General features: G+C 68.8%; 53 protein-coding genes, 1 tRNA gene and 1 pseudogene (1 of these 55 cut by a window edge). 29 read left to right on the top strand and 26 right to left on the bottom strand.

Annotated features, from left to right (window positions below; genetic code table 11):
• A protein-coding gene (locus ACESK8_RS07195; protein WP_372967953.1) for a phospho-sugar mutase crosses the window boundary here: on the top strand, window positions 1-1,537 show its 3' portion. It extends 134 nt beyond the left edge of the window; only the last 1,537 of its 1,671 coding nucleotides appear in the window; its start codon lies off the left edge, out of view; it ends in the stop codon at window positions 1,535-1,537.
• Between the two features lie 7 nt (window positions 1,538-1,544).
• Complete coding sequence (locus ACESK8_RS07190; protein WP_060927165.1) at window positions 1,545-1,808, top strand: HPr family phosphocarrier protein; 264 nt, start codon at window positions 1,545-1,547, stop codon at window positions 1,806-1,808.
• Window positions 1,809-1,838: 30 nt separating this feature from the next.
• Here the strand turns inward: ACESK8_RS07190 and ACESK8_RS07185 are convergent, their stop codons facing one another.
• The gene (locus ACESK8_RS07185; RefSeq protein WP_372967952.1) at window positions 1,839-3,761 is read right to left on the bottom strand and encodes a transcription antiterminator; all 1,923 of its coding nucleotides are present in this window, start codon (window positions 3,759-3,761) and stop codon (window positions 1,839-1,841) included.
• A gap of 167 nt (window positions 3,762-3,928) precedes the next feature.
• Between ACESK8_RS07185 and ACESK8_RS07180 the strand changes: the two genes are divergently transcribed.
• The 8 genes from ACESK8_RS07180 to ACESK8_RS07145 all read left to right on the top strand — a co-directional run bounded on the left by ACESK8_RS07180 (window position 3,929) and on the right by ACESK8_RS07145 (window position 11,671).
• Entirely contained in the window at window positions 3,929-4,246 is a 318-nt protein-coding gene (locus ACESK8_RS07180) for a PTS sugar transporter subunit IIB (RefSeq protein ID WP_372967951.1), read from the top strand.
• Window positions 4,243-4,518, top strand: coding sequence for an HPr family phosphocarrier protein (locus ACESK8_RS07175; RefSeq protein ID WP_372967950.1), 276 nt, complete (start codon window positions 4,243-4,245; stop codon window positions 4,516-4,518). The genes ACESK8_RS07180 and ACESK8_RS07175 overlap by 4 nt, the downstream gene beginning before the upstream one ends.
• A 2-nt stretch (window positions 4,519-4,520) precedes the next feature.
• A complete protein-coding gene (gene ptsP / locus ACESK8_RS07170; protein ID WP_372967949.1) occupies window positions 4,521-6,206 on the top strand; it encodes a phosphoenolpyruvate--protein phosphotransferase in 1,686 nt (561 codons plus the stop codon).
• Complete coding sequence (locus tag ACESK8_RS07165; protein WP_372967948.1) at window positions 6,203-7,816, top strand: PTS mannitol transporter subunit IICB; 1,614 nt, start codon at window positions 6,203-6,205, stop codon at window positions 7,814-7,816. The genes ptsP and ACESK8_RS07165 overlap by 4 nt, the downstream gene beginning before the upstream one ends.
• A 70-nt stretch (window positions 7,817-7,886) precedes the next feature.
• Complete coding sequence (locus tag ACESK8_RS07160) at window positions 7,887-8,318, top strand: PTS sugar transporter subunit IIA (RefSeq protein ID WP_372967947.1); 432 nt, start codon at window positions 7,887-7,889, stop codon at window positions 8,316-8,318.
• Window positions 8,318-9,475: a mannitol-1-phosphate 5-dehydrogenase gene (locus ACESK8_RS07155; protein WP_372967946.1), complete on the top strand. Its 1,158-nt coding sequence runs from the start codon at window positions 8,318-8,320 to the stop codon at window positions 9,473-9,475. Before ACESK8_RS07160 ends, ACESK8_RS07155 begins: the two co-directional genes overlap by 1 nt.
• Window positions 9,476-9,570: 95 nt before the next feature.
• On the top strand, window positions 9,571-10,863 hold the full coding sequence (locus ACESK8_RS07150) for a flavin-containing monooxygenase (protein ID WP_372967945.1): 1,293 nt from the start codon (window positions 9,571-9,573) through the stop codon (window positions 10,861-10,863).
• Window positions 10,864-10,921: 58 nt separating this feature from the next.
• A complete protein-coding gene (locus ACESK8_RS07145; RefSeq protein WP_372967944.1) occupies window positions 10,922-11,671 on the top strand; it encodes an alpha/beta hydrolase in 750 nt (249 codons plus the stop codon).
• Between the two features lie 34 nt (window positions 11,672-11,705).
• Here ACESK8_RS07145 and ACESK8_RS07140 read toward each other — a convergent pair whose 3' ends face one another.
• The 9 genes from ACESK8_RS07140 to ACESK8_RS07100 all read right to left on the bottom strand — a co-directional run bounded on the left by ACESK8_RS07140 (window position 11,706) and on the right by ACESK8_RS07100 (window position 22,101).
• A complete protein-coding gene (locus tag ACESK8_RS07140; RefSeq protein ID WP_372967943.1) occupies window positions 11,706-12,563 on the bottom strand; it encodes a carbohydrate kinase family protein in 858 nt (285 codons plus the stop codon).
• Between the two features lie 25 nt (window positions 12,564-12,588).
• On the bottom strand, window positions 12,589-13,704 hold the full coding sequence (locus tag ACESK8_RS07135) for an adenosine deaminase (RefSeq protein ID WP_372967942.1): 1,116 nt from the start codon (window positions 13,702-13,704) through the stop codon (window positions 12,589-12,591).
• Between the two features lie 51 nt (window positions 13,705-13,755).
• Entirely contained in the window at window positions 13,756-15,048 is a 1,293-nt protein-coding gene (locus tag ACESK8_RS07130) for a thymidine phosphorylase (RefSeq protein WP_372967941.1), read from the bottom strand.
• Window positions 15,045-15,443: a cytidine deaminase gene (locus ACESK8_RS07125; protein ID WP_042536471.1), complete on the bottom strand. Its 399-nt coding sequence runs from the start codon at window positions 15,441-15,443 to the stop codon at window positions 15,045-15,047. Before ACESK8_RS07125 ends, ACESK8_RS07130 begins: the two co-directional genes overlap by 4 nt.
• Before the next feature lie 7 nt (window positions 15,444-15,450).
• Complete coding sequence (locus ACESK8_RS07120; protein WP_372967940.1) at window positions 15,451-16,737, bottom strand: ABC transporter permease; 1,287 nt, start codon at window positions 16,735-16,737, stop codon at window positions 15,451-15,453.
• A complete protein-coding gene (locus ACESK8_RS07115; protein ID WP_372967939.1) occupies window positions 16,734-18,053 on the bottom strand; it encodes an ABC transporter permease in 1,320 nt (439 codons plus the stop codon). The genes ACESK8_RS07120 and ACESK8_RS07115 overlap by 4 nt, the downstream gene beginning before the upstream one ends.
• On the bottom strand, window positions 18,050-19,564 hold the full coding sequence (locus ACESK8_RS07110) for an ABC transporter ATP-binding protein (protein ID WP_372967938.1): 1,515 nt from the start codon (window positions 19,562-19,564) through the stop codon (window positions 18,050-18,052). Before ACESK8_RS07110 ends, ACESK8_RS07115 begins: the two co-directional genes overlap by 4 nt.
• 161 nt (window positions 19,565-19,725) lie before the next feature.
• Window positions 19,726-20,838, bottom strand: a complete 1,113-nt coding sequence (locus ACESK8_RS07105) for a BMP family protein (RefSeq protein ID WP_372967937.1) — start codon at window positions 20,836-20,838, stop codon at window positions 19,726-19,728.
• A gap of 147 nt (window positions 20,839-20,985) precedes the next feature.
• Entirely contained in the window at window positions 20,986-22,101 is a 1,116-nt protein-coding gene (locus ACESK8_RS07100; RefSeq protein ID WP_372967936.1) for a mannose-1-phosphate guanylyltransferase, read from the bottom strand.
• A gap of 58 nt (window positions 22,102-22,159) precedes the next feature.
• Between ACESK8_RS07100 and ACESK8_RS07095 the strand changes: the two genes are divergently transcribed.
• From ACESK8_RS07095 to ACESK8_RS07065, 7 genes are all read left to right on the top strand, one after another.
• Window positions 22,160-23,419, top strand: a complete 1,260-nt coding sequence (locus tag ACESK8_RS07095) for an FG-GAP-like repeat-containing protein (protein WP_372967935.1) — start codon at window positions 22,160-22,162, stop codon at window positions 23,417-23,419.
• 171 nt (window positions 23,420-23,590) lie between these two features.
• Window positions 23,591-24,025 carry a succinate dehydrogenase, cytochrome b556 subunit gene (sdhC, locus tag ACESK8_RS07090; protein WP_074731658.1) on the top strand — a complete coding sequence of 145 codons (435 nt, stop codon included), beginning with the start codon at window positions 23,591-23,593 and terminating at the stop codon, window positions 24,023-24,025.
• The gene (locus ACESK8_RS07085) at window positions 24,025-24,468 is read left to right on the top strand and encodes a succinate dehydrogenase hydrophobic membrane anchor subunit (RefSeq protein ID WP_372967934.1); all 444 of its coding nucleotides are present in this window, start codon (window positions 24,025-24,027) and stop codon (window positions 24,466-24,468) included. The genes sdhC and ACESK8_RS07085 overlap by 1 nt, the downstream gene beginning before the upstream one ends.
• 19 nt (window positions 24,469-24,487) lie before the next feature.
• Window positions 24,488-26,314: a succinate dehydrogenase flavoprotein subunit gene (sdhA, locus tag ACESK8_RS07080; RefSeq protein WP_372967933.1), complete on the top strand. Its 1,827-nt coding sequence runs from the start codon at window positions 24,488-24,490 to the stop codon at window positions 26,312-26,314.
• Between the two features lie 2 nt (window positions 26,315-26,316).
• Window positions 26,317-27,084 carry a succinate dehydrogenase iron-sulfur subunit gene (locus tag ACESK8_RS07075; protein ID WP_372967932.1) on the top strand — a complete coding sequence of 256 codons (768 nt, stop codon included), beginning with the start codon at window positions 26,317-26,319 and terminating at the stop codon, window positions 27,082-27,084.
• A gap of 76 nt (window positions 27,085-27,160) precedes the next feature.
• Window positions 27,161-28,369, top strand: coding sequence for a YihY/virulence factor BrkB family protein (locus tag ACESK8_RS07070; RefSeq protein ID WP_372967931.1), 1,209 nt, complete (start codon window positions 27,161-27,163; stop codon window positions 28,367-28,369).
• 9 nt (window positions 28,370-28,378) lie between these two features.
• Window positions 28,379-29,221: an exodeoxyribonuclease III gene (locus tag ACESK8_RS07065; protein WP_372967930.1), complete on the top strand. Its 843-nt coding sequence runs from the start codon at window positions 28,379-28,381 to the stop codon at window positions 29,219-29,221.
• A 44-nt stretch (window positions 29,222-29,265) separates the two neighbouring features.
• On the opposite strand, the gene ACESK8_RS07060 is transcribed toward ACESK8_RS07065, so the two are convergent.
• Window positions 29,266-29,598 carry a hypothetical protein gene (locus tag ACESK8_RS07060; RefSeq protein ID WP_372967929.1) on the bottom strand — a complete coding sequence of 111 codons (333 nt, stop codon included), beginning with the start codon at window positions 29,596-29,598 and terminating at the stop codon, window positions 29,266-29,268.
• A gap of 57 nt (window positions 29,599-29,655) precedes the next feature.
• Between ACESK8_RS07060 and trpS the strand changes: the two genes are divergently transcribed.
• Both trpS and ACESK8_RS07050 read left to right on the top strand, forming a co-directional pair.
• Complete coding sequence (gene trpS, locus ACESK8_RS07055; protein ID WP_372967928.1) at window positions 29,656-30,660, top strand: tryptophan--tRNA ligase; 1,005 nt, start codon at window positions 29,656-29,658, stop codon at window positions 30,658-30,660.
• A gap of 20 nt (window positions 30,661-30,680) precedes the next feature.
• Entirely contained in the window at window positions 30,681-31,478 is a 798-nt protein-coding gene (locus ACESK8_RS07050) for a hypothetical protein (RefSeq protein ID WP_372967927.1), read from the top strand.
• Between the two features lie 30 nt (window positions 31,479-31,508).
• Here ACESK8_RS07050 and pth read toward each other — a convergent pair whose 3' ends face one another.
• Together pth and ACESK8_RS07040 are read right to left on the bottom strand one after the other, a co-directional pair.
• Window positions 31,509-32,090, bottom strand: coding sequence for an aminoacyl-tRNA hydrolase (gene pth / locus ACESK8_RS07045; protein WP_372967926.1), 582 nt, complete (start codon window positions 32,088-32,090; stop codon window positions 31,509-31,511).
• A gap of 119 nt (window positions 32,091-32,209) precedes the next feature.
• Complete coding sequence (locus tag ACESK8_RS07040) at window positions 32,210-32,818, bottom strand: 50S ribosomal protein L25/general stress protein Ctc (RefSeq protein WP_060927807.1); 609 nt, start codon at window positions 32,816-32,818, stop codon at window positions 32,210-32,212.
• Between the two features lie 223 nt (window positions 32,819-33,041).
• Between ACESK8_RS07040 and ACESK8_RS07035 the strand changes: the two genes are divergently transcribed.
• The 4 genes from ACESK8_RS07035 (at window position 33,042) to ACESK8_RS07020 (ending at window position 37,090) form a co-directional block, all read left to right on the top strand.
• Window positions 33,042-33,167, top strand: a complete 126-nt coding sequence (locus ACESK8_RS07035) for a hypothetical protein (RefSeq protein ID WP_276326184.1) — start codon at window positions 33,042-33,044, stop codon at window positions 33,165-33,167.
• A 120-nt stretch (window positions 33,168-33,287) separates the two neighbouring features.
• Window positions 33,288-34,736: an NADP-dependent phosphogluconate dehydrogenase gene (gene gndA / locus ACESK8_RS07030; protein WP_372967925.1), complete on the top strand. Its 1,449-nt coding sequence runs from the start codon at window positions 33,288-33,290 to the stop codon at window positions 34,734-34,736.
• A gap of 138 nt (window positions 34,737-34,874) precedes the next feature.
• The gene (locus ACESK8_RS07025) at window positions 34,875-35,603 is read left to right on the top strand and encodes a response regulator transcription factor (protein ID WP_372967924.1); all 729 of its coding nucleotides are present in this window, start codon (window positions 34,875-34,877) and stop codon (window positions 35,601-35,603) included.
• A 26-nt stretch (window positions 35,604-35,629) separates the two neighbouring features.
• On the top strand, window positions 35,630-37,090 hold the full coding sequence (locus tag ACESK8_RS07020) for a sensor histidine kinase (RefSeq protein ID WP_372967923.1): 1,461 nt from the start codon (window positions 35,630-35,632) through the stop codon (window positions 37,088-37,090).
• Window positions 37,091-37,645: 555 nt separating this feature from the next.
• Here ACESK8_RS07020 and ACESK8_RS07015 read toward each other — a convergent pair.
• From ACESK8_RS07015 to ACESK8_RS06990, 6 genes are all read right to left on the bottom strand, one after another.
• Window positions 37,646-39,220, bottom strand: a complete 1,575-nt coding sequence (locus tag ACESK8_RS07015) for an FAD-dependent oxidoreductase (protein WP_372967922.1) — start codon at window positions 39,218-39,220, stop codon at window positions 37,646-37,648.
• A gap of 27 nt (window positions 39,221-39,247) precedes the next feature.
• Window positions 39,248-40,105, bottom strand: a complete 858-nt coding sequence (locus ACESK8_RS07010; RefSeq protein WP_372967921.1) for an FAD:protein FMN transferase — start codon at window positions 40,103-40,105, stop codon at window positions 39,248-39,250.
• Window positions 40,106-40,121: 16 nt separating this feature from the next.
• Window positions 40,122-40,589, bottom strand: coding sequence for an FMN-binding protein (locus ACESK8_RS07005; protein WP_372967920.1), 468 nt, complete (start codon window positions 40,587-40,589; stop codon window positions 40,122-40,124).
• A gap of 117 nt (window positions 40,590-40,706) precedes the next feature.
• Window positions 40,707-41,741 carry a ribose-phosphate diphosphokinase gene (locus ACESK8_RS07000; protein WP_372967919.1) on the bottom strand — a complete coding sequence of 345 codons (1,035 nt, stop codon included), beginning with the start codon at window positions 41,739-41,741 and terminating at the stop codon, window positions 40,707-40,709.
• A gap of 7 nt (window positions 41,742-41,748) precedes the next feature.
• Window positions 41,749-43,179, bottom strand: a complete 1,431-nt coding sequence (glmU, locus tag ACESK8_RS06995) for a bifunctional UDP-N-acetylglucosamine diphosphorylase/glucosamine-1-phosphate N-acetyltransferase GlmU (RefSeq protein WP_372967918.1) — start codon at window positions 43,177-43,179, stop codon at window positions 41,749-41,751.
• Window position 43,180: 1 nt separating this feature from the next.
• Window positions 43,181-43,252 (bottom strand) — tRNA-Gln (locus ACESK8_RS06990).
• 72 nt (window positions 43,253-43,324) lie between these two features.
• On the opposite strand from ACESK8_RS06990, the gene ACESK8_RS06985 reads away from it, so the two are divergent.
• Window positions 43,325-43,819, top strand: a complete 495-nt coding sequence (locus ACESK8_RS06985; RefSeq protein WP_074731654.1) for a MarR family winged helix-turn-helix transcriptional regulator — start codon at window positions 43,325-43,327, stop codon at window positions 43,817-43,819.
• 18 nt (window positions 43,820-43,837) lie between these two features.
• Complete coding sequence (locus ACESK8_RS06980) at window positions 43,838-44,761, top strand: pseudouridine synthase (protein WP_372967917.1); 924 nt, start codon at window positions 43,838-43,840, stop codon at window positions 44,759-44,761.
• Here ACESK8_RS06980 and ACESK8_RS06975 read toward each other — a convergent pair.
• From ACESK8_RS06975 to ACESK8_RS06950, 6 genes are all read right to left on the bottom strand, one after another.
• The gene (locus tag ACESK8_RS06975) at window positions 44,748-45,407 is read right to left on the bottom strand and encodes a methionine ABC transporter permease (RefSeq protein WP_060928691.1); all 660 of its coding nucleotides are present in this window, start codon (window positions 45,405-45,407) and stop codon (window positions 44,748-44,750) included. The two genes, ACESK8_RS06980 and ACESK8_RS06975, sit on opposite strands and share 14 nt — an antisense overlap.
• A complete protein-coding gene (locus ACESK8_RS06970; RefSeq protein WP_060928690.1) occupies window positions 45,407-46,450 on the bottom strand; it encodes a methionine ABC transporter ATP-binding protein in 1,044 nt (347 codons plus the stop codon). Before ACESK8_RS06970 ends, ACESK8_RS06975 begins: the two co-directional genes overlap by 1 nt.
• A gap of 99 nt (window positions 46,451-46,549) precedes the next feature.
• Window positions 46,550-47,467 carry a MetQ/NlpA family ABC transporter substrate-binding protein gene (locus ACESK8_RS06965; protein WP_372967916.1) on the bottom strand — a complete coding sequence of 306 codons (918 nt, stop codon included), beginning with the start codon at window positions 47,465-47,467 and terminating at the stop codon, window positions 46,550-46,552.
• A gap of 91 nt (window positions 47,468-47,558) precedes the next feature.
• A complete protein-coding gene (locus ACESK8_RS06960; protein ID WP_372967915.1) occupies window positions 47,559-49,391 on the bottom strand; it encodes a Na+/H+ antiporter in 1,833 nt (610 codons plus the stop codon).
• 123 nt (window positions 49,392-49,514) lie between these two features.
• Entirely contained in the window at window positions 49,515-51,326 is a 1,812-nt protein-coding gene (locus tag ACESK8_RS06955) for an ABC-F family ATP-binding cassette domain-containing protein (RefSeq protein ID WP_372967914.1), read from the bottom strand.
• Between the two features lie 39 nt (window positions 51,327-51,365).
• Window positions 51,366-52,142 carry an alpha/beta fold hydrolase gene (locus ACESK8_RS06950; protein WP_372967913.1) on the bottom strand — a complete coding sequence of 259 codons (777 nt, stop codon included), beginning with the start codon at window positions 52,140-52,142 and terminating at the stop codon, window positions 51,366-51,368.
• A 102-nt stretch (window positions 52,143-52,244) separates the two neighbouring features.
• Here ACESK8_RS06950 and ACESK8_RS06945 point away from each other — a divergent pair, with 102 nt between their 5' ends.
• The 4 genes from ACESK8_RS06945 to ACESK8_RS06930 all read left to right on the top strand — a co-directional run bounded on the left by ACESK8_RS06945 (window position 52,245) and on the right by ACESK8_RS06930 (window position 55,950).
• Window positions 52,245-53,756, top strand: coding sequence for a DUF222 domain-containing protein (locus ACESK8_RS06945; RefSeq protein WP_372967912.1), 1,512 nt, complete (start codon window positions 52,245-52,247; stop codon window positions 53,754-53,756).
• Between the two features lie 147 nt (window positions 53,757-53,903).
• Window positions 53,904-54,560: a hypothetical protein gene (locus ACESK8_RS06940; RefSeq protein WP_372967911.1), complete on the top strand. Its 657-nt coding sequence runs from the start codon at window positions 53,904-53,906 to the stop codon at window positions 54,558-54,560.
• Window positions 54,561-54,562: 2 nt separating this feature from the next.
• Window positions 54,563-55,111 carry a hypothetical protein gene (locus ACESK8_RS06935; protein WP_372967910.1) on the top strand — a complete coding sequence of 183 codons (549 nt, stop codon included), beginning with the start codon at window positions 54,563-54,565 and terminating at the stop codon, window positions 55,109-55,111.
• A gap of 65 nt (window positions 55,112-55,176) precedes the next feature.
• Window positions 55,177-55,950: a hypothetical protein gene (locus ACESK8_RS06930; protein WP_372967909.1), complete on the top strand. Its 774-nt coding sequence runs from the start codon at window positions 55,177-55,179 to the stop codon at window positions 55,948-55,950.
• Between the two features lie 64 nt (window positions 55,951-56,014).
• Here ACESK8_RS06930 and ACESK8_RS06925 read toward each other — a convergent pair.
• Window positions 56,015-56,347 (bottom strand): annotated as a pseudogene (locus tag ACESK8_RS06925) (sugar ABC transporter substrate-binding protein); the annotation flags it as partial.

The following is a 56,347-nucleotide window of genomic DNA, read 5'->3' as shown; positions in this document are numbered from 1 at the left end:
CCGCTTCCACACCAGGCTCGCCTTCGGCACCGCCGGTCTGCGCGGAGCGCTCGGTGCCGGGAGCAACCGCATGAACCGCGTCCTCGTGGCTCAGGCGGCGGCAGGCTTCGCGGCGTACCTGCACGAACGAGCGCGGGGGTCCACGCCCACCGTCGTGATCGGATACGACGGACGCCGCAACTCCCGCGTCTTCGCCGCCGACTCGGCCGAGCTGTTCGCGGGTGCCGGTCTGCGAGCGATCCTGCTCCCACGGCTCCTGCCGACTCCGGTGCTCGCGTTCGCGGTGCGCCACCTCGGCGCGGATGCCGGCGTGATGGTGACCGCCTCGCACAACCCCCCGAACGACAACGGCTACAAGGTCTACCTCGGCGGGCCGGACCAGGGGTCTCAGATCGTGGCTCCCGCGGATGCCGAGATCGCGGCGCACATCCAGCGCGTGGCCGACGCCGGAGACGTGTCGGCGCTCCCCCGCTCCACGCAGTACGAGACCGCGGGCGAGGAAGTCGTCGAGGCCTACATCGCGGCCACCGCCGCCGTCGCACCAGCGCCCGCCGGCGCCGCGGACCTGCGCTGGGTCTACACGGCCATGCACGGCGTGGGCTGGGAGACCGTCTCGAAGGTGGTCGCGGCGGCGGGGTATCCGCAGCCGATGGTCGTCGGCGAGCAGCTTCAGCCCGACGCCACATTCCGCACCGTGTCGTTCCCCAATCCCGAGGAGCCGGGAGCGATGGACCTGGCGTTCTCCCGCGCACGCCGTGTGCAGGCGGACTTCATCCTCGCGAACGACCCGGATGCCGATCGTCTCGCCGTGGCGGTGCCCGATGCGTCGGCGGAGAGCGGCTGGCGTCGTCTCACCGGAAACGAGGTCGGGCTGCTGCTCGGAGCTCGCGCAGCGCGTGCAGCCGCCGGCACCCCGGGGGCGTCGCTGGCCTGCTCGCTGGTGTCCTCCCCCGGCCTCGGCGCCGTGGCCGCACATCACGGACTCGACTTCCACGAGACGCTCACCGGCTTCAAGTGGATCTCCCGCGCACCCGGCATCGTGTTCGGATTCGAGGAGGCGCTCGGTTACCTCGTGAACCCCGAGACGGTGCGCGACAAGGACGGCATCTCCGCCGCCGTCGCGATCTTAGGTCTCGCGGCGGAGGCGCACGAGCGCGGTTCGTCGCTGACGGGCCTGCTCGCCGAGCTGGGCGACACCTACGGGCACTTCGCGAGCGGCCAGGTGTCGGTGCGCGTCGACGACCTCTCGGTGATCGGCAGAGTCATGCTGTCGCTGCGCACGCTCCCTCCGACGCAGTTCGGCGGCCATGCCATCGCCTCGGCTGAGGACCTGCTGCAGGCGGGCGACGGACAGCCCTCCGGCGACGTCCTGCGCTACCGGCTGACGGACGGCTCCCGCATCATCGTGCGTCCGAGCGGCACGGAGCCGAAGCTCAAGGTGTACATCGACGCCAAGGCCGAGTCCGCTGAGAGGGCCGGCGAGATCGTCGGCGAGCTCGAGGCCGCGATCCGCTCGCTGCTCGACGAGCGCTCCTAGGTGCCGGATGCCGAGGAGACAGGTCGTCATCACCGCGCATAACGGTGTGCACGCCCGACCGGTCGCAGAACTCGTGCGGCTCGTGCAGGCGCACCCCCATCCCGTGACCCTGCGCACGTCGTCGGGGGCGGTCGTGGACCTCAGCAGCGTGCTCGCGCTGATGGACCTCGCCCTCGCACCCGGCGACGCCGTGGTGCTGGAGACGAGGGAGTCGGTCGACGCCGAGTCGCTGCTCGACACGCTGGCCGACGTGCTGGCTCCGCGCGGCTGAGAGGCTCGCTCGCACTGGGCTCTGCGGCACTCAGCCGTCGATGACGGCGACGAGCTCGTCGAGGAACGCCTCGAAGCTGGTGCCCCGGCGCACGATCCGCTGCACGCTGTCGCGCTCGCTGAACACCTCGACGAGCTGTTCGAACACGGTCTGGAACGCGGCGCGGTCGCTCTCGCTGAATGCGGCGAGGGCGACCACCTGCACCCTTCCCTCGCCCCAGGCGGCTGAACCGTCGGCGACGCCGACCGCGATCGCGGTCCTCGTCGCGGTCATCTGCAGCGCGTGGGGCACGGCGAGCGCATCAGTGAAGGCTGTGGACGACATCCGCTCGCGCACGATGGTGTTCTCCACGTAGTCGTCGCCGATCAGCCCTGCGTCGACGAGCAGCCCACCGAGTCGGCGGATGATCGCTTCCTCCCCCTCGTCGGCGAGCGGATAGACGAAGGCGTCGGCGACGAAGTACCGCGCGAGCTCGGCACGGAGGCGCGTCAGGCGTCGTCCGCGGCGAACGCGGGCTGCGGCCTGCTGGATGCGGTCGACGTCGGCGTCCGTCAGGAACGGCTGGATCCGCACGAACCGGTCTCCGGTCGCGCCCGGCTCGATCGTGCTGAGCACCAGATCGGTGTCGAAGGAGGTCCACTCCGGGTCGACGTTGGTGACGACGCTCGTGACCTCGATCGCCGACCCCAGGGACCGGTCCACGCTGGAGCGGAGCAGTTCGTGAAGCTCGTAGTACCCGGGGCACACGATGGTCGCCGTGAGGATCGACTCGGCCTTGCGGCTGCGTTCGAGACGCCCGCCGACGTGCATGGCGATGTAGGCGATCTCGTCATCGTGGATGGGAGTGCCCAGACGGTCGTGCAGACCGCTGGCGATCGAGACGGCGACCTCGAAGATCATCGGGTACGTCGTCTTCAGCGACCGCGTCAGCGGATTGCGGGTCAGCGCGCGCTCCTGGGCGCGGCGCAGCAGATTCTGCACGTGCAGGGCGAGGCGGAGCACGAACGGCTCGTCGACGAGGTCGACCTGGAAGTCCTCGGCCGCCCTGGTGATCTCGGCCCGGACGGCCGATTCCACCGCGGGGTCGACGCCGCTGCGAGCGACGTCGCCCGCCGCGTCAACGCCCGGCGCGACGATGCGGGTGAGCACGAGGGAGGCGAGGTGCCCGCTGTCTCCGTCGCCGAGCGCCACCGAGAAGTGCGCCTGAGCGAGTCGGGCGATCACCGCGCCGACGCGCGGGATCTCCTCGCGCGCCCCGGCGGGCGCATCCTCGAGAGCGTGCCCCGCGGCGACCCGGTCGGCTGCAATGGCGATGTGCAGCAGCACGTCGGCGATCGCGAGCTCGTTGACGTAGTAGCCCAGCTCCCCCAGCTCCCGTACGAGCTCCGACTTGAACGGTGCGACTGCATGCGCGGTGACGGCACTCCCCGACAGAGCACGGCGGAACGTCTCGGGATGGAACGATGCCGCATCCATCTCGTCATGGGCAAGGCGACTGAGCAGACGACGCTGCGCCGCCTCGTCGCCGCGCAGACGCACGATCTCCCGGTCCCGCTCGAGCGTGAGGTCCGTGCCGCCGAGGAGACCTCGGACACGCGCCAGGTCGGCCTCGAGCGTCGCCTCACTCACGTGGAGCCTGTCGGCCGCCTCGAAGACGTCGACACCCTCCGGCACGTCGAGCAGGGTGCGGACGAGGGTGTGCAGCCGATCGCGCGGAGCGGACTCACCGCTCTGCCTCGTGCGCAGTGCGCCGCGCGCACCGGACCCTGCGCGGTACCCGGCAGGCCCCGACTCCACGGCATCCGACCCAGGCGTGCGTGAATTCAACGCCGCGACATACGAGCGGATGCTGCGGGGAGTGACCCCGAGCTGATCGGCGAGGCTGGCGGCCGTCGCCCAGTCGCCCTGGCGGAGCAGGGTCGAGAGGAGCTGGTCCTGGCGCTGACGCGACATGATCCTCCCCGTGCTCCGTGCCGACTGCACTGTCCTGGCGTGACTTCCATGATGTCAGTACTCCGGTGCCCCCGCTCCGAAACGGATGTTCCGCAGGGGCGGAAAGGAACGTGTTGGCGACACCACCCCGCCGCTTCTCAGACTGTTCTCAGGAAAGGTGAGCATCGATGAAGATCCTCGTGGTGTGCGGCGCCGGTGCGTCGAGCACGTTCGTCGCACAGCGACTGCGCAGGGCGGCCTCCGAGGCCGGCCTCCAGTGGGATGCCGCCGCAGGGATGGAGCATTCCGTCGCGGGCGGCGACCACGATCTGATCCTCGTCGGACCTCACCTCGCCGATCGTCTCGAAGCGATCCGCCAGGCAGCGCCCGCCCCGGTGGCGGTGCTCCCCGACGACGTCTTCGCAGACCGCGACGGCACCCGCACGCTGGCGCTGGCCCGCTCGATCCTCGCCGAGGCGGGGACCCTCCCGAAAGGAACATCATGACCGTCTCCCGCACCGTCCGGATCGGCTCGTCGCACGGACTCCACGCGCGCCCCGCGAAGCTGTTCGCGCAGGCCGCGAAGGACTCCGGCATCCCTGTCACGATCGCGAAGGACTCGGGCAAGGCGGTCAACGCGGCCAGCATCCTCGGGGTGATCGCGCTCGCGATCGAGCACGGCGACTACGTCACGCTCACCGCGGACGGCGACGGCGCCGAGGGTGTCCTCGACACGCTCACCGAGCTCCTCACCACCGATCACGACCAGGACGCCTGAGCATGGGCGAGCTGCGCGGAGTCGGCATCGGCCTCGGCGTCGCCCAGGGCGTCGTCGTGCGGATGACCGAGGCGCTGCCGGCTCCGGACAGCACGCCGAGCACGCAGGGGGCTGATGCCGAGCGCGCGCGAGTCCGCGATGCGGTCGCGGCCGTCGCACAGGAGCTCACGGCGCGCGGAGAGACTGCCGGCGGCTCGGCCCAGGAGGTGCTCGAGGCGCAGGCGATGATCGCGGAGGATCCGACGCTGCAGGACGAGGTCGATGCGCGCATCGACGACGGCGCCACCGCCGAATGGGCCGTGCACGATGCATTCGCCGGCTTCCGCGCGACGCTGGAGGCCGTCGGCGGCTACCTCGGCGAGCGCGCAGCCGACCTCGACGACATCGCGCAGCGCGTGCTCGCCCGTCTCCGCGGCGTGGATGCGCCGGGAGTGCCGGATCCGGGGCATCCGTTCGTGCTCGTCGCCCGCGATCTCGCTCCGGCCGACACCGCGCTGCTGAACCTCGACCAGGTGCTCGCGCTGGTCACCTTCGACGGCGGGCCGACCTCGCACACGGCGATCCTCGCCCGCGAGAAGGGCATCGTCGCGATCGTCGGCGCTGCGGCCGCCTCGGAGCTCATCACCGGCCAGCCCGTGATCGTCGACGCCGCTGCCGGCATCGTCACCCTGGATCCGACGGACGACGAGAAGCAGCGCGCCGAACAGCGCGCCGCCGCCCGTCGCTCCGCGGATTCCGCACCGCTTACCCCCGGCGCCCTCGCCGACGGCACGCTGATCCCGCTGCTGGCGAACCTGGGGAAGCCCGCAGACGCATCGGATGCCGTCGAGCGCGGGGCCGAGGGCGTCGGGCTGTTCCGCACGGAGTTCCTGTTCCTCTCATCGGCCCAGGCGCCGACCGTGCAGCAGCAGCGCGAGTCGTATCGGGAGCTCCTCGCGGCCTTCCCCGGGAAGAAGGTGGTGGTGCGGATGCTGGACGCCGGCGCCGACAAACCTCTGGCCTTCCTCAACGACGCCCACGAGGAGAACCCCGCACTCGGGCTGCGCGGACTGCGCGCACTGCGGGCGAGCGAAGACATCCTGCGCGAGCAGCTGACCGCGCTGGCCGAGGCGGATGCCGCCACCGACGCCGACCTGTGGGTCATGGCGCCGATGGTCGCGACCGTCGAGGAGACGCAGTACTTCACCTCGCTCGCGCGGGAGTACGGCCTCAAGACCGCCGGCGTCATGGTCGAGATTCCGGCCAGCGCCCTGCTCGCCGACCGGATCCTCGCGCATGCGGACTTCGCGTCGATCGGCACGAACGACCTCACTCAGTACACGATGGCCGCTGATCGCATGCTGGGGTCCGTCGCCGGATTCCAGGACCCGTGGCATCCGGCCGTCCTGCGCCTCGTGCGCGAGGTCGGCGCGGCCGGCGCACGCCTGGGCAAGCCGGTGGGCATCTGCGGCGAGGCCGCCGCAGATCCGATGCTCGCCGTGGTCCTCGTCGGTCTCGGCGCCACGAGCCTCTCGATGGCGCCCTCCGCACTCGCGGATGTGCGCCACACCCTCGCACAGCACACTCTCGACGAGGCTCGCACCCTCGCCGAACGGGCCCTGTCGGCGGACGACGCCGCCGGAGCCCGACTGGCCGTGGCCGATGCCGCGGCATCCCTTCCCCCTCACCAGAAAGAGACGACATCATGACGACGACGTCACCGGCCGCCACGAAGTCAGGCGGCCTCCGAACGGGCGTGCAGCGCTTCGGCACGTTCCTCTCGGGCATGATCATGCCCAACATCGCCGCGTTCATCGCGTGGGGATTCATCACCATGCTCTTCATCCCCGCAGGGTTCTTCGGTGAGGACAGTCCGTTCAAGTGGCACTGGTACCCGGTGGCCGAGCTCATCGGCGGCGGTGGCGACTCCGCGATCGTCGGATGGCAGGGAGCCATGACGGGCCTCGCCGAAGGCGACGGGGGCAACATCTTCGCCTACGTCGGACTCGTGGGACCGATGGTCACCTACCTGCTCCCGCTTCTCATCGCCAACACCGCTGGGCGCATGGTCTACGGCGAGCGAGGCGGTGTCGTCGCGACGATCGCGACGATGGGTGTCATCGTCGGCACGAACATCCCGATGTTCCTCGGTGCGATGATCATGGGCCCGCTCGCGGCCTACATCACCAAGCAGATGGACAGGCTGTGGGACGGCAAGATCCGCCCCGGATTCGAGATGCTGGTCAACAACTTCTCTGCCGGCATCCTGGGAATGCTGCTGGCGATCTTCGGATTCTTCGCGTTCGGCCCCGTGATGCTCGGCATCAGCGCTATTCTCGGCGGTGCCGTCGACTGGCTGGTCGCGCTCAACCTGCTCCCCCTCGTGTCGATCATCGTCGAGCCCGCGAAGGTGCTGTTCCTCAACAACGCCATCAACCACGGCGTCTTCACCCCTCTCGGCATCGAGCAGGCGACAGAGACCGGCAAGTCGATCCTGTTCCTCATCGAGGCGAACCCCGGCCCCGGTCTCGGTCTTCTGCTCGCCTTCACCTTCTTCGGTGTCGGTGCCGCCAAGGCATCCGCACCGGGAGCCGCGATCATCCAGTTCTTCGGTGGCATCCACGAGATCTACTTCCCGTACGCGCTCAGCAAGCCGACCACCATCCTCGCCCTGATCGCGGGTGGAGCCGCCGGCGTCACCACGAACATGCTGCTCGGCGGCGGACTGGCATTCCCCGCAGCGCCGGGAAGCATCATCGCCGTCACCGCGGCAGCCATCGGCCCCGGCGTGCCGAACCTGCTGGTCGTGTACCTGTCGGTCATCATCGCCGCCGTCGTGACGTTCCTCATCACCGGTGTCATCCTGCGGGCATCGCGCAAGCGCGACCTGGAGGCCGAGGGCGACAGCTTCGGCGACGCGATCGCGCAGACCGAGGCGAACAAGGGCAAGTCCTCGGCAGCGATGGATGCTCTCCGCGCCTCCTCCGGCGCGGCCGCACCGACCGCCGTCGCCACCGACCGCCGCATCCAGAACGTCGTGTTCGCCTGCGACGCCGGGATGGGCTCCTCGGCGATGGGCGCGAGCGTGCTGCGCAACAAGTTCAAGAAGGCAGGGGTCGAGGGCGTCACCGTCACGAACCAGGCCATCGCGAACCTCGACGGCAGCGCCGACCTCGTGATCACGCAGCAGCAGCTGACCGATCGCGCCCAGGCGCAGTCGCCGAACTCGATCCACGTGTCCGTCGACAACTTCATGAACTCTCCGAAGTACGAAGAGGTCGTCGAGATGGTGCGCGCGCAGCGCGACTCCGACGCGTGACAGACCGGGCGGGGCGGGTGCTCCGGCATCCGCCCCGCCTTCACATCCTCAGAAAGAAGAAGGAATCACCATGAGCGTTCTCTCCCTCGACCAGGTCCGCATCCACTCCGGAGGCAGCACGCAGGAGGCCGCCCTCCAGGAGGCGACTGACATCCTCGTCGCCGCCGGCGCGGTCACCCCGGCGTACGTCGACGCGATGCGCCAGCGCGAGCAGACGGTCTCGACGTACATGGGCAACGGTCTGGCGATTCCGCACGGCACGAATGACGCGAAGGACGCGATCCTCGGATCCGCCCTGTCGGTCGTCCGCTACGACGGCGGCGTGGACTGGGATGGCGAGCAGGCCACGTTCGTGGTCGGCATCGCCGGACGCGGCGACGAGCACCTCGAGATCCTGTCGCAGATCGCGATCCTCTTCTCCGACGAGGACGACGTCGCGAAGCTCAACGCCGCCCAGACCCCCGAAGAGCTCTACGCGCTGCTCTCGGCGGTGAACGACTGATGAAGGCCGTCCATTTCGGCGCCGGCAACATCGGTCGGGGCTTCGTCGGCCTGCTGCTGCACGAGGGAGGCTACGAGATCGTCTTCTCCGACGTCGCCGACGCTCTGGTCGATGCGATCAACGCCGTCGATTCGTACACGGTGCACGAAGCGGGGCCCGGTGGCACAGACCATGTGGTGACCGGGTTCCGCGCGGTCAACAGCAGAACGGACCCGGATGCCGTCGCCGACGAGGTCGCGTCGGCAGACGTGGTGACGACGGCCGTCGGCCCGACCGTGCTGCGGTTCGTGGCCCCGACGATCGTGGCGGGCCTAGCGCGCCGCTCCCCTGACGCCGTGCCGCTGCAGGTCATGGCCTGCGAGAACGCGATCGGCGCCACCGACACACTGCGCGACGAGATCGAGAAAGCGGCGGGAGCGGATGCCGAGCAGCTGCTCGCCCGCGCCGTGTTCGCGAACACCGCCGTCGACCGCATCGTCCCCGGGCAGCCCGCCGACGGCGGCGTCGATGTCACGGTGGAGCCCTACTTCGAGTGGGCGATCGAATCCGGAGCGTTCGGCGGGGACCTCCCCCGCATACCAGGAGCGCACTTCGTCGAGAACCTCGCCCCCTACATCGAGCGCAAGCTCTTCACGGTGAACACCGGGCACGCGGCCACCGCGTACTTCGGTGCGCGAGCCGGCATCGACCGCATCTCCGACGCCCTCGCCGACCCCGACATCGCCGCGCGCGTGTCGGCGACCCTCGAGGAGACGTCGGCGGTCCTCGTCGCCGAGCACGGACTCGACCCCGCCGACCTCGCCGAGTACCGCGCGACGATCCTCGAGCGGTTCCGCAATCCCGCGCTCGTCGACACCGTGCGGCGGGTGGGACGTCAGCCGCTGCGGAAGATCTCGCGCCATGAGCGCTTCATCGGACCGGCCGCGATGGCCGCCGAGCGCGGTCTGCCGACGATCGCCCTCGTGGGTGCCGTCACCGCCGCCCTCGAGTTCGAGGACGCCGAGGACGAGCAGGCGGTCGAGCTGCAGTCGCTGCTGCGCACCGAGGATGCGCTCGCCCTCACCGTGCGCGCGACAGGCCTGGATCCGGAGCATCCGCTGTTCCCCGCCGTCCGCGACGCCGTCGAGTCGCGGCAGACGGCGCTGCGCTCCGCCTAGCCGTCAGCTCCTCGCATCCCTGCCGCCCCGTGCCGCCGTGCCGATACGATCGGCACGGGGCGCGGAAGCGAGCACAGCGACGTGCGAGGAGCAGCATGAACAGATACGCCGTCATCGGCGCGGGGCCGTCCGGGCTCGCCGCGGCCAGGGCGCTGACCCGACGCGGGATCGGCGTCGACGGCTACGAGGCCTCGACCGGCGTCGGCGGGCTGTGGGACATCGACAACCCCCGCAGCACGATGTACGAGTCCGCGCATCTGATCTCGTCTCGCACGACGACCGAGTTCACCGAGTTCCCGATGCGCTCCACCGTCGACTACCCGGGCCATCGGGAGCTGCGCCGGTACTTCGAGGAGTACGCCGAGCACTTCGGTCTGACCGGTCTCTTCCGCTTCCGCACCGGGGTGACCCGCCTCGACCCTCGAGACGGAGGCTGGGACCTCACCAGCACCGGTCCCGACGGCGAGCGCACCCGGTGGTACGCAGGGGTCGTCCTCGCGAACGGCACACTCGCAGAGCCGCGCATCCCCTCGTTCGCGGGCAGCTTCAGCGGCGAGCTCATGCATACGAGTCGGTACCGGTCACCCGCGCAGCTCGCGGGCCGTCGAGTGCTGCTGATCGGCGCGGGCAACTCCGGATGCGACATCGCAGTGGATGCCGTGCACCACGCCGCCTCCGTCGACATGAGCGTGCGCCGCGGCTACCACTTCGTCCCCCGCTATCTCTTCGGCAGGCCGAGCGACACCCTCAACCAGGGCCGCCCGCTGCCCGCGCTTCTCAAGCAGGCGGTCGACAGCCGGGTGCTCAAGGCCTTCACCGGCGACCCGGTGCGATTCGGCTTCCCGAAGCCCGATCACCGGATCTACGAGTCGCATCCGATCGTGAACACGATGATCCTGAACCACCTCGGTCAGGGCGATCTGCGCATCAGGGCCGATGTCGAGCGGTTCGACGGCGAGACGGTCCGGTTCCGCGACGGCACGTCCGACGAGTACGACCTCGTGCTGCTCGCGACCGGGTACCGCCTCGACTACCCGTTCGTGGACCGTCGGCATCTGCCCTGGCAGGGCGCCGCACCGCGGCTGTTCCTGCACGTCTTCCCCGCCTCCTTCAACGGCCTGTTCGTGATGGGGATGATCGAGGCCTCCGGCATCGGCTGGCAGGGTCGGTACGAGCAGGCGGAGCTGCTGGCGGCCTATCTGGATGCCGCGGAGCACGATCCCGAGCGCGCGCACCGTTTCCGCACCCGCGTCACGGGCCAGCCGTGGCCCGACCTCACCGCCGGCTACCGATACCTCGCTCTCGACCGGATGGCGTACTACGTCAACAAGGACGCGTACCGGGGTGCGGTGCAGCGCGAGAAGCAGGCCCTCGACGCGCACGGGTGACGCGGAGCGGCGCACGCTCCCCCGGTGACCTCACATACGCCCGCCCTAGGGTGGACAGGTGCAGAAGAAGCGCGGCCGTCGTGCCCTCAAGGTGATCGTCTGGGGACTGGTCGCCGTCCTCGTCCTCGGTATCGGCGGCATCGTCGTCTGGAGCCAGGTCGGGGTGATGCCCGCCGAGAAGGCTCCGCTGGCGAGCGTGCGCGACAACTCCGCGATCACGGTCGAGGACGCGGAGCAGGGCATCGTGCTGACTCCGGCCGACGGAGAGTCCGAGGTGGGCCTCGTCTTCGTGCCCGGCGCCAAGGTCGACCCGTGGGCGTACGCCCCGATCCTGCAGAGCCTCGCGGAGGAGGGCGTGACCGTGGTGATCACCCGTCCCTGGCTGAACCTCGCGTTCTTCGACCTGCGGGGTCTCGACGCGTTCACCTCCGCCGCACCCGACATCGACGAGTGGGCGGTCGGCGGGCACTCCCTCGGCGGAGTCCGGGCCTGCCAGCTCGCCGCGGACGCCGATGCGCTGGTGCTGTTCGGCTCCTACTGCTCGACGGATCTGTCCGGAAGCGATCTTCCGGTGCTGAGCATCTCCGGCAGCGAGGACGGCCTGTCGACGCCGGAGAAGATCGATGCAGCGCTCGATCAGCTTCCGGCCGACGCCGAGATGATCGAGATCGCGGGAGCATCCCACGCGTCGTTCGGCGACTACGGGCCGCAGGCGGGCGACGGGGAGCCGACCCTTTCCAGCGACGAGATGCACGCCGAGGTCTCCGAGGTGCTCGTCCCCTTCTTCACCGACCTGGCGCAGGACTGACACCGGGTCAGGGCGGTCTGCGGCGGGCTCCGGCTCAGCCGAGTATCTCGTCGAGGACCGGATGCAGGTGCCTGGTGCGCAGCACCGTCGACGCCGACCGTGCTCCCGCGGTGAGGGCGACCGGGACCTCGGCCCCCGCGAGCCGGGCGTCGAGGACGCCGGCCAGGAATGCATCACCCGCCCCGTTCGTGTCGACGACCTCGACGGGGACGGCGGCGACACGGTGCTCGGCGCCGTCCGCATCGACGGCGACCGCGCCGTCGGCACCGAGTGTGCAGACCGCGAGGGTCGCCCCGGCTCGGATGCAGGACCGCAGGAACGCGACGGGATCGTCGAGGCGATCGGCGTTGCAGAAGACCGCCTCAGCCGCAGCGAGGAAGGGCCGGTGGAACTCGGCGGTGCCGTCGTAGTCGTGTACGTCGACCCAGATCGGCCGTCCCGTGCTCTGCGCCAGCGGCAGCAGGCGCAGCGGCTCAGCGGCGAGGTCGAGGACGATGGCGTCGGCATCCGCCATCGCCGCCGTCAGTGCCGCATCATCCGCGCCGTCGGTCGCCGCGGGCGCTGCGAGATACAGTGACACCCGCTCGCCGCGACGGGTCATCAGGTTGAGGTGCCGCTCGGTCGCATCGGCCGTGCCCCACCGCGTGCGCACACCGGCGCGCTCCAGCGCCGAGCGCACCAGGGTCCCCGGTTCATCCCGCGCGCTCAGGGCGTACAGGAGGCTCGACCGGCCGAGCGCGACCAGGCTCAGAGCCTTGCCGGCGCTCGTCCCGCCCAGCGTCTCCCAGCTGTCCTCCGCGAACTGCATGTGCGGCACCGGCTCGGGCAGCCGGTCGACCAGCACGATCGAGTTCCACGAGGCGGGCCCCGCGATGAAGACGGATGCGCTCATGCTCGAGGTCTCGTGGGTCGCGCGCTCAGACGTCGAAGCCCTCGGCGATCATCTCGACGAGCTCTTCGCGCTCCTCGACAGGGAGGAATGCGGCCGCCGCGGCGTTGAACTGGAACGTCTCGAGGTCGTCGAGGTCGTACTCGAACGCCTCGACGAGGAGCGACAGCTCCCGGGTGAGGGAGGTGGCGCTCATGGTGCGGTTGTCGACGTTGACCGTCACGGCGAAGCCCAGCTGGTAGAGCAGGTCGAACGGGTGATCCGCCATCGTGTTGCCCCAGGCCGCGATCGCGCCGGTCTGCAGGTTCGACGACGGCGACAGCTCGAGGGGGATCTCCCGGTCGCGCACCCAGCGGGCGAGGTCGCCGAACTGCACCTGGACCTCGTCACCCTCCTGGGTGATGACCTGCAGGTCCTCGGCGATCCGCACACCGTGCCCGAGGCGCAATGCGCGGCCGTCCAGAAGGGCGGAGCGGATGGATGCGGGACCCGCCGCCTCACCCGCGTGCACGGTCACCGGGAAGAAGTTCTCGGCGAGGAAGTCGAAGGCCGCACGGTGGTCCGAGGCCGGGAAGCCGTCTTCGGGCCCTGCGATGTCGAAGCCGACGGCGCCGCGCCCGCGGAAGCCCACCGCGAGCTCCGCGATCTCACGCGACCGAGCGGTGTGGCGCATCGCGGTGATCAACTGGCCGACGCGAATGCTGTGTCCCGCGCGATCCGCGGCATCCTCACCCTCTTCGAGGCCCTGCTGCACGGCCTCGACGGTCTGCTCGAGGCTGAGTCCACCGGCGAGATGCTGCTCGGGCGCCCAGCGCACCTCGCCGTAGATCACACCGTCACGAGCGAGGTCCTGGACGAACTCGCGAGCGACGCGGGTAAGGCCTTCCTTCGTCTGCATGACGGCGACCGTGAGGTCGAACGTCTTCAGGTACTCGACGAGGGAGCCGGAGTCGCTCTGCGTCGCGAACCATTTGCCGAGCGCCGCGGGCTTCGACGCAGGCACCTCGAGCCCGATGGCATCCGCCAGCTCGATGATCGTCGAGGGACGCACCGCGCCGTCGAGGTGGTCGTGCAGCGACACCTTCGGCAGGCTGCGCAGGGATGCCCCCTGGATCGTGACATCGCCGTTCGCGTCGATCGACATGGAATTCCTCTCGGTCGCGGATTCGCTCAGTCCAGGCTAGCGGTCAGCCGGTCAGGCGGTGATGCGCTCCCGCACGATCGGCCCCGCGTCCGGCGCGGAGTCGCCGATCGCCCACGAACCCTCGAGCGCCTCGAGGGCTCGCGGGAAGCGTGCCTCGTCGGCGGCGGAAAGCGTGAACAGCGGCTGACCCGCGACGACCCGGTCGCCGGGCTTGGCGTGCAGGTCGATGCCCGCCTCGAAGATCACCGGATCCTCGGCCCGCGCCCGACCGGCGCCGAGGCGCCAGGCCGCGATTCCGAACGGCAGGGCGTCGAGCTGCGACACCACGCCGTCGGTGGGCGCCGTGACGACATGAGTCTCGCGTGCGGTGGGCAGCGGGGCATCCGGGTCGCCGTCCTGGGCGCGGATCATCGCCTTCCAGCTGTCCATGGCCCGTCCGTCGTCGAGTGCGGCCTCGACGTCGGCGTCCGGCTGCCCGGCCAGAGCGAGCATCTCGCGCGCCAGGGCGATCGTCAGCTCCCGCACGTCGGAGGGTCCGCCCCCGGCGAGGACCTCGACGGATTCGCGCACCTCGTTCGCGTTGCCGATGGCGAGTCCGAGGGGCACGTTCATATCTGTGAGCAGAGCTGTCGTGGCGACGCCGGAGTCCGTGCCGAGAGCGACCATCGTCCGCGCGAGTTCGCGGGCGCGGTCGATGTCCTGCATGAACGCCCCTGAGCCGAACTTGACGTCGAGGACGAGGGCGTCGGTCCCCTCGGCGATCTTCTTCGACATGATGCTCGAGGCGATCAGCGGGATGGCCTCGACAGTCCCGGTGACGTCGCGCAGCGCGTAGAGCTTCTTGTCGGCGGGGGCGAGGCCTGAGCCTGCGGCGCAGATCACCGCGCCGACGTCGCCCTGCATCTGCGCGAACATCTCCTCATTGCTGAGGGCGGCGCGCCAGCCGGGGATCGACTCCAGCTTGTCGAGGGTTCCTCCGGTGTGACCGAGGCCGCGGCCGGAGAGCTGCGGGACCGCCACGCCGAACACAGCGACCAGCGGGGCGAGCGGCAGCGTGATCTTGTCACCGACCCCACCCGTGGAGTGCTTGTCGACGGTCTTCTTGCCGAGCGTCGCGAAGCTCATCCGCTCCCCCGACGCGATCATCGCATCGGTGAGCACCCTGATCTCGTCCCGCTCCATGCCGCGCTGGAACACGGCCATCGCGAACGACGCCATCTGCGCGTCCGAGACGTAGCCGCGGGTGTATGCATCGACCATCCAGCGCAGCGCCGCCTCCGGCACCACGCCTCCGTCGCGCTTGGCTCGGATCACATCGACGGCGTCGAAGGGCTCAACGCTCATCGGGCGTCCTCCAGGTCTCGGGGGCCGAACGCATCCGGCAGTACTTCATCGATCGTCCGGATGCCGGAGACGGTCTCCAGCAGCATCCCGGGCATCGCGTGCTCGTACAGCAGCTGACGGCAGCGGCCGCACGGCATGATCGTCTGGCCGTCGTTGTTGACGCACACGAACGCGACGAGCTGGCCGCCGCCCGACATGTGCAGGTCGCCGACCAGCGCGCACTCCGCGCACAGCGTCACACCGTAGGAGGCGTTCTCGACGTTGCAGCCCGCCACGATGCGGCCGTCGCCCACGAGGGCTGCCGCACCGACGCGGTACCGCGAATACGGCGCGTACGCCTTGGTCATGGCGTCGGTCGCGACCTGACGGAGTTCGTCCCAGTCGATATCGGTCATGTCTCTCCTAGGACTTGATGTACGGCTTGCCGCTGGCCGCAGGCCCGCGGATCTGACCGGCGAACCCGGCGACCGCGAGCAGCGTGACGACGTACGGCAGCATCAGCATGAACTCGCCGGGGATCGGGGTCTTGAGGATCGAGAGCAGGTTCTGCAGGTTCGTCGCGAAGCCGAAGAGCAGCGCCGCGAGCGTGGCCCTGATCGGATCCCACCGTCCGAAGATGACGGCGGCGAGGGCGATGAAGCCGAGGCCGGCGGTCATGTCCTTGCCGAACTGCGGCACCGAGACGAGCGTGAAGTACGCTCCACCGATTCCGGCGATCGCGCCGGCGAGCAGCACATTCCAGAACCGGGTCGCATTGACCTTGATGCCGACCGTGTCGGCCGCCTGCGGGTGCTCGCCGACCGCACGGACGCGGAGTCCCCACTTCGTGCGGTAGAGCCCCCAGGCGACGATCGCGACCGTGACGAACATCAGGTAGACGATGAAGGTCTGGTTGAACAGCACCGGCCCGATGATCGGGATGTCGCTGAGCAGCGGGATCTCGATGCGGCTGAAGCGCACGGGCGTGTTGAGCGCCGTCTCGTTCGGCGCGAGCAGCGCGCCGTAGAGGAACCCGGTGAGTCCGCTGACGAGCACGTTGAGCACGACGCCGACGATCACCTGCTCCACGAGGTACTTGATCGCGAACGCGGCGAGCACGCTGGCCACCAGCACGCCGCCGAGCATCGCGCCCAGCAGACCGACGAAGGGGCTGCCTGTGATGCTCGAGAGCAGTGCGGCCGAGAACGCGCCGAGGAGCAGCTGACCCTCGATCGCGACGTTGACGACGCCTGCGCGCTCTCCGATCACGCCGCCGAGCGCACCGAAGACCAGGGGCACGGAGAGCGACACGGCACCGAACAGGAGGCTCGTGACGGGGACGAGTCCGCCGGCGCCCGCCCACACCAGGAAGCCGAACACGGCGAGCACGCCGAACACGGCCACGAGCCACAGCGAGGACTTGCGATAGGTCCAGGCGCGGAAGAAGGCCAGACCGGTCAGCACGGCGAGAAGCACGACGACGACCCAGCTGGTGGGTCCGGTCGGCAGCGCGATGTCGGGGAGGGCGAACGCGGAGGACTGGTCGCTGAGCCGGAACGCACTCGTGCCGCTGCGCGGCACGAGCAGGAACAGCAGCGCCAGCAGCGCCGTGGCCGCAGCGAGGACGATCGGACCCTTCAGGTGGCGTTCACGGACGGTCGCGAGCTGCACCGTTCCGTCAGCGGCCTGGCTCTGAACGAGGGAGGTCATGCGGTCACCGCCTTCTTCGCTGCCTTGGCTCTCGCCTTGGCCGCCTTCTCGGCGTCGGACTTCGGGAGGAAGAACACCGTGCGCAGCAGCGGAGGAGCCGCGATGAACAGCACGACGAGCGACTGCACGACGAGCACGATGTCGACGGGGATGTCCTGGGCCTGCATCGAGAACGACCCGGCCTTGAGCGCTCCGAACAGGATGCCCGCGGCGAACGTGCCCCAGGCGCGGCTGCGCCCGAGGAGGGCGACCGTGATCGCGTCGAAGCCGATGCCGGCGTCGATCGTCTCCGTGATGCCGGTGGTGACGGCACCCTGGATCTGATTCATGCCGGCGAGTCCGGCGAGACCACCGGCGAGCAGCATGGCGTACACGTAGACGCGGGACACGCTGATCCCGGCCGCGCGCGCGGCGTGCGGGTTCTCGCCGACGGCGCGCATCCGCATGCCGAGGGAGGACCGCTCGATCAGCCACCACACGAACAGGGTCGCGATGATGACGATGACGAATCCGAGGTCGAGCAGGGGGAACTGCGGCCCGAGGATCGAGGGGAACTGCGCGCTCTCGGGAGTCGCGTAACCGAGCGCCTGATTCGTACCGGGCTTCTGCAGCAGCCCCGGCGTGCGGATCATCCACAGCAGCAGGTAGTACGCCACGTAGTTGAGCATGATCGTGAGGATCACCTCGTGCGCACCCGTGCGGGCCTTGATGAGCCCTGCGATCGCACCCCACAGCGCACCGCCCGCGATACCGGCGATGAGCGTGACCGGGATGTGCAGCCAGAACGGCAGGTCGAGCTGGAACGTGAGGAGGCCGGCGACCGCCACGCCGATCAGCATCTGACCGCGGGCGCCGATGTTGAACAGACCGACGCGGAAGGCCAGCGCCACACCGAGACCGGCGGCGATCAGCGGCGCCGCGAATCCGAGGGTGTTGGTCAGCGGACGGATCTGCGCGGCGAAGTCGGCGCCGCGGGCGTTGAAGATCGCGCCGCGGAAGAGCGCCTCGTAGCCGTTGTAGACGGCGTTCCAGATCGCCGCGAACGTGTCGCTCGGACGCTGGAAGAAGTACCCGGAGGCTTCCAGCACGTCTTCATTCGTGAAGGCGATCAGGATGCCGCCGACGACGAGGGCCAGGAAGATCGCGAGGATCGTGGAGACGGCGCTGCCGCGCAGGATCTCCTTCAGGATCACGTTGCCGCGCGGGGGCGGCGGGACGTCACCCGTGTCACGCTGCGTCGTGGTCGTGTTCAGCGAGAGCTGGTCGCCGGAGACGTCGCCCGCCGATCCACTCCCCTGTGGCGTGATACCGCTCATGCGGCCACCTCTCCCTCGGCGGCGCCCGCCATCATCAGTCCCAGCGTCTCGCGCGGGGTGTCGCCGGGGACGATCCCGACGATCGTGCCTCTGTACATCACCGCGATGCGGTCGGCGAGAGCTGCGACCTCGTCGAGCTCCGTCGAGACGACGACGACGGGAATCCCGGCATCCCTCGTCTCGATGATCCGCTTGTGGATGAACTCGATCGATCCGACATCGACGCCGCGGGTGGGCTGTGCGGCGACGAGCAGTTTGAGCTCGCGGCTCATCTCGCGCGCGATCACGACCTTCTGCTGGTTTCCGCCCGAGAGCGTGCCCGCCGGTGTGTGCGGCCCCTGCGTCCGGATGTCGTACTCGGTGATGCGCGCCCGCGCGAAGTCCTCGAGAGCCGAGCGGCGGAGGGTGCCGCCGCGGCTGAACTCAGGATCGGCCGAACGGTCGAGGATCAGGTTCTCCGCCACCGAGAATCCGGCGACGAGGCCGTCCTCCGTGCGGTCCTCCGGGACGAACCCGACCCCGGCGTCGAGGATGGCGCGCACGCTCTTGCCGACCAGCTCGGTGCCGTCCAGGGTGATCGATCCCTCGACACGGGCGGCGAGGCCGACGATCGCCTCGACGAGCTCGGTCTGGCCGTTGCCCTGCACTCCGGCCACGGCGAGGACTTCGCCGGGGCGCACCGAGAAGTCGACGCCGTCGACGACGATCGCTCCGGTCGGGGTCAGGACACGCAGCCCCTTCACCTCGAGGCCGCCGTCGCCGAGGCGCGGAGCCTCCTTGTGCACGGTGAGCTCGACGGCGCGACCGACCATCAGCGAGGCGAGCTCGGCATTGGTCGCGGTGGGCGACGCCTCGCCGACGATGCGGCCGAGGCGGACGATCGTGATGGTGTCCGCGACCTCACGGACCTCACGGAGTTTGTGGGTGATGAAGACGATCGCGGTGCCCTCGTCGCGGAGCTGGCGCATGATGCCCATCAGCTCGTCCGTCTCCTGCGGGGTGAGGACGGCGGTGGGCTCATCGAAGACGAGCACCTTCGCATCGCGCGAGAGCGCCTTGATGATCTCGACCCGCTGCTGCACGCCGACCGGCAGGTCGCCGACGATCGCGTCGGGGTCGATGTCGAAGCCGAACCGCGCGGCGACGGAGCGCACGTGCTCCCTGGCCTTGCCGATGTCGAGCGTGCCGAGGCCCTTGGTCTGCTCGTGCCCCAGCATGACGTTCTCGGCGACGGTGAAGACGGGGACGAGCATGAAGTGCTGATGCACCATGCCGATGCCCGCGTTCATCGCGTCACCGGGGCCGCGGAACCGCTGGACGACGTCGTCCAGGAGGATCTCGCCCTCGTCTGCCTGATAGAGCCCGTAGAGGACGTTCATCAGCGTGGACTTGCCTGCGCCGTTCTCGCCGAGCAGAGCGTGGATCTGCCCCGGCTCGACCACCAGGTCGATGTGGTCGTTGGCCACCAGGGTTCCGAACCGCTTGGTGATGCCGCGAAGTTCGAGCTTCATATCTGCACCTTATCCAGAAGAGTCCTCCGGCTGTGCCCGGAGGATCTCAGACGCATCGCACGGGGATCGCCCGGATGCGCCGCCAACAGTCGTCACCTTCCGTCCACGGCACGGGGCGAGTGGCAGCTTTCACCACTCGCCCCGTGCTGGACATCGATGACTCACGGAGAGTTCGGGGACTCCACCGTGATGTCGCCGGCGATGATCTGCTCCTGCAGAGCCGAGATCTCGTCGAGCAGTCCGTCGGGCAGGTCACCCTCGAAGGAACCGAAGCCCGAGAGCTTCACACCCTCGTTCTCGAGCGTGCCGACGTAGGGAGCAGCGTCGAAGTCGCCCTTCGAGGCGGCGACGGTCGCATCCTCGACCGCGACGTCGATCGCCTTCATGATCGAGAAGAGGGTGACGTCGGCCACCGTCTCGTCGGCGACGGCGAGGTCGCTGTCGACGCCGACCAGCAGCGTGTCCTTGCCGCTGTCGGCGATGGCCGCCGCAGCGCTCTGGTAGATCGGCCCGCCGACGGGGAGGATGACGTCGACACCCTGGTCGAGCACGCCCTGCGCGGTCTGCTTGGCCGTGTCGTTGGCGTCGAAGCCGCCGGTGAACGAGCCCTTCTGCGTCGCGCTGTCCCAGCCGAAGACCTGGACGGCGGCGGACTTGTCCTCGTTGTACTTCTCGACACCGAGCTGGAAGCCGTCCATGAACACGGCGACCGACGGGATCTGCATTCCGCCGAAGGTGCCGACCTTGTTCACGCCGGACTCCGCCGACCATCCGGCCGCGGCGTATCCGCCGAGGTAGGCGGCCTGAGCGGTGTCGAACACCAGGGGCTTGATGTTGGGAGCGTCGGTCGTGCCGTCGAAGTCGTTGTCGGCGTAGTCGTCGATGATCGCGTAGTCGATCTCGGGGTTCGCGAGTGCGGACTCGACCGTGGCGGCGGACAGCTTGAAGCCGACCGCGACGATGAGCGAGCATCCCTCGGAGACCGCGGTCTCGAGGTTGGGCGCGTAGTCATTGTCGTTCGCCGACTCGAATTCGAGCGGCTTGACGCCCAGCTCGTCGGCTGCGCGGTCCATGCCTTCCTTGGCGGACTGGTTGAACGACTTGTCGTTCCACCCGCCGGCGTCGGAGACGAGGCAGGGGAGGAAGTCGGATGCGACGTCGGTGCCGCCGTCGCCGCCCGATTCGGTGGGAGCCTGGCCACAGCCGGCGAGTGCGAAGACGACGCCAGCGGCGACGGTCGCGCCCAGCAGCTTCTTGGTGGTGGAGATGGTCAACTCATGCCTCCTGAACGGTGCCGCGGCCCTCGCGGATCGCTCAAAGTTACCTACTGTTTCGACATTTGCGCATGCCGGTGGCCTGGCCGTCGACGAATGGTTACAAAGCTGAAATCAAGACAGCCGATGAGCGGCCGCGGATGCTCATCAGAGCACGTCGCCGCGCCCGGTGAGCTTCAGGGACTCCACGACGCCCTTCACGCGCTGCGCATGCTCGACCGTGGTCACCAGCAGCGCATCCGGGGTGTCGACGACGACGATGTCCTTCACGCCGATGAGGCTGATGACGCGAGAGGTCTGGCTGACGAGGATGCCGCTCGCCGCATCCGACAGCACCCTGGCCTTCGGCCCGAGCACGGCGAGGTCGTTCTTGCGTCCGTTGTTGATGAGCTTCGTGAGCGATGCGAAGTCGCCGACGTCATCCCAGTCGAAGTGACCGGGCACCACGGCGAGACGTCCGCGGCGGGCAGCGGGTTCGGCGACGGCGTAGTCGATGGCGATCTTCTTGAGTCCGGGCCAGATCCGGTCGACCGCCGGACCGCGGCGGTCGCGATCGTCCCAGGCCTCGGCGAGCTCGATCAGCCCGGCGTGCAGGTCTGGCTCGTTCTCGGCCAGCTCCTCCAGCAGCACGCTCGCCTTGGCGATGAACATGCCCGCGTTCCACAGGTAGCCGCGGTCGGCGAAGTAGGCCTTCGCGGTCTCGAGATCGGGCTTCTCGACGAAGCTCTCGACCAGCGCCGCCTCGCGAGCCCCCTCGACGACGAGCTCGGGTCCCTTGCGGATGTATCCGAATCCGACGGCGGGCTCGGTGGGCGAGATGCCGATGGTGCAGATGTACCCCTCGCGTGCGACCTCGACGGCGTCGCGGACCGCGAACTCGAACACGCGTGTGCTGCGGATGACGTGGTCGGCGCTGAACGAGCCGATGATCACGTCGGGATCACGGCGATGCAGGACCGCAGCCGCCAGTCCGATCGCGGCGGCGGACTCCCGCGGCTCGGACTCGAGGAAGACGTTGAGATCGGGGATGCCCGGCAGCTCGGACTCGACGGCCGCCCGGTGCGCGCGGCCGGTCACCACGGCGATCCGGTCGCTGCCGGCGAGGGGCTCGAGGCGGTCCCAGGTGTCGCGGAGCAGGGAGTGCCCTGACCCCGTGAGGTCGTGCAGGAACTTGGGAGCATCCGCCCGCGAGAGCGGCCACAGCCTGCTGCCGATGCCTCCGGCCGGGATCACCGCGTAGAAGTCCTTGATCGGCTCGCTCATGCTGCTCAGCGTAACGGGGTCTTGACCCGGCCATGCAGAGCGCCAGTATGGTCGTCCCATGGCCCCCTCCCCCACACGGCGCCCTGCCCTTCTTCGTCGCGCCACCGCCGCGCTCGTGCTCGTGCTCGCCGCGGCCGCACTCGTCCCCACCTCCGCATCCGCCGCGAGCGGCACCGCCGGCGAGGTCTTCGCCCTCACCAACGCCGAGCGCTATAAGGCGGGTGTGCGGGCGCTGGTCTCCGACCCCGCCCTCGACGCGGCGGCGGCGGAGTGGGCCAGGCACCTCGCCGCCACCTGCACGTTCGAGCACAGCACGTCGCAGTGGCGCAGCTCGCGGGTGGCCGCATACGGGTGGGTCGCGACGGGCGAGAACATCGCGGCAGGGCAGCCGGATGCGAAGTCGGTGATGACGGCGTGGATGAACTCGTCGGGGCACAAGGCGAACATCCTCGACAGCCGCTACACCGGGCTCGGCGTGGGAGTGGCCACCGGATCCTGCTACCGCACCTACTGGGTGCAGATCTTCGGCATCGGCTCACCGGTCAAGAAGCTCAGCGGCGGCGCGGGCGATCTCACGGGCGACCGCAACGCAGACATCGTCGCGCGCACGTCCACGGGTGAACTGATGATCTATCCCGGCACCGGCAAGAGCGGGTTCGCTGCTCCGCTCACCGTGACATCGACCTGGGGGAGCCGACCGTTCACCACGCTGGGCGACTTCACCGGAGACGGGATACCCGACCTCGCCCGGGTCGAGGCGACCGGTCGGCTGCTTCTCTATGCGGGCGACGGCAGGGGTGGACTCCGTGCGGCCGTGCAGATCGGCACGGGATGGTCCGGGTTCACCCAGCTGATCGGCGGCATGGACTTCACCGGCGACCGGCTGCCCGATGTGATCGCGCGCACCACGAGCGGAACCTTGAAGCTGTATCGGGGCAACGGGAAGGGCGGGTGGCTCGCCGGGAGCGGGATCCAGATCGGCAGCGGCTGGAACGCGTTCGACTCCATCTCCCATGCGGGTGACTTCACCGGCGACGCCAGGGGCGACATCATCGCGCGCAAGATCTCGGACGGGACCCTGTGGCTGTACCCCACCACCGGCAAGGGCACCTGGGGGAAGCCGGTTCGCATCGGCACCGGCTGGCGGCCGTTCACCGCGATCTTCGGCGGTGGCGACCTCAACGGCGACGGGGCCCAGGATGTCGTCGCCCGTTCGTCCGACGGCGCCCTGTTGCTCTACCCCGGGAACGGCCGCAGCGGCTTTCTCGCCCGTCAGACCCTGGGCAGCGGCTGGAACACGATGAGCCAGATCGGCTGACCGACGGCGTCCGATCCTCTCGACGTCGAGAGACTTAGGCTCCCCTTCGTCGCCCCCTGCCCTCTCACGGGAATAGGATGGTGTCCGATCGGCCGTGCCTGACGACAGCAGGCTCACGCTTGGAACACGCATCGCACGCGACCGAGTCTCATCGATCCAGGGAGGACGACCGTGTCCACAAGCGCTCGCTTGACACCGTCGATTTCGGAAACCACTTCCAAGACGCCGCGCGGCACCCTCTACCGGGGTCGTGAAGGCATGTGGTCGTGGGTGCTTCACCGCATCACCGGAGTCGCCATCTTCTTCTTCCTGTTGGTGCACGTGCTCGACACGGCACTCATCAGGGTGTCCCCCGAGGCGTACAACGCCGTCATCGGGACCTACAAGAACCCGGTCATGGCGCTCGGCGAGGTCGTGCTCGTGGCCGGCATCGTGTTCCACGCGATGAACGGTCTCCGCATCATCGCGGTGGACTTCTGGTCGAAGGGTGCGAAGTACCAGCGTCAGCTCTTCTGGGGCGTGCTGCTGGTGTGGGGCATCATCATGGCCGGCTTCGTGCCGCGGCACCTGATGCTCGCGTTCGCCGGCTTCGGAGGAGGACACTGATGACCGCTCAGACCGTCTCAGCGCCCGTGCGTCGGCAGCGCGGATTCAACCTCGAGAAGTGGGGCTGGCTCTTCATGCGCGCCTCCGGGGTCGTGCTCGTCGTGCTCATCTTCGGACACCTGTTCATCAACCTGATGGTCGGCGAGGGCATCCACGCCCTCGACTTCGCGTTCATCGCCGGCAAGTTCGCCACTCCGTTCTGGCAGTGGTGGGACGTCATCATGCTCTGGCTCGCCCTGATCCACGGCGCCAACGGCATGCGGACGATCGTCAACGACTACGTCACGAACAACACCGCTCGCAAGGCGCTGACCTGGGCCCTGGGCCTGGCTGCAGCCCTGCTCATCATCCTCGGCACTCTGGTCGTCTTCACCTTCGACCCGTGCCTCGGCGTGACCGAGTCGAGCACGCTGTGGGAACAGTGCCAGACGCTGGGCAAGTAGAAGAGAAGGCATACGAGAAGTGACTACCGAGACCCAGGATTCCGTCGTGCGCGACGGCGTGCACTACCACCAGTTCGACATCGTCATCGTGGGTGCCGGCGGCGCCGGCATGCGGGCGGCCATCGAGGCCGGACCCGGCGCCAGGACCGCTGTGATCTCCAAGCTGTACCCGACGCGTTCGCACACCGGTGCGGCGCAGGGCGGAATGGCCGCGGCCCTCGCGAACGTCGAAGAGGACAGCTGGGAATGGCACACCTTCGACACGGTCAAGGGCGGCGACTACCTGGTCGACCAGGATGCCGCTGAGATCCTCGCCAAGGAGGCCATCGACGCGGTCATCGACCTCGAGAACATGGGTCTGCCGTTCAACCGCACGCCCGAGGGGAAGATCGACCAGCGTCGATTCGGCGGTCACACCGCCGAGCACGGCAAGACCCCGGTGCGTCGCGCCTGCTACGCGGCCGACCGCACCGGTCACATGATCCTGCAGACCCTCTTCCAGAACTGCGTCAAGCTCGGCATCAACTTCTTCAACGAGTTCTACGTGCTCGACCTGCTGACGGTGAAGGATGCCGACGGCAAGACGCAGGTGTCTGGCGTCGTCGCCTACGACCTCTCCACCGGTGAGCTCCACGTCTTCCAGGCGAAGGCCGTGATCTTCGCGACGGGCGGGTTCGGGAAGATCTTCAAGACGACCTCCAACGCGCACACCCTCACGGGCGACGGCGTCGGGATCGTCTGGCGCAAGGGACTCCCCCTCGAGGATCTGGAGTTCTTCCAGTTCCATCCGACCGGACTCGCAGGCCTCGGCATCCTTCTGACCGAGGGAGCACGAGGCGAGGGCGCGATCCTCCGCAACGCCTCGGGTGAGCGCTTCATGGAGCGCTACGCGCCGACCATCAAGGACCTCGCCCCGCGTGACATCGTCGCCCGCTGCATGGTGCAGGAGGTGGCCGAGGGCCGCGGAGCCGGTCCGCACAAGGACTACGTGCTGCTGGACTGCACGCACCTGGGCGCAGAGGTCCTCGAGACCAAACTCCCCGACATCACCGAGTTCGCGCGCACCTACCTGGGTGTCGACCCGGTCGTCGAGCCGGTGCCCGTGATGCCCACCGCGCACTACGCGATGGGGGGCATCCCCACCAACAACAACGGCGAGGTACTCGCCGACAACGACACCGTGGTGCCGGGCCTGTACGCCGCCGGCGAGTGCGCGTGCGTGTCGGTGCACGGAGCCAACCGTCTCGGCACCAACTCGCTGCTCGACATCAACGTCTTCGGCAAGCGCAGCGGCCGCAACGCGGTCGAGTACGTCAAGACGGCCGAGTTCGTCCCGCTTCCCGAGAACCCCGCCGGCTTCGTCTCCGGGATGCTGGAGGGCCTGCGCAACAACCAGGGCACCGAGCGCATCGCCGTGCTTCGCAAGGCACTGCAGGACGAGATGGACAAGGGCGCGCAGGTCTTCCGCACGCACGAGTCCCTCGAGCACGTCCTCGGCGTGATCGCGGAGCTGCGCGAGCGGTACAAGAACGTGCACGTCGACGACAAGGGCAAGCGGTTCAACACCGATCTGCTCGAAGCCGTCGAACTGGGCTTCCTCCTCGACATCGCCGAGGTCGTCGTCTACGCCGCGCAGAACCGTGAGGAGAGCCGTGGCGGCCACATGCGCGACGACTTCCCGACTCGCGACGACGAGAAGTACATGAAGCACACCATGGCCTACCTGACCGGCGACCCGCACTCCTCCACCCCGAGCGACCACATCAAGCTCGACTGGAAGCCCGTCGTCTTCACCAAGAACGAGCAGGGCGAGTTGAACTACCCGCCGATGGAGAGGAAGTACTGAGCATGTCGAACGCCATCGCCGAAGCTCCCGCGGACACGACGGAGGAGAGCGGCATCCAGTCCTTCATCGTCACCTTCAACATCCGTCGGTTCGACCCCGAGATCGACGCCGAGCCGCACTGGGTCGACTACGACGTGGAGCTCTATTCGACCGACCGCGTGCTCGACGCCCTCCACAAGATCAAGTGGGAGGTCGACGGCTCCCTCAGCTTCCGTCGTTCCTGCGCCCACGGCATCTGCGGCTCCGACGCCATGCGCATCAACGGGCGCAACCGTCTCGCGTGCAAGACGCTGATCAAGGATCTCGACATCTCGAAGCCGATCTACGTCGAGGCGATCAAGGGCCTTCCGCTGGAGAAGGACCTGATCGTCGACATGGAGCCGTTCTTCGCGTCCTACCGCGACGTGCAGCCGTTCCTGGTCGCGAACTCGGTGCCCGAGAAGGGCAAGGAGCGTGTGCAGTCGATCGCCGACCGCGAGATCTTCGACGACACGACCAAGTGCATCCTGTGCGCCGCATGCACCTCGTCGTGCCCCGTGTTCTGGACCGACGGACAGTACTTCGGACCCGCGGCGATCGTGAACGCGCACCGCTTCATCTTCGACTCGCGCGACGACAACGCCGAGGTGCGCCTCGACATCCTCAACGACAAGGAAGGCGTCTGGCGCTGCCGCACGACCTTCAACTGCTCCGAGGCCTGCCCTCGAGGCATCGAGGTCACCAAGGCCATCGCCGAGGTCAAGCAGGCCGTCCTTCGCGGACGCCCCTGACCCGGTGACTCCGTCGAGAGCGGGCGGGCTCCTTCTGGGAGCCCGCCCGCTCTCGCTGTGTGGATAAAGTGAGGGGATGTCCGGTTCCGGTGACGAGACGAGCGAGCCCGGTCGGCTGGATGCAGCCGTCGAACGGGCCACTGCACTGACCCGGCGCACGCTCGGGCTGTTCCCGGTGCGCGTCTGGCGGCATTTCCTGCAGCACAACGGATTCCTGCTCGCGGCGGGCGTGAGCTATCAGGCCCTGTTCGCGATCTTCGCGGCGATCTATCTCGCCTTCGCCATCGCCGGGCTGTGGCTGGGCGGCAGCGCGGAGGCGGTCGACGGACTGATCGACATCATCAACAGCTACGTCCCGCACCTGATCCAGGACCCCGGGGGCGTGTTCACTCCCGCGCAGGTGCAGGAGATCGCCGCCAACACCACCGGGGTGCTGAGCGTCACGGGTCTCATCGCCCTCGGTACCGTCATCTGGACGGCTATCGGCTGGGTGACGTTCTCCCGTCGGGCGACCAGAGACATCTTCGGCCTGCCTCCCGATCTCCGCAGCTACGTCATGCTGAAGGCGAGGGACCTGCTGGCCGCCCTGATCTTCGGAGTGGCGCTGATCGCCGGCTCGCTGCTCAGCTCGGCCAGCGCGGCCGTGCTGCGGTGGCTGATCAGCCTCCTCGGCTGGGATGCGGGCTCCGCCGGACTGAACCTCGGCATCCGGCTCGGCACGGTCGTCGTCTCCTTCGCCCTGCTCTCCGGCGCCCTGGCGGCGATGGTGCGCTTCCTCACCGGCACCTCGCTGCACTGGCGCACGATCTGGCCCGGTGCACTCCTCGGCGGCGCAGCGATGACGATCCTCCAGTACGGTGCCGGGTTTCTGCTCAGCTACACGCCGTCGAATCCGCTGCTGGCCACCTTCGCCATCTTCATCGGACTGCTGCTGTGGTTCCGGGTCAACGGCGTGATCATGCTGGTGGCCTCGTCCTGGATCGCCATGACGGCGCAGGACCGAGACCTTCCGCTGTTGTCGCCGTCAGACGCCGAGCGGCGCATCGCGGAGCACCGGACGCTCGTCGCCGCGGCCCGGATCCGGCTGCGCGATGTCCTCGACGCGCGCGACAAGGCCCCCTGGTACGGCGCATGGTCGGCTGCTCGCGCCGTGCGCGCCGCGGAGGAGGACCTCGCCGCGCTCGAGGCGTCCGCTCCCCCACCGGTGGAGACCGCCTCTCCCCTCGCGCAGCGGTTCCGCGCGGAGCTGCAGCGCTCGTCTCGGGATGTCGGTGGCGCTGGTTAGGCTGGAGACATGCCTCATCTGCGTATCGCCACGGTCAACGTCAACGGGATCAGAGCGGCGGCTCGCAACGGCATGGGAGCCTGGCTCGACGCCGCAGACGTCGACATCCTGACCCTTCAGGAGGTGCGCGGACAGGACGAGCATCTCGAGGCCGCGCTGCCGGGGTGGACGTTCGTGCACGACGAGGCGACCGCCAAGGGCCGCGCCGGTGTCGCGATCGCCAGTCGAGTGCCCGCCGTCGCGTCGCGCACCGATCTCGGCGCCATCGACTTCGACTCGAAGGGCCGCTGGATCGAAGCCGACTTCGTCATCGGCGACCGTCCGATCACCGTGGTCAGCGCATACGTGCACAGCGGGGAGGCGGACACCCCCAAGCAGGAGGAGAAGTGGAAGTTCCTCGACGCCTTCGAGACACGACTCGCGGAGCTCGGACAGGGTGACGGAGCCCTGGCGCTCGTCACGGGCGATCTGAACGTCGGCCACCGCGAGCTCGACATCAAGAACTGGCGCGGCAATCGCAAGAAGGCCGGGTTCCTGCCGCGTGAACGCGGCTACTTCGATCGCTTCCTCGGGGCGGCCGGCGCGACGGTCGAGGGCGTCGACGGGTCCACCGGCACCGGCCTCGGCTGGGTCGACGTCGGGCGCACCTTCCATGGCGAGGTCGAAGGGCCGTACACCTGGTGGTCGATGCGAGGACAGGCCTTCGACAACGACTCGGGGTGGCGCATCGACTACCACCTCGCCACCCCCGCTCTCGCCGAGCGCGTGACGGCGTACCATGTGGCCCGCGCGGCGGCGTACGACCAGCGCTGGAGCGATCACGCACCGGTCGTCGTCGACTACACGTACTGAAGCGGGTCGACCCTCTTCGGGTCCACCGAGGGGCTGCGCGGCGATCAGGCGGTGAGCAGCGCCACGATCAGGCCCGCCGCCACCGCGAGATAGCCGAGCATGCTCCACAGATACGCGCGGCCTCTTCGTCCGGGCGAGAACACGAGCGGCACCGTCACCGCGAGCAGCAGCCCGAGGCCGAGCGCCAGGACGGTGCCGATGATCAGCCCGTAGCCGTGCGGGTCGGCCGAGGCCGGTCCGAAGCGACTGCTCAGGGCGACCCGGACGAGGAGCGCGAAAGGGATCCCGATGATCACCGTGAGCACGATTCCGATGATGCGCGACGTGCGCCCGCTCCTGACAGGATTCGGGTCGGCAGCTGCAGGGCGATCCGTCATGTCGCGAGTCTTCCGTGCGGACTCTGCGACCGCCACCGCCCCCATAGGATTGATATCGTGACGAAACCTCGCCTCTACTCAGGAATGCAGCCCTCCGCCGACTCCCTTCAGATCGGCAACTACATCGGGGCGCTCCTGCAGTGGCGAGAGCTCCAGAGCTCCTACGACGCCTACTTCTCGGTGGTCGACCTGCATGCGCTCACCGTCGCGCAGGATCCGGCTGAGCTGCGCGAGAAGACGCGTCGCACCGCAGCACAGTACATCGCCGCCGGAATCGAGCCGTCCCTGTCCACCCTGTACGTGCAGTCCCATGTGCGCGCGCATGCCGAGCTGGCCTGGATCCTCTCGACCATCACCGGTTTCGGCGAGGCCGGTCGCATGACGCAGTTCAAGGACAAGTCCGCGCGCTACGGCGCCGACGCGACAAGCGTCGGCCTCTTCACCTACCCGGTGCTGATGGCGGCCGACATCCTGCTCTACCAGACCGACGTCGTGCCCGTCGGCGACGACCAGAAGCAGCATGTCGAGCTCACGCGCGACCTGGCGGAGCGGTTCAACAGCCGGTTCGGCGAGACCTTCGTCGTCCCCCGTCCGGTGATCCAGAAGGACACGGCCCGCATCTACGACCTGCAGAACCCGACCTCGAAGATGTCGAAGTCCGCAGAGAGCGACGCCGGGGTGCTCTGGATGCTGGACGATCCCGCGAAGTCCGCGAAAAAGATCATGCGCGCGGTCACTGACAACGAGGGGTCCGTGCGCTTCGACCGCGAAGAGAAGCCGGGCGTCTCGAACCTGCTCACGATCTACGCCGCCCTCAGCGGGCGCCAGATCGGCGCGATCGAGGACGAGTACGCCGGTCGCGGCTACGGAGACTTCAAGAAGGGGCTCGCGGAGGTCGTCGTGAACGAGTTCGAGCCGGTCCGCGCTCGCGCACTCGAGCTCCTCGACGACCCGGCTGAGCTCGACCGCATCCTCGCCGCGAACGCCGCCCGTGCAGACGAGGTCGCCGACGCCACACTCGCCGCCGTCTACGACCGCGTCGGGCTGCTGCGTCGCGTCTGAGCGCCCCATAGGATGGGGGCGTGACTGATCCGCAGCTGCCCCCGTCCGGTGCCGTTCCCCCTGTGCCGCCGGCACCCGAGTCCGCAGCGGCACAGCCCCCGGTTCCGCCGCCCGCCTACGCACCCGACGCTCCGGCAGCCCCGCAGTTCGGCTCTCAGCCCACGGGCTCTCAGGCCACGCCCCCTGCTCCGCCGACGTACTCGGCGGAGCCTCCGATGGCGCCGCCCGCACCTCCGGCACCTCCCGCTCACCAGGCGGCTCCGGCGGCCCCTCCCGCGTTCCCTGCGCCGAGCGGCACCGCCTCGCCCTCTCCCGCCTATCCCGCTCCTCCCGCTCCGATCGGAACTCCGGCGTACCCGGCCGCCCCTCCCGGCGCGTACCAGGTGCCCGTCGGCGGATACGCCGCACCCGAAGGGGCGTACCGCGCGCCGGATGGCGCGCCGAAGAAGTCGAGCCTGCTCGGGATGCTGGCGCTCATCCTCGCACTCATCGCCGCCGTGGTCACCCCGATCGTGGTGGGGGTCGTCGGATTCGAGATCGGCCGACGCATCCCCGGCGGACTGGACACGAGCGACCGCGACTTCCTGTCGGTCCTGGCCCCCGCGCGCGATCAGGTGCTCTGGGCAGAGCTGTCGTTCTGGACGGGAACCGTGCTCGGGATCGCCGCGATCGTGATCGGCATCCTCGCGATCCGCAAGAAGCAGGCTCGCGGTGCCGGCATCGCCGCCCTCGTCGTGGCCGTGCTGGGGCCGATCATCTTCTGGGTGGTCCTGCTCGTCTCCGTGTCGACGGGCACCGCCGCAGGCTTCCTGCCCTGACCGTCTCCGCCGACCGGGCCGGCTGTCGGATCAGCGCGGTGCGTGGTGCTTCTGCTGCGCGGCGAGCAGCCCCTCGTCGACGAGCAGCTCGACCGCATCCGCCGCATCAGAGACGAGGATCGGCAGGTTGGCGCGTTCCTCCTTGCCGAACGGCGAGAGCACCCAGTCCGCGGGATCCTGCCGGCCGACCGGCCTGCCGATCCCGGCGCGCACCCGGGGGAATTCGGCCGTCGTGAGGGCTCTGGCGATGTCACGAACGCCGTTGTGGCCGCCGTGTCCCCCGCCGATCTTGAGCTTGACCGTGTCGAAAGGGATGTCGAGCTCGTCGTGCACGACCACGACGCGCTCCGGCGGCACCGAGTAGAAGCGCGCGAGCGCCGCGACGGGCGTGCCCGAGACGTTCATGAACGTGTTGGGCTTGGCGAGCACGAGCTTGTCGCCTCCGGGCCGCAGCCAGGTCTCGACGACCCGAGCCCCTCCCTTGTGCTCTCGGAACGTCTCTCCGCGCCGCGCGGCGAGCTCGTCGAGCACCATCTGGCCGATGTTGTGCCTCGTCGCCTCGTATCGCGGGCCGGGGTTCCCGAGCCCCACCACGAGCCAGGTGGATGCCATGTCGTCGTCCTCTCGGATGCGGGCTGCACGCGGCGCCCGGGTCAGAATACGACAGAGGGGGCGCGATCCGATCGCGCCCCCTCTGTGATGCAGTCAGCTGTGAGCTGCGCCTGCGGAGATCACTCCGCGGCGGGCTCCTCCTCGGCAGCAGCCTCGTCGGCGCCGGCCTCGTCCTCACCGAGCGACTCCTCGGCCGGGATCGAGATCGCGACGACGAGCACCTCGGGGTCGGTCAGCAGCGTCGAGCCCTTGGGGAGCGTGACGTCGGCGGCGGTGATGTGCGCGCCCTCTTCGAGTCCCTCGACCGAGACCTCGACGTTCTGCGGCAGGTGCGTGGCCTCTGCCTCGATCGACAGGGTGTTCGCGTCCTGGTTGACGATGGTGCCGGGAGCCGACTCGCCGGTGACGATGACGGGAACGTCGATCGTGACCTTCTCGCCCTTGCGGACGACCAGGAGGTCGATGTGCTCGATGATCTGGTGCACGGGGTCCTTCTGGACGTCCTTGACCAGGGCGAGCTGAGGCGTGCCCTCGATGTCGAGCTCGAGCAGGGCGTTCGCACGGCGGATGATGAGCGAGACCTGGTGGCCCGGCAGCGCGACGTGCACGGGGTCGGTGCCGTGACCGTAGATGACGGCGGGGATCTTGCCTGCGGCGCGCAGACGACGGGCGAAGCCCTTGCCGAAGCTCTCGCGGAGCTCGGCCTTGACCTTGGTGTCTTCAGACATGGGGTTCTCCTTCGGGGCACGCAGCGACAGCTACGCGGTGGTCTTGGAATTGTTCTCGAACGCAGACACGTGAGGAAAGCCACCGGGCTTGCTTCGCCGCGTCGATAACGGATGCCAGCGCACGCGCAGAAGCATCCCTCGCCGAGGTACTCCTCTCATGGTACCGGATGAGCCGATAGGCTGAGGACACCGATTCCCCTCTGCAGAAACACGGAGTTCACTCATGCTCGACGGCGCCTTCTTCTCCCACGTGATCCTCTGGGTCATCGGCGCGATGACCGTGTGCGCCGCCGGCTTCACCTTCGCCGCGCTCTTCTCGCTCGGACGCACGGGCTACCGCAAGGACTGACCCCCGCGTCCCGGCCGTCCCGCGCGGCCTCGCCCGATCATCGGGCGACACACGGGCGCGCCTCCCCCGGCGCCGCGATAATCTGGACGCATCCCCTTCTTCTCGATCTAGGAGCCATCTGTGCCCGAAGCATCAGCGAACATCGGAGTCGTCGGACTCGCCGTCATGGGTTCGAACCTCGCCCGCAACCTCGCCTCCCGCGAGGGCAACACGGTGGCGATCTTCAACCGCAGCTACGAGAAGACCGAGACCCTCGTCTCCGAGCATCCTGAGGCCGGGTTCATCCCCGCACAGACCTACCAGGAGTTCGCCGACTCGCTGCAGAAGCCGCGCACCGCGATCATCATGGTCAAGGCCGGCGGTCCGACGGATGCCGTGATCGACTCGCTCGTCGAGGTCTTCGAGCCGGGCGACATCATCGTCGACGGCGGCAACGCCTACTTCCCCGACACCATCCGCCGCGAGAAGGCGGTCCGCGAGACGGGCATCAACTTCGTCGGCGCCGGCATCTCCGGTGGCGAGGAGGGCGCGCTCACGGGCCCGTCGATCATGCCGGGTGGCTCGGACGAGTCCTGGGTCACCCTGGGCCCGATCCTCAAGTCCATCGCCGCCATCGCCGAGGGCGAGCCGTGCGTCACGCACGTCGGACACGACGGCGCAGGGCACTTCGTGAAGATGGTGCACAACGGCATCGAGTACGCCGACATGCAGCTCATCGCCGAGGCCTATGACCTCATCCGGCGCGGCACGGGCAAGTCGCCCGCCGAGATCGCCGAGATCTTCGCCGAGTGGAACAAGGGCGAGCTCGAGTCGTACCTGATCGAGATCACCGCAGAGGTGCTGCGCCAGGTGGATGCCGAGACCGGCACGCCGCTCGTCGACGTCATCCTCGACCAGGCCGGCGCCAAGGGCACCGGCGCCTGGACCGTGCAGACCGCCCTCTCGCTCGGCGTCCCCGTCTCGGGCATCGCCGAAGCCACCTTCGCCCGCTCGCTCTCATCGCACCCGGAGCAGCGTGAGGTCGCTCGCGCCCTGCCCGGCCCCGACGAGGAGTTCGTCGTCACCGACGAGGCCGCCTTCATCGAGGACGTCCGTCTCGCGCTGTACGCGTCGAAGATCGTCGCCTACTCGCAGGGCTTCGACGAGATCCGCGCCGGCGCCGCCGAGTACGGCTGGAACATCGACCTCGGCGCGATCAGCAAGATCTGGCGCGGTGGATGCATCATCCGCGCGCAGTTCCTCAACCGCATCGCGGACGCCTACGCCGAGAACCCCGAGCTGCCCGTGCTCATGACCGCGCCGTACTTCGCCGAGGCGCTCACCCGCGGCCAGGCGTCCTGGCGTCGGGTCGTCGTGACGGCGGCTCAGGCCGGCATCCCCGCCCCGGCGTTCTCGTCGTCGCTGTCGTACTACGACGGCATCCGCGCCGACCGCCTGCCTGCGGCACTGGTGCAGGGCCAGCGCGACTTCTTCGGCGCGCACACCTACAAGCGCATCGACAAGCCGGGCACGTTCCACACGCAGTGGTCCGGTGACCGCACCGAGATCGAGGCCGAAGACACGCACTGAGCGCGTCCGCAGCACGACGAAGGCCCCGGCGATCACGCCGGGGCCTTCGCCATGCGCGGGGTGGTCGACGTCATGTCTCCCAGCAGACGCATAGCGCTCTCCATAGAAAACCCATAGGGGATTCCGCAGAATGGAGTCATGAGCACCGACCTCCCCGACCTGCGCCGCCCCGACGGCTCTCCCCTGCGCATCCTCGCCGTCGACGACGAGCAGATGCTCACCGATCTGCTCGCGATGGCCCTCCGCATGGAGGGCTGGGAGGTGCGCACGGCATCGTCGGGCCTCGAGGCGCTGCAGGTCGCGCGCGATTTCGAGCCGGATGCACTGGTGCTCGACATCATGATGCCCGACCTCGACGGCATGGCGGTGCTGCGGCGCCTGCGCGAGTCCGGCAGCCTCGTCCCCGTGCTCTTCCTGACGGCGAAGGATGCCGTGGGCGACCGCGTCGCGGGCCTCACCGCGGGCGGCGACGACTACGTCACGAAGCCGTTCAGCCTCGAGGAGGTAATCGCCCGGCTTCGCGCGATCATCCGCCGCACCGGCCATGCGACAGCCGACGACGGTCAGTCGATCCTGCGCGTCGCCGACCTCACCCTCAACGAGGACAGCCATGAGGTCATGCGCGACGGCACGGAGATCGAGCTCACGGCGACCGAGTTCGAGCTGCTCCGCTACCTGATGCGCAACGAGCGCCGCGTGCTGTCGAAGGCGCAGATCCTCGACCGTGTCTGGAGTTACGACTTCGGCGGCAAGTCGTCGGTCGTGGAGCTGTATATCTCGTACCTGCGCAAGAAGATCGACGCCGGCCGCACTCCCCTGCTGCACACCGTGCGAGGCGTCGGCTACATGATCAAGGCGCCTCAGTGAGCGATGCGAGGATGACGCGGCGGCCGATGAGCCTGCAGACGCGGCTGATGACAGCCGTGATCGGATTCGTCTCGCTCATCCTCGTGATCGTCGCCGTGATCACCAGTGCGACGCTCGGGGCGACGCTGGAGCTCCAGCTGCAGGACCGCCTGAAGATCGCGTCGTCGCAGATCACGCAGCTGGTCGGGTCGTACCCCGAAGAGGCCACGACCGTCGACAACATCCGGCCGCGGCTCAACCCCGTGCCGGGACTGCTGTTCGCGATGTCGAGCGTCGAGGGCGGCACGAGCGGTGCGGTCTTCACGGACGCGGCTCAGAACATCGGGGCGACGGCCGACCTCACCGACGCCGAGCTCGCCCAGATCAACGAGTCGCTCGCCGGACGCGCGATCGGCACGGTCTCGCTCAAGGAGTTCGGCTCGTACATGCTGGTCGCGCAGAAGGCGGCCAACGGGGCCAACGTGGTGACGGGGCTGCCCCGCACCGAGATCCAGAATCAGCTGACGACCTTGCTCACCGTGATCGCTCTCGCGACCATCGGCGGCCTGATCCTCCTCGCCCTGACGACGGCGATCACGATCAGGGTGGGGCTGCGGCCCCTGCGCGCGGTCGCGGCCACGGCGACCCGCGTCGCCAATCAGCCCCTCGATCGAGGTGAGGTCAAGATCACCGAGCGAGTACCGGCGTTCGAGGCAGACCCTCGCACGGAGACCGGGCTCGTCGGCGCATCCCTCAACACGCTGCTCGACCACGTGAACGACTCCCTGGCCGCGCGGCAGAAGAACGAGGAGCAGATGCGGCGTTTCGTCGCCGACGCGAGCCATGAGCTGCGCACTCCGCTGTCGTCGATCCGCGGATACTCCGAGCTGTCCCTGCGCGCCCTCAAGCAGCAGACGGGACCGGCGGTCATCGAAGGCACGACGACCTCCCTCGAGCGCATCCAGGCCCAGTCGCTGCGGATGACCCGCCTCGTGGAGGATCTGCTGCTGCTCGCTCGCCTCGACGAGGGGCGGGAGCTGGTCTACGGCACCGTCGACCTCACACAGCTCGCACTCGAGGGGCTGTCGGATGCCCGACCGACCGGACCGGATCACCACTGGCAGATCGAGGTCCCGGATGAGCCGATCGTCGTCATCGGCGACGCGGGACGGATGCATCAGGTCGTCGCGAACCTCCTCGCGAATGCACGCACGCACACCCCTGCGGGCACCTCGATCACGCTCAGCGTCAGTCGTGAGGGCGACGACGCCGTGCTGCGGGTGCACGACGACGGGCCGGGGATCGACCCCGGCGTCCGCGACGAGCTCTTCGGCCGATTCGCTCGCGGCGACAGCTCACGCGCACGGCAGACCGGCGGCACGGGCCTCGGCCTCGCGATCGTGAAGGCGATCGTCGAGGGCCACGGCGGCCAGATCACGGTCGACAGCGAGCCGGGGGCCACGACCTTCACCGTCCGCATCCCGATCAGCCCCGCTTCCGCGGACTGATCCCCGTCCGTCCGCGGGGCCTCGGTCTGCGGTCCGCTCGCTGCGGGGCCGCGGTCCGCACGCTGCGGGGCCGCGGTCCGCATCCTGCGTCCGCGGCGCGAGCTCAGGACGACCGCGCGAGTTCAGGACGAATGGACGGATTCCGTCCTGAATCCGAGCTGTCCTCCTGCATTCGCGCCGCGGGCCACGACGCTCCCCTCCCCATCCCATCGGCTTCGACTCCGCGGACGGATAACCGGATGCGGTCTGCGGGGTCCGGCCTGAGTTCAGGACGACCGCGCGAGATCAGGACGAATGGACGGATTCCGTCCTGCATCCGAGCTGTCCTCCTGCATCCGCGCCGCGGGCCACGACGCTCCCCTCCCCATCCCATCGGCTCGACTCCGCGGACGGATAACCGGATGCCGTCTGCGGGGCCCCGTCTGAGCGCAGGACGACCGCTCGAATTCAGGACGAATGGACGAAACCTGTCCTGAATTCGCGCCGTCGCCCTGCACTCGCGCCGTCGTCCGGCACCGGCACCGGCACCGGCACCGGCACCGAGCAGCGGCCGCCTCAGTACCCGGCGAAGGCGTCTGTCGTGAGCGAACGCGCCTTCTGCAGCGCGGGGGCGAGGTCGGCGATGAGGCGCGGTGGCCCCGAGATGTACGAGTGCCGCTCACCGAGATCGGGCACGTAGCGCTCGAGCCCGGCTGCATCCAGTCGCGCCCCCTGCGCCCACGTCCAGTGCGCGGGAAGGTTCTCCGGCTCATCACGCGTGAACGCGACCACCCGCGCACCGGTCGCGGCGAGCTCATCGCGGAACGCCAACTCCGAGCTGTCCGACGCCACATACACGAGCACGACGTCGCGCTGCTGTCCGGTGAGCTGCAGCTGCCGCAGCTGTGACACGAACGGCGTGACGCCGATGCCGGCCGCCACCATGAGCACGGGTGTATCCGAGCGCGGCAGCAGGAAGTCACCCCACGTACCGGTGACCGCGAGCGCGGAGCCGGGTTCTGCCGCCGCGAGAGCGCGCTTGTAGCTCGACGGATGCTTCTGATCGCCGTCCTTGTATGCGATGCGCAGTGTCGGCAGATCTGCCGGCGCCGAGACGATGCTGAACTCGCGCCTCGTGCCCCGGGCGTCGGCTCGACGATGCGGTACGTCGAGCTCGAGGTACTGTCCGGGCAGGAACTTCACCGGCCCCTTCGCCCGGAACGTCAGCTCCTGCGCGGTCGGCGTGATGAAGCGCCGCTGTTCGAGCACGAGGCGCACCGACCCGCGCAGCGCGAAGGCGAACGCCAGGAGGTTGCCGATGAGCAGCGCGCGCTCCTGCCCGAGCGTGAACAGGGAGCCGACAGCGATCGGCCACCCGGCGAGCACGCCGACGAGCGCGGCAACCGAGAACTGCTGCCACCGTCGCGGCGGGAGGGTCAGCGGCTCGGACAGCATGAACGCGCCGAGGAAGAGGAAGGGAGACTGCAGCACGGCGAACGACAGCGCGGATCCGAGCTCGAAGTCGATGTCGAACTGCTGGGCCTGCACGGCCTGCCGAGCGACCGAGACCGCGACGGCGATGACGAGGAAGACGACGACGATCCGCACCTTCTCGGTGCGCCACAGCACCGCGAGGCCGAGCACGGCGACGGGGAGGAAGAGCGAGGGCGTCCCGACCCACCAGGACGAGGAGGTGCCCAGCCACTCGAGCGCCCCGAAGGAGCCGAGGATCGACACGACCGCGGCCCCGAACGCCGCCGGATTCAGGATGTGCCGTCCGCGCCAGGCGATGAGGTACTTCGACAGGCTCGCGATCGCGCCGGCGATGGCGAGTCCGAGCAGTGCGGCGGGCTCGACGCCAGGACGCAGCACGAACAGCAGGATCAGCGCGGTGACGAGTGACGACTCGATGCGCCAGGGCAGTCGCAGGATGCGCTGCGCCGCGGCATCCACGAGTGAGATGACCACCGCGAGCACGACGAAGGAGGCGAGGATCTCGAGCGGCGTGGGCGAGACGATCACGCCGAGCGCCGACAGCACGACCGCGACCACGGCGAGCGCGAGCAGCGCGAACAGCACCAGGCGGTACATCGAGATGCCGCCGAGCAGCGCGAGAACCCGCTGTCGGAAGGCGGTGATGGAGGTGATCACGGTTCCACTCTTCCCTACTTCGTCGCCTCAGGGGCGCGCGGTGAACAGTTCTGCAGGACAGCCGGGCGAGCGCTCCGCGCGTCCGTCCGTCGTCATCCGCACCCACTCGACGTTCCAGGAGGCGGCGAGCTCCGGACCTCCGTCGAAGAACAGAGCGGTCGCGGCGGCATCCGCTCTCATCGCGTCGGGGGCGATCGCCCAGGTGGCGGCCCAGGTGCGCACCGGGACCCCGGTGCGGGCATCCAGGACGTGGTGCAGACCGTCGCCCCAGGCCCTGCGGTTGACGGCCGACGCGCAGAGGGCGGCATCCTGCAGCTCGACGACGCCGATCGCCTTGCGTGTGTCGTACGGATGCTCCAGCCCCACCCGCACGGGCGCTCCGTGTGCCGCGAGGTCTCCGCCGGCATCCACCACGAGGTCGCCGGGTACGTCCGAGAGCACTGCCGAGACGAGATCGACCAGACGCCCCTTGCCCAGGGCCCCGACGTCGAGGAGAGCGGGAGCGGATGCCGTGGCCTCCCCCGCGGTCCAGGCCAGCCGATCGGCCCAGTCGCCGGGCGCCGCCACCGGATCGGATGCGACGAGCGAGTACGACGCGTCGTACCCGAGCGCGTTCAGGCTGTCGGCGACCAGAGGATTGACCGCGCCGGCGGTCGCCGAGGAGAGCTCACGGTAGGCGTCGAGCATCGCGCCGGCATCCGAGGAGACGATCGACCCGCCGTGACGGCCGACGCGGGCCACCGACGAATCGGCCCGGAACCGCGACCACTCGCGGTCGAAGCGCTCGATCTCGGCAGTGACTCTATCGCGGTCATCGGCCGCGAGCTCCTGCGCCGTCTCGATCTCCCACACCGTGCCGATCGCGTCGAAACGCCAGATCGCCATGGACGTGTCGGGGGCCTCAGGCGGCCGCCTGCTCCTTGATCGACTCGACGGCGTCGTTGAATCCGCCACTGGTGAGCGACGAGCCGGCGACGCGGCTGACCTCGATCTCATCGAGCGACTTGCCCACGACCTCATCGGCGATGCCGTCGATGAACTCGCCCTGGTAGCGCTCGGTCTCGGGAGCCTGCGGGTCGCCGGTCACCTCGACGTCCTCGACGAGCCCGTCGGCGATCGTGAGGGTGACGCTGATCTTCTCGACCGTCTCAGGCGTCTGGTACGAGCCGTCGGCGGTGTAGGTGCCGTCGGTGTAGTCGCCGGCCGACGCACCGGAGTCGGTCGACTCCGTGCTCGAATCGGTGCCGGTGTCGGTGGACTGGTCTTCGGCGTCAGCGGTGCCCGAGCACCCTGCGAGGACGAGAAGCCCTGCGACGCCGGCGAGGGCAGCGCCCTTGCGAACAGAAGTCGGAACAGTCGTACGGATCATGATGGTCCTTCCGGCCTTGATCGATGTGATGTCTCGACCGTAGGGACGTCGTCTATGCGCGGGCTGTGTTCCGATATATAGGGTGCCCGACGCCGACCCCGATGCCGACGGCGATGCCTACGCGTCGCCGCCGAACATGCTCGTGACGGATCCGTCCTCGAAGACCTCGTGGATGGCGCGTGCGAGGAGCGGAGCGATCGGCAGGATCGTCAGCTTGTCCCACCGACGGGACTCCGTCAGAGGAATGGTGTCGGTGATGACGACCTCGTCGATCGAGGCATCCTGGAGCCGCTCGGAGGCCGGGTCGCTGAAGATCGCATGGGTCGCAGCGACGATCACGCGGTGCGCGCCGTTCGCCTTGAGCGCCTGCGCGGCCTTCACGATCGTGCCGCCGGTGTCGATCATGTCGTCGACCAGGAGGCAGGTGCGACCCTCGACGGTGCCCACGATCTCGTGCACGGAGACCTGGTTCGCGACCTTCGGGTCGCGACGCTTGTGGATGATGGCGAGCGGGGCGCCGAGGCTGTCCGACCAGGTGTCTGCGACCCTGACCCGGCCCATGTCGGGCGAGACCACGGTGAGGATCTTGCGGTCCTCGGGGCTGAGCGTACGCTGGAAGTAGTCCATCAGGACGGGCTTCGCGAAGAGGTGGTCGACGGGACCGTCGAAGAAGCCCTGGATCTGAGCGGCGTGCAGGTCGACGCTCATCACGCGGTCGGCACCGGCCGTCTTGAGCAGGTCGGCGACGAGACGGGCGCTGATCGGCTCCCGGCCACGACCCTTCTTGTCCTGGCGCGAATACGGATAGTACGGGGCGACGACCGTGATGCGCTTCGCGGAGGCGCGCTTGGCCGCGTCGATCATGATGAGCGTCTCCATGAGCCACTCGTTGACCGGCTCGCCGAAGGTCTGGATCAGGAACAGATCGCAACCGCGGATCGACACCTCGAACCGGGCGTAGATCTCACCCGAGGCGAAGGTGCGGTGCTCCGTCGGCACGACCTCGGTGCCCAGTGCGCTCGCGACGGCGGCGGTCAGCTCGGGGTGCGAGCGGCCTCCCGCGACGACGAGCCGCTTCTTGGTCTTGGCGACGAGACCCGGAGCGATGCCGTTGTCCCGGTCCAGATCGACCGTCTTCTTCTTGCGCGCCATCGTTTGCCTACTCCGCCACTCGGGATCGGGCTGCGGCGTCTGCCGCGCCCGTGCCTGCCCTGTTCTTCTCGACCCAACCCTCGATGTTGCGCTGAGGGGCGACGCTCATGGCAAGGGATCCGGCGGGGACGTCCTTGCGGACGACCGCTCCGGCACCTGTCTTGGCGCCGGCTCCCAGCCTAACGGGCGCGACGAGGGTCGTGTGCGAGCCGGTGTGGACCTCGTCCTCGACCACGGTGCGGTGCTTGTTCACGTCGTCGTAGTTCGCGGTGATCGTGCTCGCCCCGAGGTTCACGCCGCGTCCGATGGTCGCATCGCCGACGTACGAGAGGTGCGGGACCTTGCTGCCCTCCCCGATCTCGGCGTTCTTCGTCTCGACGTAGGCGCCGATCTTGCCCCTGGCGCCCAGCACGGTGCCGGGGCGGAGGAACGAGAAGGGTCCGACGGTGGCCTCGGCGCCGATCACGGCGAGGGTGGCGTCGGTGCGGCGGACGATGGCATCCGCGCCGATCTCGCAGTCCACGAGTGTCGTGTCAGGGCCGATGATGGCGCCCTCGGCGATCGTGGTGGCTCGCAGGATGTGGGTGTTCGGGAGGATCGTGACGTCGGGTGCGAGCGTCGCGTCGTCGTCGATCCACGTCGTCGCCGGGTCGATCACGGTGACGCCCTCGAGCTGCCAGCGACGCACGATCCGGCGGTTGAGCAGTCGGCCCACCTCGGCGAGCTGAGCACGGTCGTTGACGCCGTACGTCACGGTGACATCGGAGACGACGGATGCCGCGACACGGCTGCCGTCGCGGCGGAGGAGCCCTGGCACGTCCGTCAGGTACATCTCGCCCTGCGCGTTGTCGACGCCGACCGACGGCAGGTACTTGCGCAGGGTCCCGACGCGGAAGACGTACATGCCGGCGTTGATCTCCCGCACCGATGCCTCATCGGCGCTGGCATCCTTCTGCTCGACGATGCGGTCCACCCCGCCGTCTGCGTCGCGGATGACGCGTCCGTAGCCGGTCGGGTCCTCGACGACGGCGGTCATGAGCGTCGCCTCCGCCTCGGCCGAACGGTGGGCGTCGAGGAACGAACGCAACGTGTCGGCGTCCGCGAGCGGGCAGTCACCGGAGAGCACCAGCACGTCGCCGTCGAAGTCGTCGGGCAGGGCATCCACCGCGACCTGCACCGCGCGTCCGGTGCCTGGCACCTCGTCCTGGTCGATGAAGACCGCGTCGGGGTAGTCCTTCTCGAGCGCGGCGACGACCTGGTCGCGCTCGTGCCTGACCACGACCTCGACGTGAGATGCCTCCAGCCGACCGGCGGTCGTGAGGACGTGCCCGACGAGCGGCCGGCCGCCGATCGGGTGCAGCACCTTGGGGAGGCGCGAACGCATACGGGTGCCTTGGCCGGCGGCGAGGATGATGATGGCGAGATTGTTCCCAGTCATGCTCCGCCGCCAGGACTCGAACCTAGACCTCACAGCTCCAAAGGCTGTCGTGCTGCCATTACACCACGGCGGACCGCGGCCCCCGGAGGGAGCCGCTGGTCAAGTCTGCCACGTCCGCCCGTGTGCGACCCGCGATAATGGACGGATGACAGAGGCTGATGAGGTTGATCGGATCGTCGGCGCCTGGAACACACAGCGCCCCGACCTCGACTTCTCGCCTCTCGAGGTGCTGTCGCGGATGGACCGGCTGACGCGACTGCTCGACCGGGCCCGCCGTGATGTGTTCCGGCGCAGTGACCTCGAAGCCTGGGAGTGGGATGTGCTCTCGGCGCTGCGCCGCGCCGGCGCGCCGTTCCAGCTGTCGCCCAAGCAGCTGCTGCAGCAGACCCTGGTCTCCAGCGGCACCATGACGAATCGCATCGACCGGCTCGTCACCCGCCGCTTCGTGCGGCGGGAAGCCGATCCCGCAGACGGACGCAGCGTGCTGGTCACTCTCACCGACGACGGGCGCATCCGGGTGGATGCTGCCATCACCCGCCTCGTCGACGTCGAGGACGACCTGCTGCAGGCGCTTTCGCGCGGTGACCGCGACCGACTGGCCGGCCTGCTGCGCAAGCTCAGCCTGAGCTTCGACGCGTGAGGGGCTGAGCGGATGGGCATGCTCTCCCCCCTTCCGGTGCGCGACGGCGTCGGCGCGACGCGCCTGCACGTGCCGCTGCGCGGCGAGTGGCCGACCGTGGCCGCGTACATGATCGAGCGCTTCTTCCACCTCGACCCCGAAGGACTGCTGTCGCGCTTCGACCGCGGCGAGATCGTGGCTCGCGACGGCCGCCCGCTGGCGAGGGACACGCCGCTCGGCGCAGAGGAGTTCATCTGGTACTACCGGGACCCGCCCGTCGAGACCCGGATGCCGGTGGAGATCGAGGTCCTGCATCAGGACGAGGACCTGGTGGTCGTCGACAAGCCGCACTTCCTGCCGACCATCCCCGGCGGCAGGTTCCTGCAGAACTCGGCGTTGGTGCGGCTGCGCAATCTGCTCGACAATCCGGAGCTCGCGCCGATCCACCGCCTGGACAGGGCGACCGCCGGACTCCTGATGTTCTCGGCCCGCCCCGCGACGAGGGGGCGGTATCAGCTGCTGTTCGAGACCCGGCAGGTGCAGAAGGTCTACGAGGCGGTGTCGGCCCGCCCGACCGACTGGGACGCGTCGCGCTTCCCCCTCGTGTACCGCAACCACATCGTGAAGCTCCGCAACGAGCTGAAGGTGCAGGTCGACGACGAACGCGAGCCCAACGCCGAGACGCTCATCGACGTGATCGACGCAGACGAGCGCGTCGTGCACACGCTGCTGCGTCCGCACAGCGGCAAGATGCATCAGCTGCGGGTGCACCTCGCGGCCCTCGGGCTCGGCATCCTCAACGATCCGTTCTACCCGCAGCTCACCGGCGAGCATCCGGATGACTTCGACCACCCGATGCAGCTGCTCGCGCGCGAACTGCACTTCGTCGATCCGCTGAGCGGCGCGCCGCGGGTCTTCACCACGACGCGCACGCTGCAGGAGGCCCCACTCAGCGGCGCATGATCCTGCGCGCCAGCCACGTGCCCAGCAGCTGCACGAGGTGCACGAAGACGACGATCAGCACGATCGCGGTCCACATGACGACGGGCTCGAACTGCCGGAAGCCGTAGATCTGGGCGAACGCGCCGAGGCCGCCGCCGCCGATGAGTCCTGCCATCGCCGTCATGTCGATCAGAGCCACCACGATGAACGTGTAGCCGAGGATGAGCGGGCCCAGGGACTCCGGGATCGCCACGGTGAACAGGATGCGGGCTGGCCCCGCTCCCATCGCGCGCGCCGCCTCGATCACGCCGGGCGAGACCGAGACCAGGTGCTGCTCGACGATGCGGCCGATCGCGAACGCTGCGGCGAGACCGATCATGAAAGCGCCGGCTGTCGTGCCGATACCGGTGCCGACCACCACCCGCGCGAACGGCTGGGCGACCGCGACGAACAGGACGAACGGGATCGGCCGGAAGAAGTTGACGCCCAGGTTCGCGATCACCGCGATGACGCGGTTCTCGGCGAGTCCACCGGGGCGGGTGACGTAGAGGATGACACCGATCGCGAGGCCGAGGATGCCGCCGAGCACGAGGGCGAACGACGTCATGTACAGCGTCTCGAGAGCGGCCTTCCACAGATCGGGCCACAGTTCGTTCAGACGATCCATCAGCGCGCCTCCTCTTCGGCGATCTCGGTCACTTCGACGCGCTGGCCGATCTGTTCGAGGGTCCGGTCGATCACCGCGTCCTCACCGCGGATCGCGAGCGTCAGATGCCCGAAGGCCCGCCCGCGGATGTCGTTGATGCCGCCGTACACGAGCTCGAAGTCGAGCCCGGCACCGGCGAGGTCGAGGAACACCTGAGCCTGCGACGTGTCGCCGTCGCGGAACGAGAAGGTCACGAGACGTCCCTGGTGGCGCTCGCGCAGCACCGCCCGCTCGGACGGCGTCGGCACGCCCTTCACGACCGTGCCGACGAAGCGCTGGGATGCCGGGTTCTGCGGCGCCGAGAAGACGTCGAACACGTCGCCCTGCTCGATCACCCGACCGTTCTCCATCACCGCGACCTTGGTGGCGATGGTCTGGATGACGTCCATCTCGTGCGTGATCACCACGATCGTCACGCCCTGCTCCTGGTTGACCCGCTTGAGCAGGTCGAGCACTTCGTGGGTGGTCTGCGGGTCCAGTGCGCTGGTCGCCTCGTCGGCGAGCAGGATCGCCGGCCCCGTGGCGAGCGCGCGTGCGATGCCGACGCGCTGCTTCTGCCCACCGGACAGCTGTTCGGGGAAGGCCTTGGCCTTGTCGGCGAGGCCCACGAAGCTGAGCAGCTCAGTCACCCGCGCATCGATGTCGGCCTTCGACCAGCCGGCGAGCTTCAGCGGGTAGGCGATGTTGGCCTTGACGCTGCGCGAGGCGAACAGGTTGAACTGCTGGAAGATCATCCCGATGCCGCCGCGGACCTTGCGCAGCTCGCTCTCCCTGAGCGCGGTGATGTCGACGTCGTCGACCGTGATGGTGCCGCTCGTCGCAGGCTCGAGGGCGTTGATGAGACGCACGAGCGTCGACTTGCCGGCACCGGAGTATCCGATGATGCCGAACACGTCGCCCTTCTCGATCGAGAGGGTGACGTCGTCGACGGCCACGACCTCGGACTCGTCACGGGTGCGCGGCGGATAGGACTTGGAGACGTTCGTCAGGGTGACGATCGGCATGGGCTGCTCCGGTCTGCTTCGGGAACGAAGAATCGGGTGACGCACGAAGCGCCACCCGATTCTCCCTCATCGACGGGGTGTGGTTCTCCCCGGCTCGACTTACTTGTTGGCCTCGGTGTCCTCCTGGACCTTCTTCAGCGAGGCGACCAGATCCTCGACCGGGGTCTGCAGGGGCACCGCGGTGTTCCCGGAGGACTCGAGGAGACCGGCCTGGACGTCCTCGTTCGTCTGGAAGATCTCCACGAGCTTGAGGTACGTCTCGTTGTCGGCGTCCTCGGCGCGAGCAGCGAAGATGTTCACGTACGGCAGCGCGTTCGGGTCCTCGGGGTCGTCCTGGGCGATCGCGTCCTCGAACGTCAGTCCGGCATCCTCGACGAAGTCGTTGTTGATGATCGCCGCGGCGACGTCCGGCAGCGAGGTCGGGATCAGTGCGGCCTCGAGCGCGGTGACCTTGACCTTGGACTTGTCGGTGTCGACGTCGGAGAGGTCGGAGAAGATGGTTCCGCCGCTCTTGAGCTCGATCAGACCGGCCGACTGCAGCACGAGCAGGGCGCGGGCCTGGTTGGACGCATCATCCGGAACCGCGACGGTCTCTCCCTTGGGGATGTCGTCGACGTCGTCGAACTTCTGCGAGTACAGACCGAGCGGGTAGATCGCGGTCGAGCCGATCGGGGTCAGGTCAGACCCGGACGCGGTGTTGTACTCGGCGAGGTACACGATGTGCTGGAACTGGTTGAGGTCGATCTCGCCCTCGGTGAGCGCCGGGTTCGGCTGCTCGTACGAGCCGAAGTCGACGAGCTCGACCGTGATGCCCTCGTCAGCGGCAGCCTCGACGAAAGGAGCCCACTGCGCGTCTCCCTTGCCGACGACGCCGATCTTGACGGTCTCGTCCTCGCCGGAGCCGCCGGAGCCGGCGTCGGAGGATGCGGTGGCGCAGCCTGCGAGGGCGACGAAGAGCGGGACCGCGGCGAGCGCGGCGATGACGGATGTGGTCCGACGGGATGCGGTGATGGACATGAGTGTTCGGGTTCCTCTCTTGGGGGACTCGAATACGTTAGGCAGGGCGACGTCGTCGACGACAATCGAGCGTCACAGAGCGTCACAGCTCTCAGTCGTACTCCTCGATGCCCTGCAGACGCACCTGTTCGAGGTCGAGCCGCGCGGAGATCCGGCGCACGACGAGGTCGTCGACCGTGCCGTCCCTGCGCAGTCCGAGCAGCACCTCCCGCTTGCGATCGATGAGCGCGAGCTTGAGCCGTGTGTGCTCCTCGTGTCGCAGCAGCGGCGAGCGCTGCATCACGTCGACGTCCGCCGAGGTGGCGAGCATCTGCAGGGTCCTGACCTCGCCCTCGGTGCCGTCCCCGTCTCCCCCGATGACGGCGATCTCCGGCTGCCGCAGCACCTGCGACGCATCCGGTCCTCCGTCCTCCGATGGGCCGTCGTCCGCGGCGTCGGCGCCTGCTCCTCCGCCGATCTGCTGTCCCCCGCCCAGCGGGTCGGGCTCGTCGAGCAGAACGTCGAGCGCCTGCGCCTCGGCATCGATGATCGCCTGCTCCCGTGCGAGGGCGCGGGCGTTCGAGAACTCGAGCATCTGATAGCCCTCCGCGCGCACCTTGTCGCGGATCTCCTGTCCGACACCGTGCTCGACGGCGAGGTCGTCGAGTGCCGCGAGCGCCGCACCCGAGATCGTCCGCTCCGCGAGTTCGTACTCCTCGTCCTCGATGTGGTCCACCGGGAACCGCGCCCACCGCACCACGGCGGGCAGCAGCGGACCCTGCACGAGCAGGCTCAGCAGGATCACTCCGGCAGTCACGAACACGATCTCGTCACGCCCGGCGATCTCGCCCTCGGTCGCGCTGGCCACCGGCACCGACAGGGCGATCGCGAGGGAGACGGCGCCTCTCATGCCGGCGACCGTCGACACGGCCATGGAGCGTGCCCGGAGGCCCGGCGACGGTCGGGTCCCCGCCCGCCGCTGGAACGGGACGTTCATCACCTGGAACAGGTAGCGCACGACGAGCAGTGTCACCCAGACCGCGAGCGTGATCAGCACCAGGCGTCCGATGGCGGCGGCCGAGATCTCGTGCGCGACGAACTGCACCTCGAGGCCGATCAGCACGAAGAGCGCGCCGTTGAGCAGGAAGACGCCGAACGGCCAGGCGGCATCCGCCTGGCGTCGGGACGATGCTGTCGTGACACGGGGCGACACGTAGGCGACGATGAGGCCGGCGACCACCACCGCGAGAACTCCGGATGCGTGCACGATCTCGGCGAGCAGGAACGCCGTGAACGGGATGAGCAGGAGAGCGACGTTGATCACGATGGTCGACGACGTCCGCCGCATCAGCAGGTAGCCGAGCGCGGCGATCGCGACACCGGCGGCGATCCCGCCGACATACGAGGTCAGCACCGACATGGTGACCGACAGCGGCGTGATGTTGCCACCGAGGGCGAGCGAGACCGCGATCGCGTACAGCACGAGCGCCGTGCCGTCGTTCGTCAGGCTCTCGGCCTTCAGCTTCATGAACATGCGTCGCGGCAGCAGCCTGCCGAGGGCCGCGACCGCCGTCGCATCCGGGGGCGCCACGGCGGCGCCGAGGATGAGGGCGGTCTCCCAGGGCATCCCGAACAGCACTCCGACGCCGGCGACGGCGAAGGCGGATCCCACGACGAGCAGGGTGCTCATCGGCAGGATGTAACGGAAGTCGCGTCTGATCGAGCGCAGCGACGTGGTGAGGCTCTCCCAAAAGAGCATCACCGGCAGGAACAGCAGCAGCACCGTCTCCGGCGGCAGCTGGATCTCACGCAGTTGCGGCACGAAGCCGAGCAGCAGACCGAAGATGACCAGTACGAGCGGCAGCGCGAGCCGCACCCGCGGTGCCAACAGCGTGCCGACGAGGATCGTGAGTCCGATCAGGACGGTGACCTCGAGTCCTTCCATCCGAACCTCCCGGGTACCGCAGGATCAGGCTGTGCGATCCCGGATCGGATCGAATCCCGCCCAGAGCACAGCGCATTCGACTGCCACCGTATTCCCGCGGCGGCCGAATCGCGAGCGTTCGCGTCAGTCGAGCTCTTCGGTCAGCTCGAACCAGCGGAGTTCGAGCTCCTCGATCTCGGCCTGCTGATCGCTGATCGCCTTCATCTTGTCGCCGAGGCCGGCGAAGTCCGACTGGTCGTGGTCGGCCAGCGCGGTCTTCGCCTTGTCGACCTGCTGGGTGAGCTTCTGGATGCGACGCTCGAGGGCCGAGACCTCCTTCTGCGCGGCGCGCAGGGCTGCGCCGTCGAGGCTGGGGGCCTTCTTCTCGGTGTTGACGGCCGTCTGCGACCGGCCGGGCGCCGAGGTCTGCAGCTGGCGCAGTCGCAGGTACTCGTCGACCCCGCCCGGCAGGTGCCGCAGGTGCCCGTCGAGGATCGCGAACTGCTGGTCGGTCACGCGCTCGAGGAAGTACCGGTCATGGCTGACGACCAGCAGGGTGCCCGACCAGGAGTCGAGCAGGTCCTCGATCGCCGCGAGCATGTCGGTGTCGAGGTCGTTGGTGGGCTCGTCGAGGATCAGCACGTTGGGCTGGTCGAGGAGCACGAGCAGCAGCTGCAGGCGGCGCTGCTGACCGCCGGAGAGGTCCTTCACCGGGGTGGAGAGCTGCGCGGAGTCGAAGCCGAGCCGTTCGAGCAGCTGCCCGGGGGTGAGCTCCTGCGCCTTCGATCCTGACCCCATCGTGTACGAGGTGCGCAGCCGCGAGATCACCACGCGGACCGGCTCGCGCCGCAGGTCTTCGAGCTCGTCCAGGCGCTGGGTCAGCGTCTTGACCTTGACCGTCGTGCCGCGCTTCACGCGGCCGACGGTGGGCTCGACGGTGCCGGAGATGAGTCCGAGCAGGGTCGACTTTCCGGCGCCGTTGACACCGAGGATGCCGGTGCGCTCCCCCGGCGCGATGCGCCACTCGACGTCACGGAGCACTTCCCGCGTGCCGCCGTCGACGGTCGGGTAGGTCACTCCGACGTCCAGGAGATCGACGACGTCCTTGCCGAGGCGCGAGACGGCCAGCGACTGCAGCGACACCTTGTCGCGGATCTCGGGGACGTCGGCGATCAGCTCGTTCGCCGCGTCGATGCGGAACTTGGGCTTCGCCGTGCGCGCGGGCGCTCCTCGGCGAAGCCACGCGAGCTCCTTCTTGGCGAGGTTCTGGCGCTTGGCCTCGGTGGCGGCCGCCATGCGGTCGCGCTCCACGCGCTGCAGGATGTAGGCCGCGTACCCGCCCTCGAAGGGCTCGACGATGCGGTCGTGCACCTCCCAGGTCTCGGTGCAGATCTCGTCGAGGAACCACCGGTCGTGCGTCACGACCAGGAGCGCTCCGGAGTTCGGGCTCCACCGCTTCTTGAGGTGTCCGGCAAGCCACGTGATCGCCTCGACGTCGAGGTGGTTGGTGGGCTCGTCGAGGGCGATGACGTCCCAGTCGCCGGTCAGCAGCTTGGCGAGGGACACACGGCGCCGCTGGCCACCGCTGAGGGAGCCGATCTCGGCATCCCACGGCAGGTCCTTCAGCAGCCCCTCGATCACGTCGCGGATGCGGGGGTCGCCCGCCCATTCGTACTCGGGAGTGTCTCCGACGACCGCCGCGCTGATGGTCAGGTCGTCGCTGAGCGTGTCGGCCTGCGAGAGCACGCCGATCGTGGTGCCGCCGCGTACGGTCACGCGTCCGGAGTTCGGCTCCTTGAGGCCGGCGAGCATCCCGAGGAGGCTCGACTTGCCGTCGCCGTTGCGGCCGACGATGCCGATGCGGTCACCTTCTTCGATGCCGAGGGTCACGGAGTCGAAGACGACCCTCGTCGGATATTCGAGATGAAGGGCCTCTGCCCCGAGAAGATGTGCCATGTCACCTCTCAGGGTAGTCGGGCGCGCTGTGCGGCTCGCTCAGCTGGGCTCTGTGCTGGTCGGGGCGCCGCCGGATTCTCTGCTGATGTGATTCCCGTGTCCGGGAGCGAACAGCTCGGGGAGCGCGGCGGTGAACTCGTCGAAATGGCTGTACCAGATCGTGTGCGCGGCGCCCGGAATGCGTCGCACCTCGACGCCGTTCTCCTCGAACCGTCGCACGTCGTCGTCGCTCACCCAGTCGCTCGGGTCGGCTCTGACGACGACCGAACCAGCCGCAGGAAGCCACGCGTGGTCGGGTCCGCACGAGATCGACGCCATGGTCGCGGGATCGAACCGGGAGGCGGCTCTGGCTTCGACCTCGGCATCCTGGGCGGAGTAGAAGGGCCGGGAGCGCCGCAGCCACTCGGACGAGAGGCGGGCCGCTCTGTCGCGCTCATAGCGGGCCGTCAGTTCGGCGCGATCCTGGCCGCCGGGAAAGGCGAGACCCGCGTCGACGTAGACCGCGAGGGCAGGCCGTAATCGTCGTGCGGCTTCGGCGAGCACGGTCGCGCCATACGAGTGGCCGATGGCGACGAGCGGATGCTCGGAGGCGAGGTGTTCCACGGTCTCCGCGACGGAGGACCCCGCCCGCTCGATCGTCAGATGCGGGTCGCGAGGCGAGAGCCCGTGTCCGGGCAGATCGAGGGCGAGCACACGCCAGCCCTGCTGGACGAGAAGCGGAATGACGCGCCACCAACTCTCAGCCGAACCCATCGTCCCGTGCAGCAGCACGACGGTGCGCGGGCCGGATCCGACGTCGACGGCGTGGAGGAGCATCGAGCCAGTGTCGCACAGGTCGTTACCTATTCGTGATCATGTCCGCTCCGGAATACATCGAATCTTTCTTCGAATGTCGGTGGTCTGTGATCTACTCGAATCATGACAGCACTGCTCGATGCGACCGACACGCAGATGGCGACTCTCGCCGGTCTCGTGGCGTCGCTCGAGGCTGCCGAATCCACTCTCAGCAGCATGACCGCAGCGCGCGACGGGCTGCTCGCGATCGCCGGTCGTCTCGCGATCGACATCGCGAAGCAGGGCGATCACCCTGACAAGGGCAACCACTCGATCCGTACCATCGCGGCCGAGATCGCCGCAGTCCAGCACGTGAGCGACCGCACCGTCGAACGTCGCATGATGTCGGCGGGGATGCTCGTCGACCTCTTCCCGACTGTGTGGGCCGCGCAAGGTACCGGGCGCATCAGCGCGGCACATTCCCACGTCATCGTCGACGCCGGGGCACACATCGTGTCGGAGAGCGATCGTGCGGCCTATGCGGCGATCGTGCTCCGGCTGGCCGAGTCCGAGTCCCCCACCCGCTTGCGCGCGCTGGCCCGACGCATCGCGCAGCGGTTCGCCCCGTCGACGATGACGACGCGCCACCGCACGGCGCGAGCGCAGCGGCGGATCTGGATCACCGACGGCGAAGACGGCATGGCGGCGCTGCACGCGCATGCGCCCGCTGCGCTGATCCATGGCATGTTCGACCGGCTGTCGCAGATGGCGCACGCCCTGCGGACGGAGAACCTGCGCGCTCAGCGGGACGCGGCGCGCGAGGGTCGCGAGTTCATCGCCGATGACCGCACCGTCGATGAGATCCGCGCCGACCTGCTCGTCGATCTCGTGCTGACCGGAGCTCCCGCGGGACACGACACCGAAGACGGCCTGCTCGGCGAGATCGACGCGCGCATCGAGGTCACGGTCCCCGTGACGACGCTGATGGACACCGACCGGGACGACGATGACGGGGCGCCCGGAGACGGGACGGCGCCCGGGTCTGAGGGCCGCGACGAGCCGGCCGCTGGCGACGGGGCTGCGGCTGGCGACGAGCCGGCCGCTGGCGACGGGGCTGCGGCTGGCGACGGGACTGCGGGCGGCGACAGTTCTGCGAGCGGTGACAGATCTACGGGCGGTGACGGCTCGACTACCGGGCGTGCGCCTGCGGCAGAGCTCGACGGCGTGGTGCCGATCGACGCTGCAACCGCACGCATACTGGCCGGCGCCGCTTCGGGATGGGACAGGGTGCTGACGCATCCCATCGACGGTCGGGTCCTCGCGGTCGATCGCTACCGACCGAGTCGACGGCTGCGCCGACATCTGAGGGCGCGGGACCAGCGATGTCGATTCCCCGGATGCGGGGTGGCAGCCAGAAAGTGCGATCTCGATCACAATCATGCGGCGTCGAGCGGAGGCGAGACGTGCGAGTCGAACCTGGCGTCGTTCTGTCGACGCCACCATGTGCTGAAGCACCATTCCCCTTGGCATGTCGCTCAGGGGCCGGGCGGAGTCCTCGAATGGACCAGCCCGACCGGTCGCACGTACATCGACGCGCCACCCGTGCCGAACACGGTCACGTTCACGAGCTCCGACGGAGTGCGAGCGCCGTTCTGACCGCCGCGCGATGCTGCTGCGCCTCGTGACGCTCGGTCGCCTCGAGCTGTCGCCTCGAGCTGTCGCGTCGTGATGTCGCCTCGAGCTGTCGCCTCGAGCTGTGGATAACTCACTCGCGGTTCGCCTCGCTTCACCTACGGTGGCGCGGTGACTTCTCCTCGCTTCCGCCTCTTGTTCACTCTGGGTCTGCTCGTTCTCGCCGGTGCCTGTGGCGCGTGCGCTCCGGTCGAGGAGACGGTGCCGCCTGATCGAACGCCCGCTCCTGCAGACGGGGCGACGCATGCGACGGCCGAAGCGGTGTATCGGGGATACATCGATGCGTTCAATGCGGTCGACCTCGCCGATCCGCAGACGTTCGAGCCGATATCGAAGTTCACGACAGAAGCTTTCTACAGCGCCGAGGTCCTGCGGTTCGCCCCGATGCTTGAAGCGGGTGTGACCGTCCTCGGGGATGCGGAAGTCCAGTCGTTCTATGTGAACTGGGTGTTCCAGGACTCGACCGTCGCGGCGACGGCTTGCGTCGACGGATCCGATCTGAGGCTCGTCGATCGCGAGGGCGAGCCGGTTGCGAGAGAGGGAACACCAGGGGTTTTCGAGGTCTATCTGGAGTTCGTGTCGTACGGTGGTGAGCTGCGCCTGCACCAGCAGGCCAGCGCTCCGCACCGTGGGTGCCGGTCCGGGCGCGAACTGCCCCTACCGGGCGGGCCCCTATTGGAAGAGACCGGCACTCCCTCCCCAGAGGCACCTGAGTCAGAGCAGAGCGATCGGTGCAAGACGTATCCCAGCGGCATCACGATCTGCTGACGATGATCATGCAGAAATCAGCGAAGTGCCGACGCAGGATCGTCGTGATCAGCGGGCTGGTCGCACTCGTGACGTGCTCACTCCTGGCGTGCGCTCCTGCCCCGGCGCCGACGCCCTCTCCGACACCGGCGTTCGCCAGCGAGGAAGCGGCGTTCGCGGCGGCGGAAGAGGTGTACCGGGCATACAACGATGCGGGCAACGCTCGTCGGCTGGATCGAGCCGGCGCCAGCCCTCAGCAGTACCTGGTCGGCGCCGCTCTGGAAGCAGATATTGAAGCCCAAAGCTTGCTAAGCGCCTCGGGCGTTCGGATCGAGGGCGAAGCGTCGGTGATTTCAGTATCAGGACGGTCTGCGAAGTTCGAGGGACAACAAGCAACTCTTGTCCTGGTTCTATGTCTGGATGTATCGCACGTGTTGGTTCGGAATGAGGATGGGGCCGATGTCACGCCACCTGAGCGCGGCGATCTGGTTGCTCAGGAGGTCACATTCATCGGCACAAAACAGTCGCTACTCATTGCTAATGAAGCTTCCCTGGATGTGTCGACGTGCTGAGGCTCGCGATCAGCAGTGGCCTCGCAATACTGTTCCTCGTTGGCACGCCGCCCTTCACGGAACGAATGACCGCGGGCACCTGCTCGCAGGAACTCGCGCTTGGCGGTGTCTGCGGCTCGAACAACGGCACCTCCCTCACGGTCACGGCGACGCAGCAGCAGCCGGGGACAGACTCCGACGTCGACCCCGGCCCGCGCGGCGGCCGTCCTGGTCCCGGCGCACAGACCGAGCCGGAGGGGCCGAGCGACGAGGCGATCGAGCTCGCCGCGTGCATGGACGACGCCGGAACCACACGGTGTGCGCGGCGGGCGAATCAGCCGGCGCCTCCGGCATCCACTCCGACTGCACCGCCAAAGCCCGTCATCACGATCACGGACCTCGCGCGGTTCGCGCCGGAATCCGCACTCGCTGCCACAGAGCCGGGCAACGTGGGCATCGCAGGCATGCCGGCGAACTTCGTGGCGACGGCATCCGTCCAGGTGCAGAGCGGGACCCTGTTCGGGGTGCCGTTGCGCGTGCGGTTCACGCCCGCGGGCTACGACTACACCTACGGCGACGGCAGCTCGGCGACCCTCACCGAAGCCGGACAGACGTGGGCATCGCTGGGCCAGGCCCAGTTCACCCCCACGGCGACGAGTCACATCTACCGAATGTCCGGCACGTATGTCGCCGACGTCGACGTCCGCTACACGGCGGAGATCGACCTCGGCGGCGGGTGGGAGCCCGTCGCGGGTCAGCTCACGACCGACGGTGCGCCGCAGGAGATCCGGATCTACGACGCCCGCACCGCACTCGTCGCGCACACGTGCGAGGAGGATCCGGCCGGAATCGGCTGCTAGACGCGGACGAGCCGCCCGGAACCCGAAGGTCCGGACGGCTCGTTCGCTGTTCGAGCGGAATCGCTTACTGGTACGACTTCACGATCTCGAGGAGGCTCGGCACGTTGGCGTACGCCTCAGCGGCGTTCTCCTTCGTGACGATGATCGGGTCGAGCAGGTACGCCGGAACGACCTTGGCGCCGTTGTCGTACGACTCCTCGTCGTTGACGTCGACGTCCTCGCCCTTCTGCAGCTGGCCGACCATCTTGATCGACTGCTCGACGAGCAGGGTGGTGTCCTTGTTGATCGTGGAGTACTGGATGCCCTCCATGATCGACTTCACCGACTCGACCTCGGAGTCCTGACCCGTGACGACCGGAACCGGCTTGCCGGCCTGCTGCACCGAGGTGATGATGGC

Origin of the sequence: Microbacterium sp., assembly GCF_041641055.1 — a bacterium.
Classification (GTDB): Bacteria; Actinomycetota; Actinomycetes; order Actinomycetales; family Microbacteriaceae; genus Microbacterium.
Note: the sequence above shows the minus strand (reverse complement) of the source record. Positions and strands in the feature narration are given on the sequence as shown.

Excerpts from the sequence above, each read along its gene's own strand:
- ACESK8_RS07190 (WP_060927165.1), top strand. The coding sequence starts at position 1,545 with ATGCCGAGGAGACAGGTCGTCATCACCGCGCATAACGGTGTGCACGCC.
- ACESK8_RS07185 (WP_372967952.1), bottom strand. The coding sequence starts at position 3,761 with ATGTCGCGTCAGCGCCAGGACCAGCTCCTCTCGACCCTGCTCCGCCAG.
- ACESK8_RS07180 (WP_372967951.1), top strand. The coding sequence starts at position 3,929 with ATGAAGATCCTCGTGGTGTGCGGCGCCGGTGCGTCGAGCACGTTCGTC.
- ACESK8_RS07175 (WP_372967950.1), top strand. The coding sequence starts at position 4,243 with ATGACCGTCTCCCGCACCGTCCGGATCGGCTCGTCGCACGGACTCCAC.
- ptsP (WP_372967949.1), top strand. The coding sequence starts at position 4,521 with ATGGGCGAGCTGCGCGGAGTCGGCATCGGCCTCGGCGTCGCCCAGGGC.
- ACESK8_RS07165 (WP_372967948.1), top strand. The coding sequence starts at position 6,203 with ATGACGACGACGTCACCGGCCGCCACGAAGTCAGGCGGCCTCCGAACG.
- ACESK8_RS07160 (WP_372967947.1), top strand. The coding sequence starts at position 7,887 with ATGAGCGTTCTCTCCCTCGACCAGGTCCGCATCCACTCCGGAGGCAGC.
- ACESK8_RS07155 (WP_372967946.1), top strand. The coding sequence starts at position 8,318 with ATGAAGGCCGTCCATTTCGGCGCCGGCAACATCGGTCGGGGCTTCGTC.
- ACESK8_RS07150 (WP_372967945.1), top strand. The coding sequence starts at position 9,571 with ATGAACAGATACGCCGTCATCGGCGCGGGGCCGTCCGGGCTCGCCGCG.
- ACESK8_RS07140 (WP_372967943.1), bottom strand. The coding sequence starts at position 12,563 with ATGAGCGCATCCGTCTTCATCGCGGGGCCCGCCTCGTGGAACTCGATC.
- ACESK8_RS07135 (WP_372967942.1), bottom strand. The coding sequence starts at position 13,704 with ATGTCGATCGACGCGAACGGCGATGTCACGATCCAGGGGGCATCCCTG.
- ACESK8_RS07130 (WP_372967941.1), bottom strand. The coding sequence starts at position 15,048 with ATGAGCGTTGAGCCCTTCGACGCCGTCGATGTGATCCGAGCCAAGCGC.
- ACESK8_RS07125 (WP_042536471.1), bottom strand. The coding sequence starts at position 15,443 with ATGACCGATATCGACTGGGACGAACTCCGTCAGGTCGCGACCGACGCC.
- ACESK8_RS07120 (WP_372967940.1), bottom strand. The coding sequence starts at position 16,737 with ATGACCTCCCTCGTTCAGAGCCAGGCCGCTGACGGAACGGTGCAGCTC.
- ACESK8_RS07115 (WP_372967939.1), bottom strand. The coding sequence starts at position 18,053 with ATGAGCGGTATCACGCCACAGGGGAGTGGATCGGCGGGCGACGTCTCC.
- ACESK8_RS07110 (WP_372967938.1), bottom strand. The coding sequence starts at position 19,564 with ATGAAGCTCGAACTTCGCGGCATCACCAAGCGGTTCGGAACCCTGGTG.
- ACESK8_RS07100 (WP_372967936.1), bottom strand. The coding sequence starts at position 22,101 with ATGAGCGAGCCGATCAAGGACTTCTACGCGGTGATCCCGGCCGGAGGC.
- ACESK8_RS07095 (WP_372967935.1), top strand. The coding sequence starts at position 22,160 with ATGGCCCCCTCCCCCACACGGCGCCCTGCCCTTCTTCGTCGCGCCACC.
- ACESK8_RS07085 (WP_372967934.1), top strand. The coding sequence starts at position 24,025 with ATGACCGCTCAGACCGTCTCAGCGCCCGTGCGTCGGCAGCGCGGATTC.
- ACESK8_RS07075 (WP_372967932.1), top strand. The coding sequence starts at position 26,317 with ATGTCGAACGCCATCGCCGAAGCTCCCGCGGACACGACGGAGGAGAGC.
- ACESK8_RS07070 (WP_372967931.1), top strand. The coding sequence starts at position 27,161 with ATGTCCGGTTCCGGTGACGAGACGAGCGAGCCCGGTCGGCTGGATGCA.
- ACESK8_RS07065 (WP_372967930.1), top strand. The coding sequence starts at position 28,379 with ATGCCTCATCTGCGTATCGCCACGGTCAACGTCAACGGGATCAGAGCG.
- ACESK8_RS07060 (WP_372967929.1), bottom strand. The coding sequence starts at position 29,598 with ATGACGGATCGCCCTGCAGCTGCCGACCCGAATCCTGTCAGGAGCGGG.
- pth (WP_372967926.1), bottom strand. The coding sequence starts at position 32,090 with ATGGCATCCACCTGGCTCGTGGTGGGGCTCGGGAACCCCGGCCCGCGA.
- ACESK8_RS07040 (WP_060927807.1), bottom strand. The coding sequence starts at position 32,818 with ATGTCTGAAGACACCAAGGTCAAGGCCGAGCTCCGCGAGAGCTTCGGC.
- ACESK8_RS07035 (WP_276326184.1), top strand. The coding sequence starts at position 33,042 with ATGCTCGACGGCGCCTTCTTCTCCCACGTGATCCTCTGGGTCATCGGC.
- ACESK8_RS07025 (WP_372967924.1), top strand. The coding sequence starts at position 34,875 with ATGAGCACCGACCTCCCCGACCTGCGCCGCCCCGACGGCTCTCCCCTG.
- ACESK8_RS07020 (WP_372967923.1), top strand. The coding sequence starts at position 35,630 with ATGAGCCTGCAGACGCGGCTGATGACAGCCGTGATCGGATTCGTCTCG.
- ACESK8_RS07010 (WP_372967921.1), bottom strand. The coding sequence starts at position 40,105 with ATGGCGATCTGGCGTTTCGACGCGATCGGCACGGTGTGGGAGATCGAG.
- ACESK8_RS07005 (WP_372967920.1), bottom strand. The coding sequence starts at position 40,589 with ATGATCCGTACGACTGTTCCGACTTCTGTTCGCAAGGGCGCTGCCCTC.
- ACESK8_RS07000 (WP_372967919.1), bottom strand. The coding sequence starts at position 41,741 with ATGGCGCGCAAGAAGAAGACGGTCGATCTGGACCGGGACAACGGCATC.
- glmU (WP_372967918.1), bottom strand. The coding sequence starts at position 43,179 with ATGACTGGGAACAATCTCGCCATCATCATCCTCGCCGCCGGCCAAGGC.
- ACESK8_RS06985 (WP_074731654.1), top strand. The coding sequence starts at position 43,325 with ATGACAGAGGCTGATGAGGTTGATCGGATCGTCGGCGCCTGGAACACA.
- ACESK8_RS06980 (WP_372967917.1), top strand. The coding sequence starts at position 43,838 with ATGCTCTCCCCCCTTCCGGTGCGCGACGGCGTCGGCGCGACGCGCCTG.
- ACESK8_RS06975 (WP_060928691.1), bottom strand. The coding sequence starts at position 45,407 with ATGGATCGTCTGAACGAACTGTGGCCCGATCTGTGGAAGGCCGCTCTC.
- ACESK8_RS06970 (WP_060928690.1), bottom strand. The coding sequence starts at position 46,450 with ATGCCGATCGTCACCCTGACGAACGTCTCCAAGTCCTATCCGCCGCGC.
- ACESK8_RS06965 (WP_372967916.1), bottom strand. The coding sequence starts at position 47,467 with ATGTCCATCACCGCATCCCGTCGGACCACATCCGTCATCGCCGCGCTC.
- ACESK8_RS06960 (WP_372967915.1), bottom strand. The coding sequence starts at position 49,391 with ATGGAAGGACTCGAGGTCACCGTCCTGATCGGACTCACGATCCTCGTC.
- ACESK8_RS06955 (WP_372967914.1), bottom strand. The coding sequence starts at position 51,326 with ATGGCACATCTTCTCGGGGCAGAGGCCCTTCATCTCGAATATCCGACG.
- ACESK8_RS06950 (WP_372967913.1), bottom strand. The coding sequence starts at position 52,142 with ATGCTCCTCCACGCCGTCGACGTCGGATCCGGCCCGCGCACCGTCGTG.
- ACESK8_RS06945 (WP_372967912.1), top strand. The coding sequence starts at position 52,245 with ATGACAGCACTGCTCGATGCGACCGACACGCAGATGGCGACTCTCGCC.
- ACESK8_RS06935 (WP_372967910.1), top strand. The coding sequence starts at position 54,563 with ATGATCATGCAGAAATCAGCGAAGTGCCGACGCAGGATCGTCGTGATC.
- ACESK8_RS06930 (WP_372967909.1), top strand. The coding sequence starts at position 55,177 with ATGACCGCGGGCACCTGCTCGCAGGAACTCGCGCTTGGCGGTGTCTGC.